The sequence below is a fragment of the Mesorhizobium sp. KACC 23794 genome (assembly GCF_052180275.1).
In the GTDB taxonomy this organism is placed as follows: Bacteria; Pseudomonadota; Alphaproteobacteria; order Rhizobiales; family Rhizobiaceae; genus Kumtagia.
The window spans coordinates 6,048,533-6,102,970 of the sequence record NZ_CP197465.1 but is presented as its reverse complement, the minus strand read 5'-3'; the positions used below and the strand labels follow the sequence as shown (position 1 = coordinate 6,102,970).

The following is a 54,438-nucleotide window of genomic DNA, read 5'->3' as shown; positions in this document are numbered from 1 at the left end:
ACCGTCCCAATCCATAGCGCCCTGGTTGCGCTCATTGAAAGGCGCACCAAGGGGAAGGCTCCTGGGGACTATCTGTTTGACGAACTCCCGCCAATCCCAAAATCCCGTGAGACCCGCTCCGACCCCGCCGTGAAGCGCTTCACGCGATACCGCCGTGACGTAGGCGTTGATGAGAGACCGAACGACAAGAAGAAGTCCAATGTGGATTTCCACTCCTTCCGCCGATGGTTCATCCGTAAGGTCCGCGATGCCCGGCTTGCAGGGGTACAAGGGTTTGACGAGTGGACCCTCACGTGGGTGGTAGGGCACATAGACAGTGACCGTCCAGAATCTCTTGACCTCAGTCAGCACGGCTATGCGGGGGCTGATGCTGAAAAGGCTAAGCAAGCCTTAGTGGAGGCCGTTAAGCTGCCTCAGGGTGCTCTGCCGACACGGCAGCCCAACACCAAACCTAGGCTCCGACGAAAAGGCAACATCTTTACTGCTGCGTAGCTTCGCGAACTGCAACAGCTCTTTTCCCCACTCCCGCCTCATGGTTCTGCAAAATCTCACCCTGATGCTGGCCTGACATTCGACCCCATCTGTGCCCAGAAGAGGATTGCGCTCGTGACGCCTCTTCGCATTGATTTCTAATGGAAATTTGGCCTTTTGTCGAGGGGCTGTAACACAGTCCCGTAGCAATCACTCAACGACGCCGGGGCCAGCTTCTCGATCAGGTTGGCCTATGGTGGTAGAAGCTCCGGCAGGAGGGGCAGTAGGAAGCTTAGAGGCCACATCGACCGCGAACAGGTGGCAAGCCATGGAAATTTCATAGAAATCAGGTGGGCTAACCAATAGTTTTTCGCCTAGCGCGTATTGACGCAATCTTGTCGCGCGACCGAGATAGAGTGAAGTTCCGGTTGCCGCCGTCTCGTCATCAACTTCGTGAGTGTCGAGTATCTCGCCGAGGGCCAGTTCAACCTCCTCGCCCCCGCGTTTGTAAAACACTCGTATGCGCGGAAAACTCAATGTGAGCATTCCTGTCACGGGGTCAACGTCCTTGGGGCCAACGACGCCAGTACGATGCTCAAGGCAGTTTCGCGCTTTTTGCAGTGAACTGAACTCTTCTGCAAAAGTCATTGGTTGGGTAAGGCCCTTGTTTACCTCAGCCAATAGAACTGGAAAGTTCAACTTCTGTGCATTTGCCCGATGGCTTGCGACCATGGCCTCGTAGGCGGCCATAGTTGTCTTCCCGCCGCCCCAACGAAACACATCAAGATAGAGCATAGCCTCCTCTAGCGTCTCACGAATACCTCTTGTCAGGTCCTGAAAACCCTTGCCGAGCACCCAGTTTTGCAGTGTGTTTGTTATCTCATCGGCTGACCCCGGTATCGGATCGAAGCGATACCCCATGAAGTCCCCCCTCATATCGGGAGGCGTCTGATCCTCTTGCGACAATGCTTTGAGACATCGTTCTACCGCCAAACTTGCGACGCTCACCGCCCTCCTAGCCGGCGCTGCAACACCATTTGGATTGAGCTTAATGGCAACCCGCAGAAAATCTGGCGCTGGGCTCCTCTCGGGCGAAGGGCCTAGACTCGCGTCTCCCTCACTCTCGGAATTCAAGCAAACCTCCTGCTATTTTTCCCGGCACTCATTCGAGACACCATATCTTGATTGCGTTGGTGTCGCTCCCCCCTCCCCCTCCTGTCGCCGATGGTTCATCCACAGGGTCCGCGACGCCCGGCTCAGCGGCTTGCAAGGCTTCGATGAGTGGACCCTAACGTGGGTGGTCGGACACATCGACAGTGACCGCCCTGAGGCGCTGGACGTTAGCCAACATGGCTACGCTGGGGTTGACGCAGAAAAGGCTAAGCGGGCCTTGGTGGAGGCTGTGAAGCTGCCGATTGCTATTGCCGCCGCTGTGAAGAATGGATCACTGAGGTGAGAGTAGTGCGTCCAGACCGCGACAGTGCTCAAACTTCGTCTCCCGACGCATCCTTAATAAGCAATTAAATCTCAGTTTGCAGGGCTTGACGTCGTAACATCAGACATCCACCTTAGATTGTAGGAAATAATGGGGACGGGGCAATGGTCACCAACGTTACGTTTGCAGAAGATGACCCTCTCTTTGAAATTGCGAGGTTCTCCGAATCTAGTTCGAGCAATCCGTCTCGCATCAATATCACAGGGTTGCCCAGCGGCGGAGAACTCTGGTACAGACCGAGTTGGACGAACCAGCTTGTCCAAATCACAACCCCAATTAGCTTTTACGAAGGGCAAAGCAACCTCACCCTCGACAGCGTCGCCATATTTTTCAGGCCATATGCCGACTTTGCCGGATATGCAGGTCGCCTCGCCGTTAATGAATTTACGTCCAATACGACCCCATCAACTAGGTACTTCGAGTACGACATAAACGTAACGTCGAGTCCCGATGCTCCTCGTGATATAGTACTTTCCGGGTATACCGTTGCAGAAAATGATCCCGGTGCTGGCGTTGGGGTCATCACGGCAGTTGACCCTGACGCCGGCGACTATAGCAACTTCGCCCTGGTAGGAGACGTAAGCGGTAAGTTCGAAGTTCTGTCGGGAACCCTGCGTCTTCGGCAGGGAGAGCAACTCGATTTTGAGCAGCAAGCCAGCTATGTTGTCAGGCTTCGGGCGGTGGACTCTACCGGGCGGGCCTACGAGCGGGACCTGACACTTCAAGTAACAGACGTGTTTGAGGGACCAGACCTGCCCACTCAGGGGGCGGACCTGGTTTATGGAACCGCTGACGGAGACGTAATCGCTGCACTCGGCGGCAGTGACGTTGTTTATGGCCTGGGGGGCAATGACCAAATCTCGGGTGATGCGGGTAATGACTATATTTCGGGCGGTACAGGCGACGACACGCTCTCCGGGTCATCTGGGATCGATACGTTGATTGGCGGCGACGGCGTAGATCGGCTTGATGGCGGAACTGGCGCGGACGCCCTGGAGGGCGGTGCAGACAGTGACGTCTATTTAGTCGATAACGCAGGGGATGTGATTACAGAGGAGGTCGGATTTGGCAGCGCCGACAGAGTAATGGCTCGTGCCAGTTACACGCTTGAATCTGGTGTAGAAGTGGAACTGCTGACGACAGCAGCCTCCTCAGCCACGACAGCTATAAACCTCACCGGCAATTCGCTGCATCAGGAAATAGTAGGCAACGCTGGGGAAAATGTTCTTAAGAGTGGTGCAGGGCTACCCGACTTGCTCAAGGGGAGGGGCGGTAACGATACCTACGCCGTCTACAACTCGGGAGATATCATAGTGGAGGCAGCCTCCGAAGGCTCCAACGACAAGGTGGCGGCGGCCGTATCGTATGTGCTGGCATCAAGCGTCCATATTGAGCAGATGGCTACCACCTCTGCGGGAGGCACCTCGCCAATAAGCCTTACCGGCAACGGGCTTGCGCAGACGATTACCGGGAACGCGGGGGCCAATAGACTTGAGGGCAAAGGCGGTAGCGACTCGCTCCGGGGACTGGGTGGAAACGACACTTTCGTATTTGCCTCCACTCTTGGCGCGAACAACGTGGACACGATCCTTGATTTCAATCCCACCGACGACCGTTTCCTGTTGTCGGACAACGTCTTCACCTCCTTGTCCACCGGGACACTTTCCGCCTCCGCCTTCCGCGCCAATATGACAGGGCTTGCTGAGGACGGCACCGACCGAATCATCTTTAACACCACCACAGGCGAAATCTTTTACGACGGCAATGGGAGTGCCGCCGGGGAAGGGGTTTTATTTGCGAAGGTTACAGTGGGTTTGTCCCTTACCCATTCCGATTTCTCGATAGCTTAGCACTTCTTGCCCCGCCGAATGTCTTCCTCTTGCCGGCTATTGTGAGCCTTGCTATCGGGCGGACTTAGTGCGGCCTGTCATGAAAAACGGGTCGCTTGCGCGAGATCAACTCTGTAGTAGGGGCACACAAATCGTTCCGGCGCCCGGTGTGACCAAAGCTCTGAATTGTGACCCCAAGCCGCAATTCCGATTACACCGCCGCTAAGCAGGCGTCGATGAAATGCCACGGCAGAGCAAGCCCACGTGAGAAGCACCGCGAATCTCCCGATTAATTGTTGCCACAGCGTTTGGCCGGAGCCTCGTCAACTGAAAAGTGGGTCACCCATCCGAGAGGTCACCTCATGCAACGGCGCGGCGGCATTCCCCCCGTGCCACCCCCTACCCATCAAAAGCTTGTCTTGTGCGGGCCGCGTTGCCTACCCTCATCGACGCGAAGGCCCAGACTTCTAGTGGGGCCGAGGGAGGGGGGAGGAGCGAGATGAAGGTTTGGAACAGCACGATGGTGCAAATTGTCCGATGCTCGCCGTCTCACATGACCAAGCTCGTGTGAGTCCGCACTAGGGCATCGAAATCAGTCTCACACAAATAGTCTCTTGACGTTTCGCTTCAAAGTCTCTCATAATGGTCTCACATGACGCCTCTTAATGGAGACCTTCGCAATGTCCGCTCCCGTCCTCATCGGCTATGCCCGAACCTCGACCGCCGACCAGAAGGCGGGACTTGAAGCCCAGCTTCGCGACCTAGCCGCCGCAGGCTGCACGAAGATATTCCGCGAGGAACTGTCCTCAGTCGCCACCAATCGCCCTCAACTTCAAACCGCCCTTGAGTGGGTGCGGGAGGGGGACATCATGGTAGTGACCAAGCTTGACCGCCTAGCCCGGTCTGTAGCCGACCTCATCACCATCACCGGGGAACTGAGGAGGAAGGGGGTAGAGCTTCGCATCCTCGCCATGAACCTCGATACGGGGACACCTACCGGGAAGCTTATGGTGAACCTGCTTGCCTCCATAGCGGAATTTGAGCGGGAGCTAATGTTAGAGCGCCAACGCGAGGGCATCACCAAGGCCAAAGCCGATGGGAAGTACAAGGGGAGGCAACCTACGGCCCGTGCCAAGGCGGAGAAGGTGATGAGGTTGCGGGCAGAGGGTAAGTCCGCGAATGACATCGTGCAGGCATTGGGCATTAGCCGCGCCAGCTACTTCCGCATCGTTGCCGAGAGCGGGCAGGAAGCCGCCGCATAAGACGCCCCCATTGACTCCCGCCGCCCAAGGGAGCCCAATTGCCACTGGGAGGGCGGAGAGATGCAAAGGGGAGCGCACCCTCTTGCGCTAGTGCTGGTCCTGCTATTGGCGGCCTGTAGCGCCTACGGGCCACAAGCGCCGACAAGTGTCTCAGCATTCCCACCGTCGCCTCCCGCCACCGCGCTGCCAGTTGCACCGGACGTGTTGGACCAGTCGGATGCCCTCGCTGCCAATTCACTCCCTCCCGCAACTGACCCCGCATTTGGCTCCCCAGCGCATCCGATAAGCCCCAGCGCCGTGCCGAGCGAGACGCCACCCCTCTATGCCGCAAACACCTATTCAAATGTCCCGACGCGAGCACCATACAGCGGGGTCTGCGATTGCCCATATGACACCCGTTCGGACGGAAGCTCATGCGGGGCATCAAGTGCCTATTCGCGGCCCGGCGGACGCTCGCCAGCCTGCTATTCCGCAGAGGCAGCGAGTGGCGCGGGCTATCGGCCCGCATATCAGCCCACCTATTCGCCGCCCTATAAGCCGACCTACGGCAGTTGCGCGGAGAATGGGAGTTGCTACGGGGACGTAAGCAATCTCACCGGACGCCCCAAGACGGTTGCAGTGCGGGGATACTTCCGCAAGAACGGCACGTATGTGAGGGGACACTACCGGAGCCGGCCGCGCAGGCGATGGTGACGAGTCATCTCCTAACCACGGCTCTCCCTGGCAAATCGGAATTCTCCAAATCAGTTCCAAATATACCAAACGCCGGGAAGACGTGGCGAGTCGAGCAATTAGGAGAAGTCGGCTTTCAGCGGGTCCCTAGTCCGTCTGCTTTTGATTGGAGTTTCTTCAAGCTAATCCATATGTACCCATCTGGACCGCACCAAGTTAGCTCTGGGTCGAAACACGCAGTGCATACCCAACCCATTATTGTTGAGCCATCGGTAATCAATATTAAGCTGGTATTCATCCGCATTGACTCTCATATCATCGCAGAATCCGTTATCGACCGCATGTTTCAACTCAATTGAGCCAGTCACCGATCTGGGATCAAGTCGCCAACCCTGGCTAATTTGATCGTCCGTCAATCTCTTTGAAATGGTTGGCCGAGAACTTCCGCCTTCCCCTGCGGTTTCTATTTCGGAATCGGCACCAAAATCATACGGAATAACCTCCTTAGAAAGCTTGATACGCTTTGGAAGATACGCCGTTGTAGCTCCATTTTTTGTCCTGACGGCAACAACCATTGTCGTAAAGGCGTCAGGAAGCTGGAGAACGACATCGCACGCTATATCGCGATCTAGTTGGGCACCTTGCGCAAGGCAGCCAACATCACCTGTAACGCCTTCAGGCAACATCAAATTACTAAGAATTTCGGTTGCTGGAACTCCCGCAAATCCAAGCCACTCTACCTTCAAGACAACTTCCTTGGCCGAAAAGACTTCGAACCGGGCGGTGAGACCGTTCCTTCCCCGCATGCACTCCCGCCAAGCTCTTACAATTTCTGGGTCGCCTGAACTCAATGCAACATCAATCTCTTGGCGCGATATCACATCGACGTCGAGTTCATCTCTGATCGACTGCTGCTTTTTTTCAAAATCCGATTGCGAGAAATCGCCACCAATCACTATCTCGCCTAGCGGTATACCAAATCCACCAGAAGTATCAGACTTCGCCTCATCGTAAGTAGCCTTTGCAAATCGACTGCGTATGATTTGTTGGAAATAATTGTTTTCACGGTATTGACTTGTTTGAAAAGTCCCTTCTCTTAAAACATCTCCGCACCGATCTTGCGCCACCGCTTCCCCGGCGGTTGCCGATAAAAACAGAAAGATGGGAAGAGCTAAATTTCTCATTTGGTGACCCCCTGCAATCAGAAGCAAACAGACAGACGTCAACGTCGCCGCAAGGTCGATACTAGCTCACAAACCGCAACTCGCAATGCCTTCAATCGCGGTATGGCTCCAGTTTATCTGATCGCAAGCGTATTTAAGCGAACCCCATTCCGCCAAGTTTTACTGCTCAGCATCTGTTCAGGGCCGCAGGGCGATACCGGCGCAGCTTGGCATTAAGGCGAAATTCTGCGGCGGCAGACCAAAAACATGACCCCAACGTCCATCACAAACCTAGGGACGGCCAATGATCCACTGCACCTCATCGCCGTTGTTGCCCACCTTCGCAAGGTCCAGACATTCCGGCACCTGTAGGCAGGCCAGAACCGCAGCATCCTTTGCCTCGCCCAGGCCGGAGGTGGTGGACCAGTGCTCTTGAAGCAATGTGCCGCCCCAGAGGCCAACCGCAAGCGTAACGGGGTAGCCATAGCGGCGGGCAAGACGCTCCGCCTTTGCGCGGCGGTGAACACCCTCTGGCCCGTCAAAACTCTGGTTGATCACCATTAGCGTTCCGAGGAAGGACACGACGCCGATGCCTATCCGCCATTTCCATTCGAGTGATGGGAGCACTTCCGGCAGTATCCAATCGACCGCGCTTCCCACAACCAGTGCAACTGCCACCATGGAAACATGGAGGGCTGCCGTCTCGAACAACTCCCTTGTGTCATTGGTCACTGAATCCTGCTCGCTCTTCCCCCTAAGTTTGGCAAGGATCATTTGCCGCTCCTCCTCATTCGCCGGGAACGGACGGTTGAATTGGTCCTCAGACATTGGAGCCCCCGATGAGGCAAATGCCTGCGGTACGCCCCCGCAAGCCTGCCTCCCTGACCCTGATCGGGGAGTTGGAAAACCGAGCCTAGGCTGGTCCCTGCGGCCTTTAGTTCGGAGAACCTGGACATACGCCACAGGCTCCCCGACCAAAAGTCGAGGATCGATGCCATTCCGGTTGACACCGTACCGCTAGGCTCAGGGTTTCCACGCCCCGGAACGCCGCGTCTGCGCTCGTTTCGAACAATGAATTGCTGCGGGCCGATTTGCAACTCCCGGCAAGGCAACGACGATCGGCGAACGTTTGTGGCGAAGATCGGTTAGCACCTGCGACTAATACGTCACATTTCGCTGTTCCCCTACGTGTGAGAACTTCATAGGGAACCGGGCGAGCATAGCGAGCAGGAATTGCAGCGACGATGACTGAGCAGTCCAAAGGTGCTTCCGGACCAGAGATTCCGATCCTATCCGGGTCGATACCCAAAGGCGGTGAACTGACTTTCTTCGTCGCCGCGTCGGCACATGGCCTAGCGGGTGGCGGGCATACCCACGGATTCTGTGTGTTGGTGACAGATAAAGATGGAAATGAACTCTGCTCAATTCTCTTTCGATCACGGTCAAAGCAATCGGACAATATGAGGGGTGAGTTAGGTGCGACGCTGACCGTGCTTGAATTCATAGAAGCGAACGAATTCTCGTCTGTTAGGTCGATAGTATTTTCTCGTGCGGAGTACATATACAGATGGCTTGGCAGGAACATCAAGACGTGGCTGAAGGAGCCAAAGAGGAAAAATCTTGATATATTGAGAAAGATAGGGCCGCGCTTAGATCGCAATGCAGTTCATTTTGCCAATTCCGACAGTGCGCCATTGCCGGAAGGTGCGGAGAGGGCTTTGCATTTAGCCCAAGTAGCTGGTCGATCCGCGCCGTTCCACTTTGACGAGGATGGCCTTGGTGACGCCGAATGGGACGCTTTGTGTGAGGCTGCGTCGAGACCTTGGGAATAGTGGGTAGCCGATGCCGACACGCTCCGATACCCGACTTTGCCCCATTCCCGGTTGCGGCCGTCCCGCAAGCGCCCCCAAGCACCGGAATGTTGTCCAGTTCCATTGCGTCTACCACATCCAGCGCAAGGCCCGGCACGGCTCGCATTGGCACCCCGGCTATCGTGCTGCTGACCTCCATCCCTACGTGAAGTGCGCCGAAAGCTGGCTTGATGCCAATGACGGTCACCGGATGGTTTTCCCCGTTTGGCAGGACCTTAACGTCCGGCTGGCGATGGCGGGGCCTGTAGACCCGGCAAACAATCTCCGGGGCCGCTCAGCCGCTTACAAGGCTCAAGTCTGTTGATTGCCTTTGAGAACTGACCCGGCAGCGCAGGATATTTCCATCGAGAATTGACCCATGTTTGAACCACCCCTGCATGACAGTGGGGGCATTGGAGTGATCGACATGGCGTTATTGAGCGTAATCCGACGCTGGCATTTTCGAGAGAATCTATCGATCCGTGAGATTGGCCGTAGGACTGGCCTGTCGCGGAACACCATCCGCAAATATCTACGCTCTGATGGCGTGGAGCCTCAGTTCAAGGTTCCGGAGCGGCCGAGCAAGCTTGACCCGTTTGCCGACCGTTTGTCGGCCTGGCTGAGGGCGGAAGCAAAGAAGAACCGCAAACAGAAGCGGACCGTCAAGCAGTTCCATTCCGATCTGGTGAGCCTTGGCTATGAGGGGTCTTACGGTCGTGTTGCTGCTTTCGCCCGGGAGTGGAAGGCAAATCTTCAGAGGGAATTGCAGACGACAGGACGAGGGACATTCGTGCCGCTGGCGTTCGAGCCTGGAGAGGCGTTCCAGTTCGATTGGTCCGAGGATTGGGCCATCATCGGCAACGAGCGCACCAAGCTGCAGGTGGCGCATACGAAGCTCAGCTACTCCAGGGCCTTCATCGTTCGAGCCTATCTGCTGCAGACGCACGAGATGCTGTTCGACGCCCACAATCATGCCTTCCGTGTCTTTGGCGGCGTTCCCCGGCGCGGCATCTACGACAACATGCGCACGGCGATCGACAAGGTCGGGCGCGGCAAGGAGCGCGACGTCAACGTCCGCTTCATGGCGATGGCCAGCCACTACCTGTTCGAACCCGAGTTCTGCAATCCAGCGTCAGGCTGGGAGAAGGGGCAGGTCGAGAAGAACGTCCAGGATGCGCGTCATCGCCTGTGGCAACCCATTCCGCGCTTTGCCTCGCTCGAAGCCCTGAACGACTGGCTGGAGCTTCGATGCAAGGAGTTTTGGCAGAAGACCCCGCATGGAAAGATGCGCGGCACCATTGCCGATATCTGGGCAGAGGAATCCCAGGCCCTCATGCCGACATCACGTCTCTTCGACGGGTTTGTCGAATACACCAAACGGGTCTCCCCGACCTGTCTCGTGCATTTAGAGCGCAACCGCTACAGCGTTCCGGCATCCTTTGCCAATCGGCCTGTCAGCGTTCGGATCTATCCGGATCGCATCGTTGTTGCCGCGGAGGGTTTGATCCTCTGTGAGCATCGCCGCATCATCGATCGCTCGCATGATCGGCCGGGTCAGACGATCTATGACTGGCGCCACTATCTGGCTGTTGTTCAGCGCAAACCAGGCGCGCTGCGCAACGGAGCACCGTTTGCTGAACTCCCCGATGCGTTCAGGAATTTGCAACAACACTTGCTCAAGAAGCCAGGCGGCGATCGCGAGATGGTCGACATCCTGGCGCTCGTCTTGCAACACGACGAGCAGGCCGTGCTATGTGCCGTGGAGATGGCGTTGGAAGCCGGCGTTCCAACCAAAACCCATGTGCTGAATCTGCTCCATCGTCTGATCGACGGCAAATCGCTCACACCCCCGACCATCAGTGCTCCTCAGGCCCTAACGCTCACCAATGAGCCGAAGGCAAACGTCGAGCGCTACGATGCCTTGAGGAAGGCCGCAGAGGTGCGCCATGCGTCATAACCCTGCCAGCGGCGCAATAGTCATCATGCTTCGAAGCCTGAAGATGCACGGCATGGCGCAAGCTGTCGGCGAACTCACCGAACAGGGGGCGCCCGCATTTGAAGCCGCCATTCCGATCCTGTCGCAACTGCTGAAGGCCGAAACGGCGGAACGGGAGGTCAGGTCCACAGCCTATCAGCTCAAGACGGCGCGCTTTCCAGCCTATCGCGATCTCAATGGCTTTGACTTCGCCAGCAGTGAGATAAACGAGGCCCTGGTGCGTCAGCTTCATCGTGGCGAGTTCATCGATGACGCCAACAATGTTGTCCTCGTCGGCGGCCCAGGCACAGGCAAAACCCATATTGCGACCGCGCTTGGCGTGCAGGCCATCGAGCATCATCACAAACGGGTTCGCTTCTTCTCGACTGTCGAGTTGGTCAATGCGCTCGAACAGGAAAAGGCACAGGGACGATCAGGCCAGATCGCCAATCGCCTCGTGCATTCCGATCTCGTTATCCTGGATGAGCTCGGCTATCTGCCGTTCAGCGCATCAGGTGGCGCATTGCTCTTCCATCTGCTGAGCAAGCTCTACGAACGCACCAGCGTGATCATCACCACAAACCTCAGCTTCAGCGAGTGGGCGACCGTTTTTGGCGATGCCAAGATGACAACCGCGCTTCTCGACCGGCTGACCCATCACTGCCACATCCTGGAGACCGGGAACGACAGCTTCCGGTTCAAGAACAGCTCTGCCCAAGAGCCGAAAAGAGCAAAGGAGAAAGCTAGAACCTTGACCGTCCCCGCAGAACCAAAACATACATGAAGGGCGGGTCACTTCTCGGTGAAAATGCCGGGTCAGTTCTCAGTGAAAATCAACAGATGCAGGATATGCGGAGCGCGAATTGACAAGAAGTCGATGCACCTAGACCACGTTGTCGAGAAGTCCTCCGGTGGCCTTGCCGATATCGAAAATAGTCAGTGGCTGCACCCCTATTGCGACAGCACGGCGAAGTATCAAGTGATACCACCGGAGCGGGAGGAGGGTTTGCAACCCCAGTCTCTGCGTTGAGCCTGGCACAAGCTAACGGCGGTGAATCGACGGAAACGAATACCGATGGTCAGTTGTTTTTTTAGCGCCTATTGTTTCCAATGTTGCGTTGTGTCAGTGCTGTCGGAAAGACGTTTTGTCATTCGGGGGGATTCTATGATAAGCAAGCGCATCGTCTTTGCAGCTATTTTTGTTGCCATGACAGTCCCCAGGTTTGCAAATGCGGAGGGCAATATGCCAATTATCATTCCTGAGAGACTACAAGAACTAGCGTTCAAATACCCAATCGCAGATCGTCTTGATATAAATTGGAACAACGCCCAACCGGACGATATAGGACGTTATCTGGGCTTTTTGGCATCTGTAGCGGTCGTAGCTGAAGAAATTGGAAAGCAGAATAATCGTAGCGCTCCATCCGACGAAGACTTCGTAGCGGCAATCGGAATACAATGCATATTCCCGCCAAACAAGCCTCCGCTTGTGGAGAGTTCATGGCCTGCTCAAGTGCCTGCTTTCTACAATGAGGGCGTTCGAAATGCCATTCGGGCGGCGGTGGGCCCTGAGGCCGTCGCATTGCCTGCTCAACTGGAAAAAAGTGGGCCGGATGCGTACCCTACCGCGTTCGAAGGCCTGCCGACTACCAGTGACCAATATTTTGATAAGGTCTTCAACGTCAACAAATTGCCTGGAGCGCAGTGAATGTCTGGATGGTGGGTCAACGCTTGTTCCTCCCTTGCACGTTGGCCGATTGTCGAAACTGCCGTGGCGTTTGTTTGGCTTGGCAGCGTTTGGTACGCTTGGCGTGGTGTGCCCACCCCGACCGTTCCGGATGCCGCTGAGGAACGCAATCTGGGCGCTACTGTCATTCTCGCGCAGTTGAACGGAGTGATCACTGGCTGCTCAATCATTATTGCCGGGGTGGGTGCTTTTATCGCACTCAATACGAGCGGGCTTGGCGCAGCCGCTCCTCACGTCGAGTGGGCTTCTATATGGGCCGTTCTTGCCCTTGGGGCCGCGTTATACGCATTAGCTACCCTTCCGACTCGCACTCCGACTATCAACTTCGTCCGGTCAAAGGAGGTGGCAATTCTCAGCGCCACTGCCCTCCTGTTCGCCCTCTATGCAGGGGCCAGGTTTATGCTGGCGGCGGTCGCGTCCATCAAATGACCAAGTCAACTTTGAGCCGATAGGCTTTGGCAGGTTAACGCAAACTCAATTTTGGGGCACCGCCCTGGGGCACCCAGCGACGCCGACTGGCGAGAAAGTTCAACGAAATCAGTTAGATAGAATTGCATAAGTTGACTGGCGGAGAGAGCGGGATTCGAACCCGCGTTACGGTTTCCCGTAAACACACTTTCCAGGCGTGCGCCTTCAACCACTCGGCCACCTCTCCGCGCCGTTCCGGCAAGCCGGTCGGGTGCCGGGCTCCTCTAGTCGATCTTATGCGCCGTGCCAAGCCGTGTTCTGTGCGATCGTGGCGAAGGTTTTTACTGGCGTCGATGAGGCGGCGCGACGGGATGCGACGATAGCCGGGTAAAAAGCGGCTGCCTCGCTGCCGCCGCCCGGGTTTCGGCGCTGGCGGCGGCCGAAGCGGGGGCGGCGCCCCGGCGATGTTTTCGAGAGTTCCCGACGCGGCCGAGGGTAGGGGCGCATCGCGGATCTTCTTTCAGGCGGCCGCGTTTCCCTTCAAACAAAAGTCACAATGACCGGAACTCTGGTCGCGCCGTCCGCAAAGCCTCGATTTCACGGGCGGCCGGTTGAACTGCGCCGCGGCCCGCAATATTGCTGTGTCGCAAGCGAAACCTGGAACGGAATGGTACGCTTTGTCTCTCGCCTGCTTTCAATCGTCGCGCTGTCGGCATCCGTCGTCCTGGCGGTGGTCGACGCCGCGCGTTGCGTTGCGGCGTCGGCCCTGGTGATGACGCCGCTTTCCGTCAGTTGGGGTTGGGTTTCGCCCGGCACTCTGGCTTTGCTGCGTGAGACGGTCTCAACTCGCCTTGGCCCGCTCGCCTGGGACGTCGTCGCGAATATCCTCGGCCTCCCGGGTTTCGTTGTCTTCGCAGCGCTTGCCCTGATGTTCTATGCGATAAGCCATCGGCCCGGACCGGCTGCCGGTCAGCCGGCGGCCTGACCGGCCGCCCGAAAGAACGATCACAACAAGGATGAAAGATGTTTTTCCTGAGTGACATGCTGAACAGGAAGATCAACCTGCCGAAGCCTGGGGAAGCCCTGCCGGGCCGGCAGAAGGCCATTGCCACGGCCAGCAGGCATTTCGTCTCGAAGCGCCCGCTGAAGGGACCGTATCCGGAAGGGCTCGAGACCGCGATGTTCGGCCTCGGCTGCTTCTGGGGCGCCGAGCGCATGTTCTGGCAGATGCGGGGGGTATGGGTCACCGCCGTGGGTTACGCCGGCGGCTTCACGCCCAATCCGACCTATCAGGAGACCTGCACGGGTCTCACCGGCCATACCGAGATCGTGCTGGTCGTGTTCGACCCGAAGATCGTCTCCTACTCGGACCTGCTGAAGGCCTTTTGGGAGAATCACGACCCGACGCAAGGCATGCGCCAGGGCAACGACGTCGGCACGACGTACCGTTCGGCGATCTACACGTTCGGCGAAGCGCAGCATGCCGCAGCCCTTGCCTCCCGGGATGCCTATCAGGACTCGCTGAAGCAGGCCGGGCGCGGCAAGATCACCACCGAGATCGAGCCGGCGCCGGTGTTCTATTTCGCCGAGGACGACCACCAGCAGTACCTGGCGAAGAACCCATACGGCTATTGCAACCTGCGCGGCACCGGCGTGTCCTGCCCGATGCCGCAAGCCGCGTCCGCCGCCTGAGGGCGACGCCCGGGCTTTTCCAAACGGTCAAGATTCCGCGTGAATTTTGTCTTTTGGCATGCAAGAGTGGTCCAGAGCGGGCGGTGAACGCCGCCTGCCGTGCTCCGCTCATCGCCCGTGTGGTGACGAGCCGGGAGCGCCGATCAAAAAGAACCGACAGGGTGTGGATCACATGAAGCGTTTCGTTCTCGGCCTCCTGGCCGCAACCGTGTTCACCGTCCCGGCATTCGCCGCGGACATCAAGCCGGCGATCATCTACGATCTCGGCGGCAAGTTCGACAAATCCTTCAACGAATCGGCCTTCAACGGCGCTGAGAAATTCAAGGCCGAGTCTGGCATCGAATACCGTGACTTCGAAATCCAGAACGACGCCCAGCGCGAGCAGGCGCTGCGCAAGTTCGCCGAGGACGGCAACAACCCGATCGTCATGGCCGGCTTCTCCTGGGCGGCGACGCTCGAGAAGGTCTCGGCGGACTTCCCCGACACCAACTTCGCCATCATCGACATGGTCGTCGACAAGCCGAACGTCCGCTCGGTCGTCTACAAGGAGCAGGAAGGCTCCTACGTAGTTGGCGTGCTGGCGGCGCTGGCCTCCAAGTCCAAGAAGGTCGGTTTCGTCGGCGGCATGGACATCCCGCTGATCCGCCGCTTCGGCTGCGGCTATGTCGGCGGCGCCAAGGCGGCCGGCGCGACCGACGTGATCGAGAACATGACCGGCGACACGCCTGCGGCCTGGAACGATCCGACCAAGGGCGGCGAGATCGCCAAGTCGCAGATCGACCAGGGCGCGGACGTCGTCTACGCGGCGGCGGGCGGCACCGGCGTCGGTGTCCTCCAGGCGGCGGCGGATGCCGGCAAGCTCGGCATCGGCGTTGACTCCAACCAGAACGGCCTGCAGCCCGGAAAAATCCTGACCTCGATGGTCAAGCGCGTCGACGTTGCCGTCTACAACGCCTTCACCGATGCCAAGGACGGAAAATTCACCGCCGGCATCAACGACCTCGGCCTCAAGGAGGGCGGCGTGGACTACGCCATGGACGACAACAACAAGGACCTCGTCACCGCCGACATGAAGGCGGCGGCCGAGAAGGCGAAGAACGATATCATCGCGGGCACGGTCAAGGTGCACGACTACATGTCGGACAACGCCTGCCCGTATTGATCGGCATATAACGCAACGCGAAAAAGGGGCCGCCGGGCACAGTTCGGCGGCCCTTTTCGTTTCGCCATTTCATCCCGCCCCGACTGCATTTCCCGGTCGCTACTGGCGCGGCGCCGCGGCCTCGGTGTCGAACACCTCGGTCATCTGCAGCTCCTTGCCGGCGCTGTTGAAACGCCAGAGATTGGCGGCCCGGCATTCGACGTCTCCGCGGTCGCCTTGCTTGTCTATCGGCATTTCCCGAACATCGTGATGTTGTCGCCTTCGCAAACATAGGTCTCGGCGTGACGTGGACCATCGTCCAATCGTTGATAACTCCACCCATATAGTCGAGACATCATTGCCTGGAATTGTGGTCTTCGGCAAAAGAAAGCGCCGGAGGGTCTTCATGTATGCTGGCGATCCAGCGCCGATCGTCTATCGGTCCTGCCATTATCCTTGGCTGTCGCCCTTCTTGTCATTCCAGGCCCGGTATGCAGCCTCCAGGCGAGCAAGGTTTGATTGCTTGCAATGTGCTTCCTTTCCGAAATGAATATAGGTCAATAAATACTGACGCTGCGTAAGGTAAATCGCGATTTTTATTGCAAACAGGTGCGTCGGCGGCGTCATCCGGAAACATTCGTGACCGATGAATGCGAACTGCGTGTCCAGGGGCGATGCGCCGTTTTGAGAGCAAATGCCGCCGATGACCGACAACAACATGCGCCTGACGACGATCATCGTCCTGCTGGTGGCCGGTATCCTGGCCGGCACGCAACTCGGCAAGGTCGCGCCGCTGATCGGCTGGTACCAGTCCGAGGTCGGCTTCTCGCTGGTGCTGACCGGGTGGTTCACCGCAATGATCGGCATTTTCGTCGCTCTTGCGGCGCTGCCGGCCGGCTGGGCCATCGAGCGTGTCGGGGCGCGAAAGTCCTTCTTCGTCTCGGCCCTGGTGCTGGCCGCCGGCGGCGTCGCGCTGGCGCTGCTGCAATCGGCCTTCGCCATCTTCGTCGCCAGGCTGGTCGAGGGCCTCGGTTATCTCATCCTGGTCATCGCCATTCCGGCGTTGCTGAACAGCGTTCCATTGCCACGCTGGCGGGCGACGGCGCTGGCGGTGTGGGGCGGCTTCGTGCCGATGGGTTTCGCCATCGACGATTTTTTGGCGCGTGGCATCGACGCGCCGGCCAATCCGCGTTTCTTTCTGATGACGGCGGTCGTGCTCTTCCTGCTTTTCGCCGTGTCTGCTGTCCTGCTGCTCGGCCGGATCGGCGACGCCGGAGACGAGCGGCAATCGTCGGGGCCATCCACAGGCAGCTTCGCGGCGACGCTCACAATACCGGTCGTCCTCGTGTCCCTGGCGTTCGGTGTCTATGTCGTGGTCTCGATCGGCTTCTTCACTTTCCTGCCGAGTTTCCTGCAGGGACCGGATTCGGCCCTTCTCGTGTCGGCCGGCACGATTTCGCTCACCGTTCTGCTCGGCAATTTCCTGGCAAGCCTGCTGGTGCGCCGCAGCGCACGTCTGTCGCTGCTGCTTGCCGCCGCCGGTTTCGGCGTCACGGCGCTTGCGGCATGGCCCGCCTTCACCGGCGCGGACGGCACATCCGCAACCGCCGCCGTGATCGTCTTTGCCGTCGCAGGCGGTCTGACAGCCTCGACGCTGTTCGCGGCGATCCCGGCCATCGTCCCGCGTGGCGGCTCGGCGGCGGTGGCCATCGGCCTCGTCTGCCAGGCCGGCGGCATCGGCACGGTGGTCGGTCCGCCGTTGGCCGCCGTTGTCATCGACGGCCACGGCTGGACGGGCTTCGCTTGGTATCTTGCGGCGCTGTCTGCGGCGGGCGCGGTGTGCCTGCTGCCGTTTTTCGTCGGCAGCTCCGTGCAGGCGATGGGCAAGCCGGGCGAGGAAGCCGCGCGCACCCTATCGGGCAGCAATGGATGATCAATTTCCGTATCGACGATCTGGACGGCATGATGGCGGGGCTGAACGCTGCCGGCATGGGCGTCGAGACGCCGGCGTGAGCGGCTGCCAACACTTGAGCGCCGGTCATTTTAAGATCTGCGTAGACCGTCCAAGATGAGCACCACGGCGGGTCAAGGAGCAGCGCGCGACCGCCCGACCTATCTCGAAGCGCCCATGACGTAGCCCAGCACAAAGGCGGTCAGAAGCGCTGTCGCCAGCATAGCAAGCCGAAGCACCGCCGGTCGGTCGAGGCGCGAAACCATGGTGCCGGAAGCCAACTCCTCCGCCGCTGGCGGTGGCGCCGTCAGCGGCCGGCTTTCGCCTTGCAGCGCGTGCATCTGCGGCAGCCCGGCCAGTTGCGCCGACACCGCCTGCCAGCGCCCGTCCGGTTCGGGCGTCTCGCGAAGTTTCGCCAGCCGCTGCCGCTCGGCGATTTCCATGACCGCGTCGCGAAACGAGGTGTCGCGCTCAAGGTCGCGTTCGGCGCGCTCGCGCTCGGCTTCGTCCATCAGGCCGAAGACATAGTTGCCCGCCCGGGCAAGTCGGTCGGTGTCGTTCATCGAAAAAGTCCCCGGCGCGAATAATGCCGCGAACCGGCGCCTCTGTACAGCGGGAGCGAGGGTTTCGGCGGGACGTGGTCGACACTTTTCCCCGGCCGCGAGTGGCGTCACCAGTGCGGCGGCTTGGTCACCGGCATGTCCGGCTGCACCTGTTCCTCCAGGCTGAGGAACCGCTCCGTCAGCGCATCGAGCTTCTTCTGCATCCGGTCGATCACCTTCCACTGCTCGGCGATCTGGCCGGACAGTTCCTCGATGGTCTTCTCCTGTTCGGCGGCGCGGATTTCCAGCGTCGTCAGGCGATCGGCCGGCATGACCATGCAATTGCTCCTGTGCGGGTTCGCCGGGAAGGCGAGGCGGACGCCAGCGCCCTTCGCACCCGCGATCGAAATTGACAAGCACCGGTGGATTTGTCGAGAGTAGCCGGGCCGGGACGATTGGCAGGGGAAAGCCTGCGTGCTAGCGGTTTTGACCAAACGATAAAAAGAAGAGTGGGACAAGTGCATGGCGCAAGCCGCGATCCAGCTCATCGGCATCAACAAGAGTTTCGGTGCCGTGCGCGCCAACCGCGACATCAACCTTGAGGTCGAGCGCGGCACGATCCACGGCATCATCGGCGAGAACGGCGCCGGCAAATCGACGCTGATGTCGATCCTCTATGGCTTCTACCAGGCCGACAGCGGCGAGGTGCATGTCGGCGGCAAGGCCACCTCGATCCACACGCCCAACGACGCCATCGCCGCCGGCATCGGCATGGTCCATCAGCATTTCATGCTGGTGGAGAATTTCACCGTCATCGAAAACGTCATCCTCGGGGCCGAAGGTGAGCCCCTGCTCAACGCCTCGATCTCCAAGGCGCGTTCGGAACTGCAGCGGCTCGAGCGCGAATACGGGCTGGAGGTCGATCCCGACGCCGTGATCGAGGAGCTTCCCGTCGGCCTTCAGCAGCGAGTCGAGATTTTGAAGGCGCTGTTCCGCGGCTGCGACATCCTCATCCTGGACGAGCCGACCGGCGTGCTGACGCCGGCCGAGGCCGACCATCTCTTTCGCATCCTGAAAATGCTGAAGGACGAGGGCAAGACGGTGGTGCTGATCACCCACAAGCTGCGCGAGATCATGGCGATCACCGACACGGTCTCGGTGATGCGGCAGGGCACGATGGTCGCCACCCGCAAGACCTCGGAGACGACCGTCGAGGAACTGGCCGAACTCATGGTCGGCCGCCGCGTGCTGCTGCGCGTCGAGAAGGGCGAGCCGAAACCCGCCGCAGTAAAACTCTCGGTGAAGGATCTCGTCGTCAGGGATTCGCGCGGCGTGGTCATGGTCGACGGCGTCTCGCTCGACGTGCGGGCCGGCGAGATCGTCGGCATTGCCGGTGTCGCCGGCAACGGCCAGTCCGAACTGATCGAGGCGATCTCCGGCATCCGCAAGGCTGTGTCCGGCACGGTGCTCCTCGACGGCAAGCCGATCGACGTCACCGGCCATGCCGACCCCGGAGAACTGCGCGACCGCGGACTGGCGCATGTGCCGGAGGACCGCCACCATGTCGGCCTGGTGCTCGCCTTCGAGGAGGCGGAGAACTCCATCCTCGGCTATCACGACAAGCCGCAATATCTGCGCGGGCCGTTCCTGAACATCGAAGCCATCCATGCCGATGCGCGGGAAAAAATCGAGAAATACGACATCCGCCCAGCCAATGACCGGCTGAAGACCGCGAATTTCTCCGGCGGCAACCAGCAGAAGATCGTGCTCGCGCGAGAAATTGAACAAGACCCCGGCGTGCTGATCGTCGGCCAGCCGACACGCGGCGTCGATGTCGGCGCCATCGAATTCATCCACAAGCGGCTGATCGCCATGCGCGACGCCGGCAAGGCGGTGCTGCTGATCTCGGTCGAGCTCGACGAGATCCGCTCGCTGTCCGACCGCATCCTGGTGATGTTCGCCGGTCGCGTCGTCGGCGAGCGCGGACCGGAGGCTACGGAGGGCGAACTCGGCCTGCTGATGGCCGGCGTGGAGAAGCAGGAGGCGGCGGAATGATTGAGCGCCTCGATCTACATGCGAAGTTGGACCTCGCGATTGCAAAAAGCCGCACATTGGCAGGTCAACGATTGGTGCCGGTGACTAGTCGGGCTACGCTGCCGCAAATCCCCGCAATTTATGTATTCTATGACGATAGCTGTCCTGTCCACGTCGGAAGGTGCCGTAAATTGCGGGATCGGATTAATGGGCAATGTTCCGGGACGCTTTGGTCATCAAGTTTCGCGTTCAAGAGAACGCGAGAAAGAGTCGCACACGACAAAGGCGATGATTCCTATTTGAAGGCGTCGTACAAGACAGAAGGGTCGAGAAAGGAGCTTTTTTCGAGAGCTTATTTCAAATTGGAGTTTGATAGGACAATAGAATGGCTAAGGGGCATTCACCTGCGTTATCTGCAAACAAGCGATGATGTGGAGCAATATCTCCTAGAGTTGGTTGTGGCGAACGAATTAGCGATTTCTCTTGACGAATTTAGGACGACCTAGCCGATGAGCGCCCCCTTCGCAAAGCTCCCCCGCTGGGCCGACTATGGCCTGATCCCGGTCATCAACCTGCTGGTGGCCTTCATCGTCGCCGGCATCGTCGTGCTTCTGGTTGGCGAAAACCCGCTGAAGGCGGCCGTCGTGCTGGTCGACGGCGCGTTCGGTTCGGGCCAGAACCTCGCCTATACGCTGTATTACGCGACCACTTTCATCTTCACCGGCCTTGCCGTGGCGGTCGCCTTCCATGCCGGCCTGTTCAACATCGGCGGCGAGGGCCAGGCCTATATCGCCGGCATCGGCGTGGCGCTGGTCTGCCTGACCTTCGACGGCATCCTGCCGTGGTGGCTGACCTTCCCGCTGGCCATCGTCGCCTCGGCGGTCGTCGGCGCGCTGTGGGCGCTGATCCCGGCCTATCTGCAGGCCAAGCGCGGCTCGCACATCGTCATCACCACCATCATGTTCAACTACATCGCCGCCAGCGCGATGGTGTACCTGCTGGTCAACGTCATCAAGCCGGCCGGCTCGATGGCGCCGCAGACGCGCGATTTCCTCGAAGGCGCGCAACTGCCGAAGCTCGGCTGGCTGTTCGAGGCCTTCGGCCTGTCGATCCGTTCGGCGCCGCTCAACATCTCGTTCCTGCTGGCGCTCTTCATGTGCTGGGTGGTCTGGGTGCTGATCTGGCGCACGAAACTCGGTTTCGACATGCGCACCTTCGGCCACAGCCCGAAGGCGGCGCGTTACGCCGGCATTTCGGAAAGTGGCATCATCATCGTCGCCATGCTGATCTCCGGCGCGCTGGCAGGCATGATGGCGCTCAACCCGATCATGGGCGACCAGCACCGTATGCAGCTCGACTTCGTTGCCGGCGCCGGTTTCGTCGGCATCGCCGTGGCGTTGATGGGACGCTCGCATCCGGCCGGCATCATCGCCGCCGCCGTGCTGTTCGGCGCCCTGTATCAGGGTGGCGCAGAACTGGCCTTCGAGATGCCGAACGTCTCGCGCGACATGATCGTCATCATGATGGGGCTCGTCATCCTGTTCGCCGGCGCGCTGGAGCACATGTTCCGCCCGACGGTGCAGACCGTCTTCGCCTCGCTCAGCCCGCGCAGCATGGGTGTGCCGGCCGCGAAAGGGGAGGGCGCCTGATGTTCTTCGACACCGCCATCCAGCTTTGCGACGCCACGCTGCGCGTGTCCGCGCCGCTGCTGCTTGCCTGCCTCGCCGGCCTCTATTCCGAGCGCGCCGGCATCTTCGACATCGGCCTCGAGGGCAAGATGCTGGCCGGCGCCTTCGCCGGGGCATCGGCTGCCGCCGTCTCGGGTTCGGCCTGGGTCGGGCTGCTGGTCGCCATCCTGGCCGCCGTCGCCCTCGCGCTGGTCCATGGCTTCGCCTCGATCACCCATCGCGGCAACCAGATCGTCTCGGGCGTGGCCATCAATTTCGTCGTCGCCGGCTCCACCATCATCCTCGGTCAGGCGTGGTTCCGGCAAGGAGGCCGCACGCCGTCGCTGGCCGGCGATGCCCGCTTCGGCGAGATCATCCTGCCGGGCGCCGACGCCGTGCGCGGGGTGCCGATCCTCGGGCCGATCTATTCGGACGTTATCTCCGGCCATTCCATTCTGGTCTATGTCGCCTTCCTGATGGTGCCGCTCACCTGGTGGGTGCTGTTCCGCACCCGCTTCGGCCTGCGCCTGCGCGCCGTCGGCGAGAACCCGGCGGCGGTCGACACCGCCGGCATCTCGGTCACCTGGCTGCGCTATCGGGCCGTCATCATCACCGGCGTGCTGACCGGCATGGCCGGCGCCTATCTGTCGGTCGCCCAGAACGCCGGCTTCGTCAAGGACATGACCGCCGGCAAGGGTTACATCGCGTTGGCGGCGCTGATCTTCGCGAAATGGAAGCCGGTGCCGGCCATGTTCGCCTGCCTGCTGTTCGGTTTCCTCGACGCGGCGTCGATCCGCATCCAGGGTAGCCCGGTCGGCATCGCCACCTGGCTGCCGCCGCTCGCTATCCTGGTCTGCGCGCTGGTGCTGCTCGGCTACGTCAAGCTGAAAACGCCCGCCGTGATCCTCGGCTCTGTGCTTGCCGGCCTTGTCGCCTACGGGCTCGCGGTCGTGCTCCAGCCTTACGGCCCGGCGCCGGTGCGTGTGCCGGTGCAACTCGTCAACGCGCTGCCTTTCATCCTCACCGTCATCCTGCTTGCCGGATTCATCGGCAAGGCCATCCCGCCGCGCGCCGGCGGCGTGCCCTATGTGAAGGAGCGGTGAGGTGCTGAAAAATGCTGGAGGAAGATTGATGAGACGCTTTTTGTTGGCCGCCGCCCTGTGTGTCGCTCCGGCCGCGACCTTCGCCGACACGACGGTCAACGTGGCTGCCGATTTCGAGAAGGACTACATGAAGTTCTATTGCGTCTACGAGAGCAATCTCTATTCGCTGGGAGCTGACATGTGTTCGGCGGACGGCCACGTCCAGGTCTGTGTCCTGGACGACAAGCAGTCGCCAAGGGCGATCTGGAAGGTCAACACGCAATTATGCGCGGCCTCGACCGACGAATAAGCGAACCGCCGTCGGACCGGATCCGGTCCAGCGCCTCCGGCGCCGACGGGAAAACAGGCTGGATGTCCGATCATGCATGATCTCTTCCTCGCGGCGCGCGAGGCAATGGCGAAATGCTACGCGCCCTATTCCAAATTCCCGGTGGGGGCCGCGATCCGCACGACCGACGGCCGCGTCTTCGCCGGCTGCAACATCGAGGTGGCGTCCTATCCCGAAGGCTGGTGCGCCGAGACCACGGCGCTCGGCCACTACATCATGGGCGGCGGCGGCGAGATCGCTGAAATCGCCGTGGTGGCGGAGCGCATGGCGCGCATCACGCCCTGCGGCGGCTGCCGCCAGCGGCTGGCGGAGTTCGCCGGCCCGGATGCAAAGCTTTATCTCTGCGACGATGCCGGTGTCGTCGAGACGGTCACCATCGGCCAGATGCTTCCTTACGGCTTTGAAGGAAAGATCCTGAGATGACCGATGCCGTCGCCACGCTGGTCGAGCGGCTTGGCGGCCGCATGCCGACGGTCGCGGTCGTTCTTGGCTCCGGCCTCGGAGGGCTGGTCGACGAGGTCGAGGACGCGATCCGCATTCCCTATTCCGACCTGCCGGGATTTCCGAAGAGCGGAGTCACCGGCCATGCCGGCACGCTGGTCAGCGGCCGTTTCGGCGGCGCGGAAGTGCTGCTGCTTGCCGGCCGCTCGCATTATTACGAGCACGGCAACGCCGCCGCCATGCGCCCGGCCCTGGAAATCCTCGCTGCGATCGGCGTCACCACGCTGATCCTCACCAACGCCGCCGGCTCGCTCGATCCGGCGATGCCGCCGGGATCGGTGATGCTGATCGAGGATCATATCAACTTCGCCGGTGCCAATCCGCTGATCGGCGAGCCGACCGACGCGCGTTTCGTCGGGCTCACCGAAGCCTATGACCGCGATCTGCGCGCCGCGATCGTCAAGGCCGCCGAGGCGACCGGCACGCCGCTGCACAAGGGCGTCTACATGTGGTTCTCCGGCCCGTCCTTCGAGACGCCGGCCGAAATCCGCATGGCCCGCATCATGGGGGCCACCGCAGTCGGTATGTCGACGGTGCCGGAAGTCATCATCGCCCGCTTCCTTGGCCTGCGCGCCGCCGCCTGCTCGGTCATCACCAACCTCGCCGCTGGCATGACAGGGAACGAACTCTCGCATCAGGAGACCAAGGACATGGCGCCGCTCGGCGGGCGGAGGCTGGCGGCGGTGCTGAAGAAGATGTTCGAGGAGGGGATATGAGCGGCGCGGTTCTTCCCTCCCCCTTGAGGGGAGGGTGGCCGCGAAGCGGCCGGGTGGGGTCCTCGCGGCCAAACGCCAACGCACCTTTGCGTCGGAGCACTGCCGCGGCGACCCCTCCCGCCTCGCTTCGCTCGGCACCCTCCCCTCAAGGGGGAGGGAAAGACTGATGCTTCCCCAGGAAATCATCCGGCAAAAGCGCGACGGCAAAGCCCTGCCGTCCGACGACATTGCCGCCTTCATCGCCGGCCTCACCTCCGGCGCCGTCTCGGAGGGACAGGCGGCGGCGTTCGCCATGGCGGTCTTCTTCAACGGCATGCGCCGTGAGGAGGCGGTGGCGCTCACGCTCGCCATGCGCGATTCCGGCGAGGTGCTCGACTGGTCCGACCTGCCCGGCCCGACCACCGACAAGCATTCGACCGGCGGCATCGGCGACAATGTCTCGTTGATGCTGGCGCCGATCGTCGCGGCCTGCGGCGCCTATGTGCCGATGATCTCCGGACGCGGCCTGGGCCACACCGGCGGCACGCTGGACAAGATGGATGCCATCTCCGGCTATGTCAGCCAGCCCGACACTGCGCTCTTCCGCAAGGCAGTACTTTCCTCTGGCTGCGCTATCATCGGCCAGACCGCCGCGCTCGCTCCCGCCGACAAGCGCCTTTACGCCATCCGCGATGTTACCGCGACGGTGGAATCGATCCCGCTGATCACAGCCTCGATCCTGTCGAAGAAACTGGCGGCTGGGCTGCAGTCGCTGGTGCTCGACGTCAAGGTCGGCAACGGCGCCTTCATGGAAAAATCACGCGACGCGGCATCGCTTGCCAAAAGCCTCGTCGAGGTCGCCAACGGCGCAGGCCTGAAGACGTCGGCGCTGATCACCGCCATGAACGAGCCGCTGGCCTCGGCCGCCGGCAATGCCGTCGAGGTCGTCAACGCCGTCGATTTCCTCACCGGCCGCGTGCGCGGTCCGCGCCTCGAAAAGGTGACGCTGGCGCTCTCGGCCGAGATGCTGCTTTCCGCCGGCATTGCCGCTTCGCACGCCGACGGCTTTGCCAAGGCCCGGGAGGCGCTGGACACCGGCCGCGCCGCGGAGCGCTTCGCCCGCATGGTGCACGACCTCGGCGGCCCGGCGGATTTCATCGAGCGATCGGCCGGCCATCTGCCGCAGGCGCCGGTCGAGCGCGCCGTGCGTGCCGGACGCGCCGGCTTCGTCACCCACATCGCCACCCGCGACATCGGGCTGGCGGTCGTCGGTCTCGGCGGAGGCCGCACGCGCCCCGGCGACAGCGTCGACCTCGCGGTGGGCTTTACGCACTTGCTGCCGCTCGGCGCGGAAGTGCGACCCGGCGAACCGCTGGCCATGGTGCACGCCCGTGACGATGCCGCCGCCGACATTGCCGGCAAGGCGCTCGCCGCCGCCTATGAGATCGGCGAGGTCCGCCCCGCCGCCAAGGATCCGGTGGTGCGGCGGATTTCGGCCACGGAAACCTACTGAACCAGCAGCAGCGTACCGTCGCCGACCTCGAACTTCTTCAGCCGGTTCAGGAACGTCATGCCGATCAGCGTGGTGCTGAGCGACTGGTCGTCAAGCACCAGCGCCTCGACGTTCGGCACCATGATGCGGCCGATCTCCAGCCGCTCGATCATCACCACGGCGGCGCGCGCCTTGCCGTTGGCGGTGCTGACCGTGCCTTTCATGTCGGCAGACTGGATGCGCAGCCCAAGACGCCGCGCCGTTGACAGATTGATCGCCACCGCCGTCGCCCCCGTGTCGATCATCGCCTCGACCTTGCGGCCGTTGATCTTGAAGTCGCTGATATAATGACCCCGGTCGTCCGCGGGGATTTCCACCTTGCGGCCACTGAGCGAAGGGCTGGCGGATGCAGTCGCCGGCTTGATCTCCGCCTGAGGAACCGCCGCCACCAGCGTCTGGTCGGGTTGGCTCGGGCCGAGAAACGCCTCCAGCGCATCCGGATTCGCCTGGTAGAGCAGCGGCACGGAGGCCGATGCCCCGATACAGATACCGATGAGGATGGCGTTGCGCAGCATTTGAGACCCGTCTTGCTGCACCCATACATACCGCCGGAAAAACGAGGCAGCCTTAACGGTTCCGCTTTTCCGGCTTCTACTCGAAACCTGTGTAAACGAAGGGTTAACGGCGGCCGCAAATCTCCGCTATTTCGTGCCGTAGAGCCGGTCCCCGGCGTCGCCCAGGCCGGGCACGATATAACCCTTCTCGTTGAGCTGCCGGTCTATCGAGGCGGTGAACACCGGCACGTCGGGATGCGCGGTGGTGAAGCGCTGGATGCCTTCGGGCGCTGCCAGCAGGCAGAGATAGCGCAAATTCGTGGCGCCGCGTCCCTTCAGCTTGTCGATCGCCGCGATCGCCGAATTGGCGGTGGCGAGCATCGGGTCGACGACGATCACCAGCCGGTCGGCGAGGTCGCTCGGCGCCTTGAAGAAGTATTCGACGGCTTCGAGCGTCTCGTGGTCGCGGTAAAGACCGATATGGGCGACGCGCGCCGCCGGCACGAGGTCGAGCAGCCCTTCGAGCAGGCCGTTGCCGGCGCGCAGCACCGAGGCGAACACCAGTTTCTTGCCCTCAAGCGTCGGCGCTTCCATCGTCTCCATCGGCGTCTCGATGGTCGTCGTGGTGAGTTCGAGGTCCCGCGTCACCTCGTAGCCCAGCAGCAGCGAGATCTCGCGCAGCAGCCGCCGGAAACTCGCGGTGGACGTTTCCCTGTTGCGCATGATGGTCAGCTTGTGCTGCACGAGGGGGTGATCGACGACTGTGACGCCCATGGCCTGACCTTCCGCTTCTTATTGTGTCTCGGCATCCTATCCGGGCTTGGCGGCCGGCGAAATGCCGTGAGGCAGTGGTTGGGGGGTTTTCCCCGTAGTTGCGGCGGGAGAAACCGGGAGAAGAACGGTCTTCACCGCTTCTTCTCCAGCCGCGCCAGCAAAGCGCTCCGCGTCTTGCGGTCGACGAACGCCGCCTCGATCGAAGTGCGCGTCACCGCAGTCAGCGCCTTCTCGCTCATGCCGAAATGTTTCGCGGCGAGGTCGTACTCATTGCGCAGCGTCGTCCAGAAATAGGGCGGATCGTCGGAATTCAGCGTCACCTTGCAGCCGGCGGCGAGCAGGGCAGGGAACGGATGGCTGGCGAAATCCGGGAACACTTTCAGCGCGATGTTCGAGCCCGGGCAGCACTCCATCACGATGCCCTCGTCGGCGATGCGCTTCACCAGGTCCGGGTTCTCGATGGCGCGAACCCCATGGCCGATGCGACTCGGCTTCAGATGGTCCAGTGCGCCGGCGACACTCTCCCAGCCGCCGAACTCACCGGCGTGAACCGTGATGCCGAGCCCCGCCTCGCGGGCGATCTCAAAGGCGCGCACGAAATCCTCGATGTCGCCCATCCGCTCGTCGCCGCCCATGCCGAAGCCGGTCACCAGCGGATGTCCGCATTTGGCGGCGAAGCGCGCGGCGGCTTCTACGGCTTCCACGCCGAAATGCCGCACCCCGGTGACGATCATCCGGCCTTCGATGCCGGTCTTGTCGCGGGCGCGGATCATGCCTTCGCCCAGCGCCTCGGTATAGGCTTGCGGCGACAGGCCGGCGCGGCGCGCATGGTCGGGCGAGGTGAACACCTCGGAATAGATGGCGCCGTCGCGCGCCAGGCTGGTGAGATAATGCTCGGTCAACCGCGCATAATCTTCTTCGGTACGGAACAGATCGGCTGCAAAATCATAGGCTTGCAGAAAGGTGGTGAAATCGCTCCAGACGAAGGAGCCGTCCTGGATGAACGGTGAGGTGTCCGCCCCGTATTTGCGCGCCTGCCGGATCACCAGTTCCGGGTCGGCCGCGCCCTCGACATGGCAGTGGATTTCGGCAGTGAGCGGCATGGGCGGTCCTTCGAACGAATCGCGGGTCTTCACGGCAATGCTGGACAATAGCGTCCCCGCCGTGCATCGGGTATCTTGATCGCCGGAGAACGGGTCACGTTTATGACAGAACAACGGACAACCGCTGCGGGCGGCATGCAAACCTCATACGGCTTCCGCGAAGTGGCGGATGACGAGAAGCAGCCGCTGGTCGACGCCGTATTCCATCGGGTGGCGAACCGCTACGACCTGATGAACGATCTGATGTCGGGCGGCCTGCACCGGCTGTGGAAGGACGCGATGGTCGCCTGGCTCAATCCGCCGCGCCGCGCCGGCTGGCGCTCACTGGACGTTGCCGGCGGCACAGGCGACATCGCCTTCCGCATCGTCGATGCCTCGGCCGGCAACGCCGAGGCAACCGTGCTCGACATCAACGGCTCCATGCTGGCCGTTGGCCGCGAGCGGGCGGTGAAGCGCCGTCTGGAGGACAACGTCGATTTCGTCGAGGCGAACGCGGAAGAACTGCCTTTTCCAGACGAGACGTTCGAGGCCTACACCATAGCCTTCGGCATCCGCAATGTGCCGCATATCGACGCAGCGCTTGCCGAAGCTTTCCGTGTGCTGAAGCCCGGTGGACGCTTCCTTTGCCTCGAATTCTCCGAGGTCGACATGCCGATCCTCGACCGAGTCTACGAACAATGGTCGTTCAAGGCTATCCCGCCGATCGGCAAGATGGTGACCGGCGACGCCGAACCCTACGCCTACCTCGTGGAATCGATCCGAAAATTTCCCAACCAGGCGAATTTCGCCGATATGATCAGGCGGGCCGGTTTCGAGCGCGTGACCTGGCGGAATTATTCCGGCGGCATTGCGGCCCTGCATTCCGGCTGGAAGCTTTGACGCTCGCATGACCTCGATCGGAGCGGGCTTCAGGCTGGTCAGGGCCGGCTGGATCATGACGCGCGAAGGCGTCTTCGCGGCTTTGCCGGGCGAGGAGCTTTCCGGCGCCCCGCGCCTCGCCTGGCGGCTGACGAAATTCCTCGCGCGGCCCCGCGCCATGCGCCGCCAGCGCTCGGAACGGCTGGCCGGCGCCGTGTCGCGGCTGGGGCCGTCCTATGTAAAACTCGGCCAGTTCCTGGCGACGCGGCCGGACGTGGTCGGCAACGACATAGCGCTGGACCTCGCCAAGCTGCAGGACCGCATGGCGACCTTTCCGACCGCGCAGGCGGTCGAGGCGATCCAAGGCTCGCTCGGCCGCTCCATGTCCGACCTGTTCGTGACCTTCGAAGAGCCCGTCGCCGCCGCTTCGATCGCCCAGGTTCATCCCGCCGAGGTCATGCGCAACGGCGAGGTGCGAAAAGTCGCGGTAAAAGTCATCCGCCCTGGCGTGCGCCGCGCCTTCTTCCGCGACCTTGAAAGCTATTTCCTCGCGGCGCGCCTCCAGGAAAAATTCATTCCCTCCTCGCGCCGCCTTCGCCCGGTCGAGGTGACGCAGACGCTCGCCCAGACCACCAGGATCGAGATGGACCTGCGGCTGGAGGCGGCCGCTCTGTCGGAGATCGGCGAGAACACGCGCGACGATCCCGGCTTCCGCGTGCCGGCGGTCGACTGGGAGCGAACCGGCCGCGACGTCGTCACCATGGAATGGATCGACGGCATCAAGATGAACGACATCGAGGCATTGCGCGCCGCCGGCCACGATCTGAAGGCGATCGCCGCAAACCTCGTGCAGTCCTTCCTGCGCCACACACTGCGCGACGGTTTTTTCCATGCCGACATGCACCCGGGAAACCTGTTCGTCGAGGCGAACGGCACCATTGTCGCGGTGGACCTTGGCATATCGGGCCGCCTCGGCAAGAAGGAACGCCATTTCCTCGCCGAAATCCTGTTCGGTTTCATCACTCGCGACTACGTGCGCGTCGCCGAGGTGCATTTCGAGGCAGGTTACGTGCCGCGCCAGCACAATGTCGCGTCCTTCGCCCAGGCGATCCGCGCCATCGGCGAACCGATCCACGGCCAGCCGGCCGAGACGATTTCCATGGCGAAGCTGCTGACCTTGCTGTTCGAGGTGACGGAACTGTTCGACATGGAGACCCGGCCCGAACTCGTATTGCTGCAGAAGACCATGGTGGTGGTCGAGGGTGTGGCGCGTTCGCTCGACCCGGTCTTCAACATGTGGAAGACCTCGGAGCCGGTCGTCGGCCACTGGATCAGGCAGAATCTCGGGCCACGCGGCCTGCTGACCGACGCGCGCGACGGTGTCAGCGCTTTGCTGTCGCTGGCCCGCCAGGCGCCTGACCTCGCCGCCCGCACCGAGCGCCTTTCGCGCGAAATAGACAAGATGGCCGAACACGGCCTGCGCTTTGACGAGACGACCGCGCAGGCGATCGGCAAGGCGGAGGCCCGCCACACCCGCTCCGGCCGCATCGCGCTTTGGGTGATCGCGGCGGCGGTGGTCTGGATTGCGTGGAAGCTGGTGTGAGATCCCGAGCACCAGGAGCCAGCTAGGAAGCATATATCGGCGCGTTCCCGTCGTCTTTCATTGGAAGCGATCACGCCGAAGCTACGCAAGCATATGCGGCCGATGCCTGACATCAATGACATCAAAGTTGTCATTGATGTCAATGATGCGCTATGATCCGAAAGGTCGATCAGACCAGGAGCGTTCCGTGGCTAGGCTTACTATCCGCAACGTTGACGACAGTACCTTACAATGGCTGCGGGAGCGTGGTGCGCGGCGTGGCGTATCGATGGAGCAGGAGGCGCGCGACGTATTTGCGGCGTCCGTTGGTATGCCGACCGCTGAGGGTTTCGACCGTCGCGGTTTCCCGCCGGTAGGACAGGAAATTGGCGACAGGCCCGGCGGCGCAATTCGGAGGTAGCGTTGTGGGAACCCTAACCGTTCGCAATCTGGATGACGCCGTCAAGCAAAGACTCAGGGAGCGCGCTGCAAGGCGTGGTGTTTCGATGGAGCGGGAAATGCGTGAAATCATAAAGGAAAGGTCCGCGACGCCCCGCAGGAACACATCCATATTCGACGCTCTTACCCGCCTCGGCGTGAAGCCGGTGCGACCCTTCGACCAGAAATCCGTCTCCGATGAAATGTGGGACGAGGGAATCCGTTGAGCGGATATGTCATCGACAGTTCGGTCTACATCGCCATCTTGAACGCGGAGGAAGGTGTCGACGACTTCAAGATATTCCTTGATCGGGATGCCTCGTGCCGGGTGAGCGCCGCGACGCTGCATGAAAGTTTCTGCGTGTCGCGTCGCGCCGCCATAGCTGACGGAGCGGCGAGGTTGGAACAAATCGTGGAACTGGTTGGCGCCGACGTCGTCGCCTTCGACGCCATTCAACTGGATGTGGCCAAGTCCGCCTATTCCCGTTTCGGCCGAGGCTCCGGACATAAGGCGGGGCTCAACATGGGCGATTGCTTCTCCTATGCCTTGGCCAAGACCCGTAATCTGCCGCTGCTTTTTAAGGGCGACGATTTCGTCCATACGGACGTTGAGCCCGCGTTGAAACCGCTATAGGGGACTACCGTGACCCTCTCCGGCAAGCGCATCCTCCTGATCATCGGCGGCGGCATCGCCGCCTACAAGACGCTCGACCTGATCCGCCGCCTGCGCGAACGCGGCGCTTCGGTGCGGGCGGTGATGACTCACGCCGCGCAGGAATTCGTCACGCCTCTGTCGGTCGGCACGCTGACTGCCGATCGCGTCTTCAGCGACCTGTTCGACCGGAACGACGAGCATGACGTCGGCCATATCCGGCTGTCGCGCGAGGCTGACCTTGTCATCGTCGCGCCGGCCACCGCGGACCTGATGGCGAAAACGGCGAACGGCCTTGCCAACGACCTCGCCTCCGCCGTGCTGCTGGCCACCGACAAGACGGTGCTGATGGCGCCGGCCATGAACCCAAGAATGTGGTCGCATCCGGCGACGCGCCGCAACCGTGCAACACTGGCGAAGGACGGCGTTCTGTTCGTTGGCCCCAACAAGGGCGAGATGGCCGAAAGCGGCGAGGCGGGCGAGGGGCGGATGGCCGAGCCGCTGGAGATCGTCGCGGCGATTGAGGCGGCCTTGTCGCCGAAGCCAGGTCCGCTGTCCGGCAGGAAAATAATCGTCACCTCTGGCCCGACCCACGAGCCAATCGACCCGGTCCGCTACATCGCCAACCGTTCCTCCGGCAAGCAGGGCCACGCCATCGCCGCTGCCCTGGCTGCGCTTGGCGCAGACGTGCGGCTGGTCTCCGGACCTGTCAATGTGGCCGATCCGAAGAGCGTCCAAACAATACATGTCGAGACCGCTCGCGAGATGAAGGACGCCGTTGAAGCCGAATTGCCGGCCGATGCGGCGGTGTTCGTGGCAGCGGTTGCCGACTGGCGCAGTGACAGCGAGGCAGGCGCCAAGATCAAGAAGGTGGCGGGCGAAGGGCCGCCGGTGCTGCGCATGGTCGAAAACCCCGACATCCTCTCGACCGTCGGCCACCATGCCCGACGGCCGTATCTCGTGGTCGGTTTTGCCGCCGAGACCAACGATCTGATCGCCAATGCCCAGGCCAAGCTGAAGCGCAAGGGCGCCGACTTCATCGTCGCCAATGATGTCAGCGCGGAGGGCGGCGCCATGGGCGGCGACCGCAACCGTGTGCGGATCGTCTCGAAGGCCGGTGTCGAGGAATGGGCCGATATGCCGAAGGCCGAGGTTGCGAGACGGCTGGCCGACCTGATTGCGGCGCGGCTCAAGACCATCGCCATATAGGGCCGGCGAAAACCAGGCTTAAGCCGATGGTGACGGCTGGTTTTCTCCCTGCGAGGGCGAGTTGCCGGGCGTTTTGGGCTGCTGATTGAAGCTTGTCGCACCCGCATCCGAAGCCTTCGGCGTCAGATCGTTGTTTCCGCTGTCCTTTCCGGACTTCACGCCGTCTTCGTCCGGCAGCGGCGGTTGCGGCGACTTGACCGTCTCGTCGATGATCAATTCGAGGATGCCCCGCGCGATCTCGCGCTCGCCCATGATCACCGTGTCGGCGCCAAGTCCTTTCAGATGCTCGACTTCCGCGTCGAAATGGGCGCGGGCGATGACCACGATCGAAGGATTGGCGGCCCGCGCCCGCAGGATGACCTGTCCCGCCTCGAAAGCGTTCGGGATGGCCAGCACCAGCCGCTTCGCACCCGTCGGGTTCGCCGCGGCGAAGACCTGCGCATTGGCGGCGTTGCCCTCGACCACCTCGACCCCGTCGGCACGCAGTTTCGCGATCGTCTTGTCGCCGTCCTCTATCACCAGGAAGGGCAGGCCGGCCTTGCTGAGCGATTCCCCGACCAGGCTGCCGACGCGGCCATAGCCGATGAGGATCGTGTGGTTCGTCAATGTGGTCGGGGGCGGCGGGCCGTCCTCTTCCTTGTGCGCGGATTTGGCGGAAGGGGCGGGCGTCGCCAGTACGCCGGCCTCGGTGGCCGGACCGGCCGCCTTGATTTCCGCTGCCGCCGTACCCTTTCCGAAGCGGTTTTCGGCCCACGGTTTCAGCCGTTCCGCAACTGCGAACACGAGTGGATTGAGCACGATCGACAGGATCGCACCTGCGAGGATCAGGTCGCGGCCCTGCTCCGGCAATAGCCCGAGTCCGACGCCCAACTCCGCGAGAATGAACGAGAATTCGCCGATCTGCGCCAGGCTGGCGGAGATGATCAGCGCCGTGCCTATCGGATAGCGGAAGGCGACGACGATGAGGAAGGCTGCCGCCGATTTGCCGATGACGATGATGAACAGCGTCGCCAGGATCGGCCAGGTCTCTCGCAGCAGGCTGGTCGGATCGAACAGCATGCCGACCGAGACGAAGAACAGCACCGAGAACGCATCCCTGAGCGGCAGCGACTCTTCCGCCGCCCGATGCGAAAGCGGCGATTCGCTCATGATCATGCCGGCGAAGAAGGCGCCCAGCGCCAGCGACACGCCGAACAGCTTTGCCGCGCCGAAGGCGACGCCGAGCGCGATCGCCAGCACAGCCAGCCGGAACAATTCGCGCGATCCGGTATGCGCGACATAGTGCAGGAGCCACGGGATGATCCGCCGCCCGACCACCAGCATGACCGCCACGAAAGCGACGACCTTGGCCAGCGTAACGCCGAGCACCCCCCAGACGCCCAAGTCAAACTGGAACGCAGGCTGCGGCAAGGAGCGCTCGACGCCCGGCTCGACGCCGCCGAGCAGCCCGGCGATGGCCGGCAGGATGACCAGCGCCAGCACCATGGCGAGGTCTTCGACGATCAGCCAGCCGACGGCGATGCGCCCCCGCTCGGTCTCGATCATGCGCCGGTCCTGCAAGGCCTTCAGCAGCACGACCGTGCTGGCGACCGACAGGGCCAGGCCGAAGACGAGGCCGGCGCCGGGCGACCAGCCGAGCATCCAGGCAAGTGCCGCGCCGAGTGCGGTGGCGAAACCGATCTGCACGACCGCGCCGGGCACGGCTATGGCGCGTACCGAAAGCAGGTCCTTCAGCGAAAAATGCAGGCCGACGCCGAACATCAGCAGGATGACGCCGATCTCGGCGAGTTCCAGCGCCAGTTCCTGGTCGGCGACGAAACCCGGCGTGTTCGGGCCGACCAGAATACCGGCGATCAGGTAGCCGACCAGCGGTGGAATGCGAAAACGATTGGCGAGCGCGCCGAGAATGAAAGCCAGCCCCAGACCGGCGACGATGGTGGCGATAAGGGGCGTTTCATGCGGCATCGTTCAGGTGTCGCCTTTCAGGTCCGGGAGCTTTTGGGAAGCGCGAAAGCGCTGTCTTTCCAATATGGTGGATTGGGTGGGGCGCGCGCAACCCTTGGCGGTCATGTTTGTCGATTTGACGACGCAAAATGGATCGAAGGAAACCGGCTTTCAGGAGCGCTCTTCGAGCAGGTCGAGATCAATATTCTGGCCGCCGTAGAAGATTCCGAGGATCATCACCCGTTGTTGCTCGATGGCAAAGACGATGCTGACCCTGCGCCGATAGCCGACGACCGAATGGCGCGGGGTCCTTCGGACCCCACAGTGCCTCTTTCCGGAAACGTCGAAAAGCCGAGGCAATAGTCGCGAAGGCCGCTCACGAATGTCCAGGCAATGGTCGGAGATGCGCGCTTCTCGATATAATCGTAGAGTTTTCCGAGTTCGTCTTCAGCCCTCGGGTGAGGTAGCGAAAATACTGGCTTCGACAGGCTATCAAGCCGTCATCCGTATCTTCTGATCTCCGGCTTCAGCCTCAGTCGCCCTGCTTGCCCACTCGTCTTGGTTCGTCGGTCGCAGCCGCGCAACGGCACTGTTGCGCGGCTCGAGTGTCTTCCCACATGTTGGTTTAGGGCCTGTTGAGATTCATCTTGAGTTTATTATGGCAGCGGCGAGATGGATGATGCCGCTGAAGCTCTGGTCGGTTTTGTCGGCACGCATGGCGATGCGCTTGAATTCTTTGAGTTTGCAGAAGAAGTTCTCGATCAGATGACGCCATTTGTACATTTCGATATCGATCAGGATGGGCTTCGTCCGGCGCGGATGCTGGGAGATGACGATCTTGGCGCCACGCTCGTTGAGGTCGGCGATGATGCTGTTGCTGTCGAAGGCCTTGTCGGCGATCAAGGCGTCGAAGGAGAGGCCCTTGATGAGCGGATCGACACCGACCGTATCGAAACGCTGACCCGGCAGCAGGACGAAGCGCACGAGATTGCCCAGCGCGTCGGTAAGGGCCAGGATCTTGGTGGTCATGCCGCCTTTGGAGCGGCCTATGGCCTGGCTTTGAGTCCCCCTTTTGCGCCCTGGCCGTGGCGATGGACCTTGACGATGGTGGCGTCGACCATGGCGTATTCCATGTCGGGCGCTTCTGAACAAGCCTCGAAAAGCCGAATGAAAACATCGGCTTTGACCCAATCGCGGTATCGCTTGAAAACGCTGTTCCAGTTGCCGAACAAAGCCGGAAGGTCACGCCATGGGCTGCCGGTTCGCAAAATCCACAACACAGCTTCAAAGAAACGCCGGTTATCCCTTCCGCTTCGTCCCGGATCGGTGCGCTTACCCAGGCAATGCGGTTCCATCTTCGCCCATTGGGCGTCCGTCAACACAAATCGGTCCATCCAAAGCTTGAATTACAACCAAGCCAAAAGTGGAATCCTGAATCTCAACAGGCCCTAGCCAGACCGCTGCTCGTCAGAGGTCAAAGCGCAGCGAGATGCCGGGGCTCCGATAGTATCGCGGGTAATAGCGCGGTGCGAAACCATAGCTTCGGCCGTAATACCGGCCGTAGTGCCGGCCACGGTAGCAGTCGCCGTAGTAGTAGCACTGCTGACGTGCGTATCGCCGGTAGGCGCGGCGCTCCGCGCGGCGCTGTTGCCGCTTCCAATGACGATAGGTGTGGGCGACCTGCTGCACGTCCGTGCGGCCCTGCTCTGCCTGCGGAACGAAAATCGGAGCGGCATTGGCTGGCACCGGCACGGCCACGGCAACCGAGGCTGCCAGCGCAGTGGCCATCAACCCAGATAAAAGCGTTTTCATCGCTGCCTCCTGGTTGGTTGGGTCTTGAGCCCAACGATACAGCCGCGGATACGGTTCCGAACAAGCGTTCACTGTATATTACGCTGGTGTCGGAAAAGATGTGCCTTCGCTGATCCGCTTCGCCATCACGCTGCCATGAGCATCTTCTCGATCTCCGGCACCGGATGATTGGTCAGCGTCTTCGGATATTCGGCCACCACCATCGCTTCGACCTCCTTGTGGAGGTTCTTGCGCATCTCGCCGAGCACGACGGGCGGTGCGATCAGGATGATCTGGTTGAAGTCGCCGCGATGCGCGGCCTTATAGAGTTTTTCGGTGATCTCCACCGCGAACCGTTCCTTGGCCATCTTGTGCCAGTCGGTGTCGGCGACCGCGCTGCGATGCGGCGAGGGGCCGTCATTGAAGCGGCCCGGCTTGTCCGAGCCCTGCTCGCGCGTTGGCGGATTCTCTTCGGAGAGTTCGCGCACGACCTCGAAATCCGGATAAAGCCCGTCTCCCTTGTTCTCCAGAAACAGCGCCTTCTCGCCATCGGCAACCACGACCCATATGCCGTGTTTGAGTTTCGCGGCCATGCGGCAATCTCCTTCTTTCCCGTCGGACGTGAAGCATCGGGCGATGCCTCGCTGGGCTAACGCAAGCCGGCCGTCCGGGGTTCCTCGCGATAAAAACGTGCCAAGAAACGGCGCTGCGGAAAAATTTTCTTCCGCTCTTCGCACTTGCGGAAAAGCAATTTCGTCCTGCAAACTGGCGCGCGAGTGCGTTCCTTCTGAAAAGCCTCGTCCGCGATTAAATATCTGTCTTTCCAGCCAGGAAGCCAACCGCGTCATGCCGCAGCCGTCAACCAAGCTCAACGCCTTCCCCGTCTTCCTGCGGGTCGAGGGACGGAGCGTGGTCGTCGTCGGCAATGGCGATGAGGCGCTGGCCAAGGCGCGGTTGCTGGCGCAGTCCAGCGCCCGGTTGATTGTCGTCGCCGACGCCGCCGAACCGGCGTTGCGCCGCTGGTTGGCCGGGAACGAGATCGGGCTTGTCGAAGCTGCGTACGATCCGTCGCTGATCGAAGGCGCCGCGCTGGTCTTTGCGGCGAGCGGCGATGAGGCCCTGGATCGCCGCATCTCCGAGGATGCGCGGCGTCTGGGCATTGCGGTGAACGCTGTCGACCGCCCCGAACTCTGTGATTTCTACACGCCTGCCATCGTCAACCGTGCGCCGCTGGCGGTCGCCATCGGCACAGAGGGCTCTGGCCCGGTGCTGGCCCAGATGGTGCGGGCGCGCATCGACGCCATGCTGCCGCCGTCGCTCGGCCTGCTGGCGGCGCTCGCCAACTCGTTCCGCGACGCGGCCGAAAAACTGTTTCCAAAAGGGCTGGCGCGCCGTTCCTTCTGGCATTCTTTCTTTTCAGGGGCGCCTGCCCGGGCGTTCGAGGCGGGCGGCGAGCGCGAGGCCCGCGCTGCCGTCGGCCGTCTCCTGGCCGAGCAGGGCAAGGGTATGGGCCATGTCGCGCTGGTCGGCGCCGGGCCGGGGGCGGAAGACCTGCTGACGCTCAGGGCGCATCGCCTGCTGATGGAGGCCGACGTCATCGTGCATGATGCGCTGGTGCCGGAACAGATCATCTCCATGGGTCGCCGCGACGCCGAGCGTCTGCCGGTCGGCAAGCGCAAGGGCTGCCATTCGAAAACCCAGATCGAGATCAATGCGCTGCTGGTGCGGCTCGGGCGCGAGGGCAAGCGCGTCGTACGGCTGAAGTCCGGCGACCCGCTGGTGTTCGGCCGCGCCGGCGAAGAGATGCAGGTGCTCCGCGATGCCGGCGTGTCGTTCGAGGTGGTGCCCGGCGTGACCTCCGCCTTCGCCGCCGCTGCCGACTTCCAGCTTCCGCTGACCTTGCGCGGCGTGACATCCTCGATGGTGTTTACCACCGGCCACGATCTCAAGGGCGGTTCGCTGCCTGACTGGGCGAAGCTGGCCATCTCCGGCGCGACCGTCGCGGTCTATATGGGCCGTTCGGTCGCTGCGGACGTGGCCGGAAGGCTGATGGATGCAGGCCTGTCGCCGGATACCGCGGTCGCTGTCGTGGAAAATGCCAGCCTTGCCAATCGCCGCCGTTTTCATGGCACGCTGGCCGACCTGCCGTCGCTGCAATCGCGCGACGATCTCGGCGGCCCGGTGATGACCATCATCGGCGATGCGGTCGCCGGCGCGGATTTCTCGCGCTCGGAGCCGCTTTCGGCGCACCTGTTTGCGCCGTCGCCGGCCGAGGCCAAGGAGACGCAGGCATGAAGGTCCTGACCGCCAACCGGCTGACCGATGGCGAAGCCGTCTGGCTCTCGGCAGCCCGCGTCTGGGCCGAGACCATCGACGAAGCCGAAATCGTCAACGACAAGACGGCGGAAGCCGAGCTGGAGGCCGCTGGCAAGGCATCCTACGCCAACAATGAAGTCGTCGACCTCGAACTGATCGAAATCGAACTGGTTGACGGCGCCATCCGCCCGCTGCGCCTGCGCGAGCGCATCCGCGCCGCCGGCCCCACCAATCGCCTCGATCTTGGAAAACAGGCCAGAACGGCCGCTTGAGAGGGCGAAAAAGCCCACGGAAGCACGACCATGTACCGCTACGATGAGTTCGACCAGGATTTCGTGAAGGCCCGCGTCGCCGAGTTCACCGACCAGGTGGACAGGCGTCTCGCCGGCGAGATCACCGAGGAGCAGTTCCGGCCGCTGAGGCTGATGAACGGCGTCTATCTGCAACTCCACGCCTACATGTTGCGCATCGCCATTCCCTATGGCACGCTGAATTCGGGCCAGCTGCGGATGCTGGCCCACATCGCCCGCAAATACGACAAGGGCTACGGCCACTTCACCACGCGCCAGAACATTCAGTTCAACTGGCCGGCGCTGTCGGACATCCCGGCGATCCTCGACGATCTCGCCAGCGTCGAAATGCACGCCATCCAGACATCAGGCAATTGCATCCGCAACGTGACGGCCGACCATTTCGCGGGAGCGGCCGCCGACGAAGTCGCCGACCCGCGCCCCTATGCCGAGATTTTGCGGCAATGGTCGTCGGTGCATCCTGAATTCTCGTTCCTGCCGCGCAAATTCAAGATCGCGGTGACGGGCGCCGAGCGCGACCGCGCCGCCATCCAGACACACGACATCGGCCTGCACCTGAAGAAGAACGCCGAGGGCGAGCTTGGCTTTGCCGTCTATGTCGGCGGCGGCCAGGGCCGCACGCCGATGATCGCCAAGAAGATCAAGGATTTCCTGCCGGAAAAGCATCTGCTCTCCTACGCGACGGCGATCCTACGCGTCTACAATCTCTACGGACGGCGCGACAACAAATACAAGGCGCGCATCAAGATCCTGGTGCACGAGACCGGCACGGAAGAGTTTGCGCGCCAGGTCGAGGCCGAATGGGCCGAGCTGAAGGACAACGAGCTGACGCTGCCGGAAGCCGACATAAAGGCCATCAACGCCTATTTCGCGCCGCCGGAGCTGGCGGCCCGGCCGGACGGCGACCAGGCGGTGAAGCTGGCGCGGCTCGATTCGAAAAGTTTCGCCGAATGGGTAGACCAGAACGTCATCACCCACCGCAATCCCGACTATGCCGCTGTCACCATCTCGCTGAAAGGCATCGGCGAGGCGCCCGGCGACGCCAGCGATAGCCAGATGGAGGCGGTTGCCGACATCGCCGACAGATACGCCTTCGGCGAAATCCGCGTCAGCCACGAGCAGAACCTGATCCTGCCGCATGTGGCGCGCGCCGACCTGAAGGCGGTCTACGACGCGCTCGCTGAGATCGACCTGGCGACGGCGAATTCCGGACTGATCACCGACATCATCGCCTGCCCCGGCCTCGACTATTGCGCGCTGGCCAATGCGCGCTCGATCTCGGTGGCGCAGGAGATTTCCAACCGCTTCGCCTCGCTGGAGCGCCAGCGCGACATCGGCGAGCTGAAGCTGAAGATCTCCGGCTGCATCAATGCCTGCGGCCATCATCATGTCGGCCACATCGGCATTCTCGGCGTCGAGAAGAAGGGCGCCGAACTCTACCAGGTGACGCTGGGCGGCTCGGCCGACGAAAACACCTCGGTCGGCGAGATCATCGGCCGCGGTTTTGGGCCGGACGAGATCACCAACGCGATCGAGACGGTGGTCGAGACCTATCTGGCGAAGCGCAAGGATCGGTCCGAAAATTTCCTCGACGCCTATCGCCGGCTGGGTCCCGCGCCGTTCAAGGAGGCGCTTTATGGCGGCGAAGCCAAGGCAGCCTGACGCCGACGCGCAGGCGGCCGACGAGGCCGCCGAACTCGACGCGCGCTTCGGTGGCCTGACGCCCCAGGAGGTCATCGAGCAGTCGGCGCGCCGGTCGTTTGAGGACGGCATCGCAGCGGTGTCGTCCTTCGGTGCGGATTCGGCGGTGCTGCTGCACATGATCGCCGAGGTTGACGCGGCGCTTCCGATCGTCTTCCTCGACACCGGAAAACATTTCGCCGAGACGCTGGAGTACCGCGATGCGCTGGCCGCCGATTTCGGCCTGACCGACATCCGTGTCGTGACGCCCGACCAGGCCGCGCTTGACCGGCTCGATCCCAGTGGAAAACTGCACCAGTCCGACACGGATGGGTGTTGCGAGATCCGTAAGGTCGAACCGATGGCACGCGGCGTGGCGCCGTTCCGCGCCTGGTTCACCGGCCGCAAGCGTTTCCAGGCATCCACCCGTGCCGCCCTGCCGGTGTTCGAGGCGGTCGGCCCGCGCATCAGGATCAATCCCTTGGCGAAGTGGGGCACCAGCGACCTCGCCGACTATATGCGGGCGCATAGGCTGCGCGAGAATCCACTGGTGGCCTACGGCTATCTGTCGATCGGCTGTTTTCCCTGCACCTCGATCGTCAAGCCGGGCGAGGACGCGCGCAGCGGCCGCTGGGCCGGCCTGGCCAAGACCGAATGTGGTATCCACCTGCCCGGCCTCGGCGAGGCGCTGACGGGCGCCGCCCATTGAGACGAAATCGTGCCTATCGGTGCGTCCTTCGAGGCTCGCCCGTAGACGGGTTCGCTCCAATTGACAGCGCTGTGCGGGCGAGCACCTCAGGATGAGGACCGTTGTGCCGGCACGCCAATCATCGGCGTTGCATCCGGGCGTCTTGCCGCCATGCCCTCGCCATTTTGGGAACTGCGCCGGAGACCTCGGCGATTGGCGTGCCGGCACGACCTCCCTCATCCTGAGGTGCTCGCCCGCACAACATTAGCGACGAAGCAAAGCCATCGAAGGGCGAGCCTCGAAGGACGCACCGATAGCTTCACACTGGAAACGGACACAAGAATAAGCCATATGCTCGCCCTCATGTCAGAAGCGAAGAACGAGACCACCCCGCCAGTGCCGCGCCTGTGGACGCCGGAAGGTTTTCGCGAGGATGAGTGGCAGCACGCCGAAAGTGCCGAGGCGCTAAGCGGCAACGGCCGCTTCATTCTGCCGCTGCAGGTTTTTCTCGACCTCGACCCGGTTGTGCGCCGATCGGCTAGGGAAAGGCTCGGCGTGCTGCTGCTGCCGGCCGATCCGGTCGAGAAGATCGCCGATCTGCTTGACGACCTGTCGCTCGTGGCATTGGCCTTCCCGGCCTTCAACGACGGCCGCAGCTTCTCCAAGGCGGAGCTGCTGCGCAGCCGCCACGGTTTTGACCGTGCTGTCCGCGCGACCGGGCAGGTTCTCGTCGACCAGTTGCCGCATATGCTGAGGCTCGGCTTCGACGAATTCGAGATCGTCAATCCGGTGCTTATCCGCCGGCTGGAGGAAGGCCGCGTCGGCGGTCTCGGACTTTATTACCAGCCGACGGCCAAGCCGGAGGCTGAACCCTCCAAGGGCGCAACCTATTCCTGGCGCCGCTCGCGCTGAGATATCGGATCGAGGCGCAAAGGCGGTTTTCGGTCCGATATCAGGCGACGATCAGCGCGAGGCGGTGATCATATGGGCGCGGATAGGCCCCTGGATTGGTCCGCTTCCGAACGCCCTTTCAAGGTCGTCGGCCACGGCCTGGGTAGCGTCCTGCAATGACGGGTTCCCGCGCGCCTCGATTTCGCTTCTGAGGGGCGATCCCTGGCAGTAGGCGGTCGCGGCGTCGAGTGGCGTTGCGGCTTTGGCCATGTGGCCAATGGTTTCGGTTTCGATCGAGGAGAAGCCTGCCGCCTTCAGATCCCCGCCGATCGCAGCCTTGTCGTGATAGCCGTGCGGCAACCGCTCCATGAAGGTGGGAGGATCGGCCGGAAACAGTCGCGCCAGCGTCGCCGAGACGACGGTCACGAAGGCGTTCTCGGAAAGCCGATCCCAGACGTTGAACACGAATGTGCCGCCCGGCCTGAGCACGCGCCGCGCCTCCCTGTACCCCTTGACCCTGTCGGGAAAGAACATCGCGCCGAACTGGCACGCCACCACGTCGAAGCGCCCGTCCTCGAAGGGCAGGGCCATCGCATCCGCCTGCTGCCAGCGGATGCGATCGTTGCCGGGTGCCGTGGCGGCGGCCCGATCCAGCATCGGCTGGTTGAGATCGGTTGCCATGATGCGCGCGTCGGCGGGAAGCCGCGATGCCATGGCCCGGGTCAATGCGCCTGTTCCCGCGGCTGTCTCCAGCACATCGCTTGGCTTGAGCCGGGCGACCCTGTCCGCGAGGTGGCGCGCGTATGGTTCGAACAGGAGCGGAACCATGAGACGGTCATAGATTTCGGGGATCGACCCTGCAAAGACCCTGTCACTGGCGACCATCGGCGCGACCTCGAATTCATCGGCGCGGTTTGAACCATATCATGAAAATCGCCGTGGCGCCTGGACAAATCTGGTCAGGCCATTTCGGGTTTCCGGCTTCTCCTGTTTACCGCTGCATTTCACGATGTGATGCTTGAGCGTCAATTGTGGTTCGCAAGCGCCCAAGGCCGATGACTGGCATCATAAATGCCGGTCATCGGCTCCGCCGCTTGAGGGCGGAATCTGTATGGGACGGATGACGCTCGTTATCATGCGGGTTGTCAATCTGGCGGAGCAGTTTGACAAACCTGTCTGGCAGGTCATCATTAACGGCGTAGTGCGGCAGCGTCGAGACGAAGCGGCTCATCTGGCCGCTTCTCATCTGGCGGCGAAACTCGGCATCCACCCTTCCGCCCGTAACTCTTTCATCGTCGGTCATTTCCTCGAAACCTGTTGCTGGCCAAAAAACCCGAGGCGAGGCGAATGGTTCCTGCAAAGCTGGGGACAAGCCGACGCCATGGTAAAGTTTAAGTAAAATTCGAAGGAAATGGCTGCCCACCGGGCAGCCGCGCAAACCGTTCCGTCGGCTCTTCGGCCGTGAATGAAACGCCTACGCCCCTTGATTTTTAGGCGCATAGCATCGATATCCGGCCCAACTCCGATGAATTCTGGAAATGTGGGAAATGACGATGAGCGATCAGGCGAAGGACGAAGGCATGCCTGAAGAAAACCTGGCCGCGGGCGAGGCAGCAGCGGCCGCTGCCGGCGAGGCAGGCGACTACGAGGCGCTGGTCAAGCTTCTCAAGGAAAACGAGGATCTTAAGGATCGCGCCATGCGCGCGGCCGCGGAGATGGAAAACCTCCGCCGCCGCACGGCGCGCGAGATCCAGGATGCCCGCGCCTATGCCGTGGCGAATTTCGCCCGCGACATGCTGTCGGTCTCCGACAATCTGCGCCGCGCGCTTGACGCGATTCCGGCCGAGACGCGGGCGGCTGTCGATGCCGGCCTTTCCGCGCTGGTCGAAGGCGTCGAGATGACCGAGCGATCGATGCTGTCGACGCTGGAGCGTCACGGCGTGAAGAAGCTCGATCCCGAGGGCGAAAAGTTCGACCCGCATTTCCATCAGGCGATGTTTGAGGTGCCGAACCCGCAGGTTCCCGCGAACACGGTCGTGCAGGTGGTTCAGCCCGGCTACTCGATCGGCGAGCGCGTCCTGCGGCCGGCGATGGTCGGCGTCGCCAAGGGCGGCCCGAAGCATTCTCCGGCAAACGATGCGCCCGCCGAGCCCGGCCCGGTCAACGACGAGGCCGAGAGGGATGCTTGAATGAGGCAGTAGGCAGTCGGCAGTCGGAAAGAGTTTGCTTTCGCTGCCGGCCTCTGATTGCTTTTACTGCCTACTGCCTACTGCCTACTGCCTACTGCCTACTGCCTCACCATCGGATCGCCATGAATCCGCTGCTGCTCCTGGACTACGCCGGTGTCGCGGTGTTTGCGGCGACGGGGGCGCTTGCTGCTTCGCGAAAACAGCTCGACATCGTCGGGTTCCTGTTCCTGGCGTCGATCACCGGCATTGGCGGCGGGACGCTGCGCGACCTGATCCTCAACATCCCCGTCTTCTGGATCGGCAACACCGTCTATGTGCTGATCTGCGTGGCGGTCGCGGCGTTCGTCTTCTTCACCGCCCATCTGGTCGGTTCGCGTTGGAAATGGCTGCTGTGGCTTGATGCGGTCGGGGTGGCGGCGTTCGCGGCGATGGGGGCGGCCAAGGGGATGACGATCACCGGCTCGCCTGTCGTCGGCATCATTACCGGCATGCTGACGGCGACGTTCGGCGGCATCTTGCGGGACATCGTCGCGCAGGAGCCATCGGTGCTGTTGCGGCCCGAGATCTACATAACCGCGGCTGGCGCCGGCGCGGCGACCTATGTGGTGGCGGATTCCTTGCTGGCGGCGCCGGGCGTGTCAGCGATCATGGCCTTTGTCGTCGCGCTGGCGGTGCGCGGCGGCGCGCTGTGGTTCGGCTGGACGCTGCAGCCTTACCGGGGCCGGCCGGGGCGGCGTCCCGAAGACATTCCCTGATCCGGGCTCAGCGCTTCCTGCTGGTGCATGTCGATCGCGCCGCCAGCCGTATGGCGCATTCCAGCCGGTGGACGAGTTCGGCGTCGGAGATCGCATCGACATGGACGAGGACCGCCGGCCAGCCACGATAGTGGTCGGTCTCGAAATAGATGTCGGGTGCGGCTTCGATCAGTGCCGCCTTCTCTTCCAGCGGGCACATGACGACCAGGGTCCGCGCATCCTTGACAAGCGCAAGCAGCTTCGTGCCGACCTTCAGCGCCGGCGTGCCGTAGGAGGTGCCCTCGATCACGCCCGGCAGCGGCGCCATCGCCTTGCGCAGCCGCTCGGCGGCGGGCGCAAATGCGTCGCCGGATTCAGGCGGCGAAGCGGCCGGCATCCCCGGAATAATAGCTGATGTAGCGCTGCTTGATCTCTTTCACCGGCAGCACGATGAACACGTCCACGGTCTCGAAATCGTGGTCGATGACGCAGCCGTCGCCGATGCGCGCGCCGAGCCGGAGATAACCCTTGATCAGCGGCGGCATGCGCAGGAAGGCGGATTTGGCGTTGATCGCCTCGCAGGGGACCATGTCCATGCCATGATAGCGGCCGGGCAGGGCCTTCACGTCGAAATCCGGCTCGGCGCGGAAACTATGCGCGAGGAAGGACAGCGCTTCCGCATGCGCGGCGGGAACGGTGCCATGGAAGGAGGCGCAGCCGGCCATCACGTCGATGTCGTGATGCAGCACATAGGCCCAAATGCCTTGCCACAAGGCTTCGATGGTGCGCTTCGATCGATACTGCGGCAGCACGCAGGAACGGCCGAGCTCCAGGAAACGCTTGCCGGGGTGCCGCCGGATCAGCGAGCCGAGATCGTACTCGTCCTCCGAATAGAAGCCGCCGGCCATCGCCGCGCCGTCCTGGTTGAGCAGGCGGTAGGTGCCGACGATGCGGTTGTGCTCGGGGCCGGGCAGCGCGTGGTCGAACACCAGGATGTGGTCGCAGGCCGCATCGAAGCGGTCGGCGTCGCGGCGGTCGAGCGCTTCCAGCCGGTTCGATCTTGCGCCGAGTTCCTCGTAGAAGACGCGGTAGCGGACCTCTTGCGCGGCCTCGATCTCGGCGTCGTTGCGCGCCAGCCGCGCCTCGAGCGCGCCGATGCGGCCAAGTGTCTTTTGAGCGATGCCGATAGCCGGCTCGATGCCAGGCATCATGCCGACCTTGGCCTCAAGGCGAATATCGCCTGATGTAATCGCTGTTTGCACGGGTGATTCTCCTTCGAACAGCCGAGCATGGCGCGGGGATATTGATGGTGTGCAACAGTCGTATGAACCTAACGTGACGGAGACTGCCGCTCAACCCGCAATGCCGATGCGGGACCTCACATTGCCGTCAGGGAAGGCCACTGCTACGCGAGGCGCTCCTCGACGGCGTGCACCAGCGCGTCCGGGTCGAGCGGCTTGGTGACGAAGCCGCTTGCCCCATGCGCCAGGACGTCGTGGCGGGTCTTTTCCTGGCTGTCGGCGGACAGCACCATGATCGGCACCGGCGGCAGGTCGTTCTCCTCCTCGTGGCGGCGGATGAGGGCGATCGCCTCCAGCCCGTCCATGACGGGCATGTGCAGGTCCATCAGCACCACGTCGTGGCGCTCCTTGCGCGGGCCGATGACGGCCTCGACGGCGGCCTTGCCGTTGCTGACCACCTCGACGCGATGCCCCGCCTTCTGCAGCGTGGTTCGCGCCAGCAGTGCGTTGATCTCGTTGTCCTCGGCAATCAGCACCGAGAGCCCGGCCACCCTGGCGCTGCGCCCTCTGGATGTCGCCCGTGGCATGGGCGCGGACGCGATGACGTTGCTCGCGGCACCCGAAAGCAGCACGCGCAGCAGCGTTTCGCCCCGCACCGGCCGGGCGAGGAAGGTGACGTAGCCGCTGGCGCGGAAGTCGCCGAGCGTGCCCCTGTCGGTCGGCGCGATCAGCGTGATCGCCTGGCTGCCGGAGAAGCCGGCCTGCTTCAGCCGTTTCAGCGCCCTGCCGTCGGTCGCCTCCAGCGAGGCGTCGATCAGCAGCGCGTCGCAATGGCCGGTGAGTTCCTCCGCCTGCTCGATCGAATAGGCGATGTCCACCTTGCCGCCACAGGCGCGGATCGTGCGGGCGATGGCATCGCATTCGATCTCGTTCTGGGACAGGATGATCGAGCGGTGGCCGTCCAGCACCGCGCCGCGCCCGAGGCTCGAACCCGCTTCCCGTGCGGGGATGTCGAAGGCGAATTCTGAACCCAGGCCGAGGTCGCTGACCACCGAGATCGAGCCGCCCAGCGCCTCGACGATGCGCCGCGAGATGGCAAGGCCGAGGCCGGCCCCGCCATGCGCCCGCGTCAGGCTGCCGTCTGCTTGCTCGAACTCCTCGAAGATGCGCTCCATGTCCTCCTTGCGCAGGCCGGGGCCGGTGTCGGCCACGGCGAACCGCACGTGGTCGAGGTCGTCGCCGGGCTTCATCGCCACGGTGACCAGGACCCCGCCGGTATCGGTGAATTTTATGGCGTTGCCGATGAGGTTGAGCAGCACCTGCCTCACGCGCCCCGGGTCGGCGGTGATCGCGATCGGAACGTTGGGCGCGACATGGCAGCCGAGCCCGATGCCCTTGCCGAAGGCGCGCGCCGCCAGCAGTTCGACGACGTTTTCGACCAGTTCGCGCGGCGACATCGGCTGCGGCTCCGGCACGAAGCGGCCGGCCTCGATCTTGGAGAAGTCGAGCAGGTCCTCGATCAGCGCCAGCAATGCGCTGGCCGAGGTGGAGACCGCGCTGACATAGGTCCTCTGCTCCGCCGACAGGCTGGTGTCGGCGAGCAGCTTGGCCATGCCCATGATGCCGTTCATCGGCGTTCGGATCTCGTGGCTGACGGTCGCCAGGAACCGCGATTTTGCGACGCTGGCATATTCGGCCCGCTCGCGCGCGCCGATCAGCGCCGTCTCGGCGCGCTTGCGGGCGGTGATGTCGCGGGCGATGGCGCGGTGCGACACCGCCTTGCTGGCAAGGTCGCGCACCGAAAGCTCGATCCACGAGAACCAGCGGGTGCCGCCCGGCGTGTGCACGGCGACGTCGGTGGAACTCAGGCATTCGCCGTCGGCGAAGGCGGCGTCGGGGACGACGCCGACCTCGATGCCGAGGTCGGCGAGCCGCAGGCCCATCAACTCGTTCATCGGCCGCCCGATCAGGTCGGCGAACACCTTGTTGGCATAGACGATGCGGCCATCGCGGTCGCGGTGGATGACGAGGTCGCCGAGCGCATCGATGAGGCCGAGGAAATGCTCCTCGCTCTCGTGAAGCTCCCACATGCGGTCGGCGAGCGCCTCGACGCGGGCGGCGGGAACCTCGGCCGCGCCGGTCTCGCCGGAACGTCGCGGTACCGTGCCGAGCCCGCGATACAGGACCAGGATGCCGACGAGGCCGATGACCAGAAATCCGAGCGCCACCCACGGCGGTGCTTGAAGGAGATTGGCGACGCCGGAAGAAAGCAGCACGGCGACGATGCCGCCGACCTGCAGGAGCAGTGTTTTCGGTCTGGCCGGCAGCAGTTCGACCAGCGGGTCGGGCTCGGGATGCATTTGCATATCCGGCGTCTTGTCGCCGGCAACGATATTCTTCCCGTCAAGGGAACTGTGAGGTACCGGCGCCGTCATACCCATGACCTTAGGCACCACCTTCTTCCCGAAGCTTTCCCCAAATAGGTCGTATTTTAGTCGTCCTGCGGATTTTCAGTCAGGCACGTTATCACATCTCCACGACAACCCGGCCCCTGATCCTGCCATCGATGATGTCGGCGGCAGCCGCGATGATGCCGTCGAAGCCGATCGCCGTCGTCAGCGCCGCAAGCTTGCCATGGTCGAGGTCGTCGGCCAGCCGCCGCCAGGCTTCGAGCCTGAGTTCCTTCGGGGCCATGACCGAGTCGATGCCGAGCAGCGACACGCCGCGCAGGATGAAGGGCGCGACGCTGCACGGCAGGTCCATGCCTTGCGCCAGCCCGCAGGCGGCGACCGCGCCGCCATAGGAGGTCATCGACAGCACGTTTGCCAGCGTATGGCTGCCGACCGCGTCGATGCCGCCCGCCCAGCGCTCCTTGCCGAGCGGTTTTGCCGGGCTGGAGAGTTCCGCGCGGTCGATGATTTCGGCTGCGCCGAGGTCGGTGAGGTAGCGGCTTTCGGCGGGGCGCCCGGTCGAGGCGACGACATGGTAGCCGAGCCGCGACAGCAGCGCGACCGACACCGAGCCGACGCCGCCGGCCGCGCCCGTCACCACCACCGGGCCGCGGTCCGGCGTGATGCCGTGGCGTTCCAGCGCCATCACCGAGAGCATCGCCGTGTATCCCGCCGTGCCGATCGCCATAGCCTGGCGCGCGGTCATATTGTCCGGCAGCGGCACCAGCCAGTCGCCCTTGACGCGCGCCCGGCCCGCATAGGCGCCAAAATGCGTCTCGCCGACGCCCCAGCCATTGAGGATGACCTTGTCGCCCTTCTCCCAGTCGGGATTGGACGAGGAAATCACCGTTCCGGCAAAATCGACGCCGGGCACCAGCGGGAAACGCCTGATCACCGGCGCCTTGCCGGTGATCGCCAGCCCGTCCTTGTAGTTCACCGTCGTCCATTCGACGGCGACCGTGACGTCGCCCTCCATCAGGTCGGCGTCGCTGAGTTCGGCTACTGTGACCGACTGCTTCCTGTCCTCGCCGCGCGAGATGAGGATGGCCTTGAAGGTTTCGGGCATTTTTGCGTCCTCATCGCCGGATCGGTCCGCTATCCAGCGTTGCCCAACCTAAGCAGTTTTGATCGGCTTCGCCAACCGGCGGGCGAAGGTCTTTGCCGACGGCACGGATTGCCCCACGCGGCAGAAATCCGCCGTGGCCATCGATCCTTCTCCATTGTCTGCCGCCCAACATGTTCCGGCGCCGTCACGACGTGTCGGGAAATTCCAGCGCGTAAACGGCCAGCGCATGGGCGTGCGCGAGGATCTCGTCGATCTCGCGGATTCTTTGGGGGTGATCGGCGGACGGCTCGTAGCGCAACAGCCGGCCGCCGGGCGGGCGCCCTGGCCGCAGCGGCGTGACGCGCCGGAAGCGGGCGGCGGCGGAGTGTTGCTGCGCCAGTGCTGCGTCGTTGCGCGCTTTCCAGCGGGCAAAACGCTTTGCGTGGCCCGGCAGGTCGTCGAGCGCTTCGGCCAGTGCCGCAAGCCGTTGGCTGAGGCGTTCTGCGTTCACGGGATCGTCGGGTGAGGGCGGTGCTGGGAAATACGATGGCTCGCTGACGCCGGGAAACAGGATGCGCGGGGCGACGCGGTCAGGCACAAGGGGACGAAAACCGCGGAACGGACGTTTCAGCGGATCGAGCAGCGACAGACTGAATTTGTGCGGGCCGGCGGCGCGGAGGGTGGCGGCTCTCTTCGCTGCGGCGGCGCGAGCAAGATCGGCGCGCGACTGGGTGACGGCGATACCGAAGCGGCGCAGCATCGGCGCCGGGTCAACCGGTTTTGGCTTGCGCGGACGAACCGGCGGCAACACCACAATGATCCCGCGCGCCGCCGCGATGATCAGCCGCCGGGCGGCGGCTTCAGCGGGATGCAGCAGCTTCAGGATCGCGCGGTGGAGACGGCGGGGAAGGGTGAATGCCAGTGGCGGTGCCGGCGCAAATGCCGGGGACAGTTTACTTTTTTCCGCTTGCACCAGCCCGGAAGCGGCCGCACCTTTCTGCGGAAAGAAAGTAAACTGTCCCCCAGCGCCAAGCCCGGCCATGGCCACCAGCGAGACGAGGATGCGCTTCAGCGCCTCGCGGTTTTTCTCGATCGCAACGCTCCCGTCCATCGACGCCTCCTCCATCACGGGCGGCGGTACTATCGCATGGAGCAAGAGGGGTGTAAATAATCCTAGGAAAATAATCCTCTATGAGATTGGGGCTAGGCGAGCCTTGGCATGAGTTGCCGGATCTGCGCCAATTCGAGCGCGATATCCGCACCGTTGCGGGACAATCAAGCGCGGCCAGACGGTGTGTCGGTTTGAGAGTCCGGTTCCGACCCCATTGCGGACATTGATGAAAATGTCCGCAATGGAAAGCTCGGCACCGACCGGCTCCTTACTAGGCAGGATCGATGCTCACCACCTTGCCCGATCCGGTCACGGTGCATTTTGAGGTGTAGGTGCCGGTCGACATAGTGAGCAGCCAGTTTGCTCCCGCGCGCTCTGCACCATTTACGACTGACGTTCCACTTGCCGCATTCTGGTATTCGTCTGCACGCTTGGAACAGGCATTCAGCGCCGCCTGGGGAACATCGCCCGATGAACCACCTCCCGCTGCGTCGCCACCTTGGCCGCAGTCGGACGGTTTCAGGGTGTCAATCTTCGAATATTTGCCATTGCTAACATGCACCTTCACGCATGTGCCGGTGGCACCGTTCCACCACACATTATTATTCACGTTGTCATAGCCGCGCGCCTGTATCTCACTTTCAGCACCGGCTGCACGCGCTCCGACTAGATCAGCGATATCAGCCGGCGCATTAGCCAAGGCAGGTGTCGCCAGCATCGCAACGAAGATCGAACCAAAAAGCTTTCGCATCTGAACCCTCATTAATTGCAAGCAGGATAGTTGGCGCGATCCGCCTCAGAAACGTCGGTTGGGCATGTAGCTGCCGCCGCTGGTTGCGCATCGCATGCGGGATACTTGTATCGATCCGCCTGGGAAACATCGGCGGGGCAACCGCCGCCCGTGTCATTTCCACTAGTCTCGCAGCCAGCAAGGGCTAGCACCGCTAACCCTGCGAAGATCATAGATTTCATCTGCAATCCTCCGTCGTCGCCCGTCCAAGTGGCAACGTAGCCGAAGTAAGTTGCAGGCGCCACAAGAGAACTGGCTCGGCAAACACAGTCAATCACTTCCGCTTCCTAACCATCACAGATATCGGGCGGGCCTGCTAAGAGAAAGCTATGATTTCTCCCGAACGAATTGCTCAAATTGCTTTCGACCTGCGCCGCGAAGGAAATTCTGGCTTGTTACCGTGATCTTTTGTTCGCGATCACAGGTCTCGCCTACGCAGCTGACAGCGCTGCTTCCACACACCACCGTGCAGGGCAATCCCTGGAAGCCCGCCTGCTGATCGGATGAAACAGGTGGATCAATTGTCCAAGCGCGCGGTCTTGCGAGCGCTTCGCCACCCGATCAATTCCTGCAGCACGATTGCCGCCGCGCCCACCGAGATGAAGGCGTCGGCGAGGTTGAAGACGGCGAACGACCAGACCGGTGTGTGGAAAAAAATGTAGTCGATGACGTGGCCGTAGACGGCGCGGTCGATGAGGTTGCCGAGCGCGCCGCTGACGATCAGCGCGAAGCCGATGCGCGCCAGGATGTGCCGGGGGTCGGATTTCGCGGCGAGGTAGAGCACGAAGGCGATGACGGCGATGGAAACGGCGATCAGCCCCTTGTCGCCGACCCAGGAGAACATCGAGAAGGCGACGCCGGTGTTGTAGGTGCGGTAGAGCGCCAGGAACGGCAGCAGGTCGACCGCCTCGTGCATGACGAGACGGGTCTCCACCAGCCATTTGATCCACTGGTCGAGCGCCACGCCAGCCACTGCCAGCGCGGCATAGGGTGTCCAGGAACGAAAATTCATCAGGAGTCCAGCTTCAGCGCGGCGCGGCGGATTTCGAACAGCATGACGCCGGTGGCAACTGCGAGGTTGAGCGAATCGGCGCGGCCGGCCTGCGGGATGCGCACCAGCCGGTCGCAGGCGTCGGCCAGCGCATCGGGCAGACCCTGCTGCTCGTTGCCCATCAAAAGCAGCACCGGCTTTGCCGCATAGTCGACCGTCCGGTAGTCCACCGCGCCCTTCAGATGCGTGCCGGCGACGAGGCCGGGAAAAGACTTACGCCAGGCGAGAAAAGCTTCCGTCGTGGCGCGCGCCACCGGCACGGCGAAGATCGAGCCCATCGTCGCCCGCACCGTCTCCAGCGCGAACGGGTCGGTGGTCTCGCCGACCATGATGACGCCTTTCGCGCCGACGGCGTCGACGGTGCGCAGCACGGTGCCGAGATTGCCGGGATCGCGCACCCGGTCGAGCGCCACCCAGACGTCGCCGGCAGCCGGGCGGATGTCGGCGAGTTTCGTCAGTTTTTGCTCGAATACGCCGACCACCGTCTGCGGATTGTCGCGGCGGGTGATGGCCGTCAGGATCTTTTCCGACACTTCGAGGATGTCGCCGCCCTTGGCCAGCACGCGGGCGGCGACCTTCTCGACGGCCGGATTGCCGAGCGCCGATTTCGCGAACACCATGGTGCGCACACGCCAGCCGAGGTCGAGCGCGTCGATGACGAGTTTCAGCCCCTCGGCCATGAAGGCGTTCTGCTGGTCGCGGAATTTCTTCAGCGCCAGCGATTTCAAATCCTTCACCAGCGGGTTGGCGAGACTGGTGACTTCCTTGACGCGACCCGGCGCGCCGCTGCGCTGCTCGTTCATTGTGCCACCCAGCGCGAGAACAGCGAGGTGGAAAGCGCCCGCCCGGCGGCTTTTTCGCGAATGACCAGCTCGCCGGATTCGATGCGCCCGCCCATGCCGGCAAAGGTGTCGCGCATCAGGGCGTGGATGGCGAAGAAGGAGGCGCGGATCGAATAGGCGGTGAGCACCACGGCGAGCGGTTTCGGCGTCAGGATGGAGCGGCAGATGTCCGCAAG

59 protein-coding genes and 1 tRNA gene (2 of these 60 only partly in view) are annotated in these 54,438 nt (G+C 62.6%); 35 read left to right on the top strand and 25 right to left on the bottom strand.

Annotated elements, in window-relative coordinates; translation table 11 throughout:
• Positions 1–492, top strand: the final stretch of a protein-coding gene (locus ACSBOB_RS29655) for a tyrosine-type recombinase/integrase (RefSeq protein ID WP_442579607.1). 894 nt of this gene lie to the left of the window's left edge; 492 of the gene's 1,386 nt are visible here — the last part of the coding sequence; the start codon falls outside the window, past its left edge; the stop codon is at positions 490–492.
• 189 nt (positions 493–681) lie between these two features.
• Here ACSBOB_RS29655 and ACSBOB_RS29650 read toward each other — a convergent pair whose 3' ends face one another.
• Positions 682–1,392: a hypothetical protein gene (locus tag ACSBOB_RS29650; protein WP_442579606.1), complete on the bottom strand. Its 711-nt coding sequence runs from the start codon at positions 1,390–1,392 to the stop codon at positions 682–684.
• Between the two features lie 678 nt (positions 1,393–2,070).
• Here ACSBOB_RS29650 and ACSBOB_RS29645 point away from each other — a divergent pair.
• Entirely contained in the window at positions 2,071–3,816 is a 1,746-nt protein-coding gene (locus tag ACSBOB_RS29645) for a calcium-binding protein (protein WP_442579605.1), read from the top strand.
• Between the two features lie 659 nt (positions 3,817–4,475).
• Positions 4,476–5,057, top strand: a complete 582-nt coding sequence (locus tag ACSBOB_RS29640) for a recombinase family protein (protein ID WP_442579604.1) — start codon at positions 4,476–4,478, stop codon at positions 5,055–5,057.
• An 854-nt stretch (positions 5,058–5,911) separates the two neighbouring features.
• Here ACSBOB_RS29640 and ACSBOB_RS29635 read toward each other — a convergent pair.
• Both ACSBOB_RS29635 and ACSBOB_RS29630 read right to left on the bottom strand, forming a co-directional pair.
• Entirely contained in the window at positions 5,912–6,913 is a 1,002-nt protein-coding gene (locus ACSBOB_RS29635) for a hypothetical protein (RefSeq protein WP_442579603.1), read from the bottom strand.
• 270 nt (positions 6,914–7,183) lie between these two features.
• A complete protein-coding gene (locus ACSBOB_RS29630) occupies positions 7,184–7,720 on the bottom strand; it encodes a hypothetical protein (protein ID WP_442579602.1) in 537 nt (178 codons plus the stop codon).
• Positions 7,721–8,136: 416 nt separating this feature from the next.
• Between ACSBOB_RS29630 and ACSBOB_RS29625 the strand changes: the two genes are divergently transcribed.
• The 6 genes from ACSBOB_RS29625 (at position 8,137) to ACSBOB_RS29600 (ending at position 12,893) form a co-directional block, all read left to right on the top strand.
• Positions 8,137–8,724, top strand: a complete 588-nt coding sequence (locus tag ACSBOB_RS29625) for a hypothetical protein (RefSeq protein ID WP_442579601.1) — start codon at positions 8,137–8,139, stop codon at positions 8,722–8,724.
• A 445-nt stretch (positions 8,725–9,169) separates the two neighbouring features.
• On the top strand, positions 9,170–10,699 hold the full coding sequence (gene istA / locus ACSBOB_RS29620; protein WP_442583696.1) for an IS21 family transposase: 1,530 nt from the start codon (positions 9,170–9,172) through the stop codon (positions 10,697–10,699).
• Entirely contained in the window at positions 10,689–11,501 is an 813-nt protein-coding gene (istB, locus tag ACSBOB_RS29615) for an IS21-like element helper ATPase IstB (protein ID WP_442577702.1), read from the top strand. The genes istA and istB overlap by 11 nt, the downstream gene beginning before the upstream one ends.
• Positions 11,502–11,525: 24 nt before the next feature.
• On the top strand, positions 11,526–11,747 hold the full coding sequence (locus ACSBOB_RS29610) for an HNH endonuclease (RefSeq protein WP_442583874.1): 222 nt from the start codon (positions 11,526–11,528) through the stop codon (positions 11,745–11,747).
• Between the two features lie 135 nt (positions 11,748–11,882).
• Positions 11,883–12,425, top strand: a complete 543-nt coding sequence (locus ACSBOB_RS29605) for a hypothetical protein (RefSeq protein ID WP_442579600.1) — start codon at positions 11,883–11,885, stop codon at positions 12,423–12,425.
• Positions 12,426–12,893: a hypothetical protein gene (locus tag ACSBOB_RS29600; RefSeq protein ID WP_442579599.1), complete on the top strand. Its 468-nt coding sequence runs from the start codon at positions 12,426–12,428 to the stop codon at positions 12,891–12,893.
• A 136-nt stretch (positions 12,894–13,029) separates the two neighbouring features.
• On the opposite strand, the gene ACSBOB_RS29595 is transcribed toward ACSBOB_RS29600, so the two are convergent.
• A tRNA-Ser gene (locus ACSBOB_RS29595) sits at positions 13,030–13,119 on the bottom strand.
• A gap of 309 nt (positions 13,120–13,428) precedes the next feature.
• On the opposite strand from ACSBOB_RS29595, the gene ACSBOB_RS29590 reads away from it, so the two are divergent.
• The 3 genes from ACSBOB_RS29590 (at position 13,429) to ACSBOB_RS29580 (ending at position 15,726) form a co-directional block, all read left to right on the top strand.
• Positions 13,429–13,857, top strand: coding sequence for a hypothetical protein (locus ACSBOB_RS29590; protein WP_442579598.1), 429 nt, complete (start codon positions 13,429–13,431; stop codon positions 13,855–13,857).
• Positions 13,858–13,895: 38 nt separating this feature from the next.
• Complete coding sequence (gene msrA / locus ACSBOB_RS29585) at positions 13,896–14,564, top strand: peptide-methionine (S)-S-oxide reductase MsrA (RefSeq protein WP_442579597.1); 669 nt, start codon at positions 13,896–13,898, stop codon at positions 14,562–14,564.
• Positions 14,565–14,736: 172 nt separating this feature from the next.
• Positions 14,737–15,726: a BMP family lipoprotein gene (locus ACSBOB_RS29580; protein ID WP_442579596.1), complete on the top strand. Its 990-nt coding sequence runs from the start codon at positions 14,737–14,739 to the stop codon at positions 15,724–15,726.
• Positions 15,727–15,825: 99 nt separating this feature from the next.
• Here ACSBOB_RS29580 and ACSBOB_RS29575 read toward each other — a convergent pair whose 3' ends face one another.
• Positions 15,826–15,960: a hypothetical protein gene (locus ACSBOB_RS29575; RefSeq protein WP_442579595.1), complete on the bottom strand. Its 135-nt coding sequence runs from the start codon at positions 15,958–15,960 to the stop codon at positions 15,826–15,828.
• 195 nt (positions 15,961–16,155) lie between these two features.
• Positions 16,156–16,419: a hypothetical protein gene (locus ACSBOB_RS29570; protein WP_442579594.1), complete on the bottom strand. Its 264-nt coding sequence runs from the start codon at positions 16,417–16,419 to the stop codon at positions 16,156–16,158.
• Here ACSBOB_RS29570 and ACSBOB_RS29565 point away from each other — a divergent pair.
• Positions 16,409–17,638 (top strand): MFS transporter, encoded by a 1,230-nt coding sequence (locus ACSBOB_RS29565; protein WP_442579593.1) that lies wholly within the window; start codon positions 16,409–16,411, stop codon positions 17,636–17,638. The two genes, ACSBOB_RS29570 and ACSBOB_RS29565, sit on opposite strands and share 11 nt — an antisense overlap.
• A gap of 179 nt (positions 17,639–17,817) precedes the next feature.
• Here the strand turns inward: ACSBOB_RS29565 and ACSBOB_RS29560 are convergent, their stop codons facing one another.
• Both ACSBOB_RS29560 and ACSBOB_RS29555 read right to left on the bottom strand, forming a co-directional pair.
• Complete coding sequence (locus tag ACSBOB_RS29560) at positions 17,818–18,219, bottom strand: hypothetical protein (protein ID WP_442579592.1); 402 nt, start codon at positions 18,217–18,219, stop codon at positions 17,818–17,820.
• 107 nt (positions 18,220–18,326) lie between these two features.
• Positions 18,327–18,536 (bottom strand): SlyX family protein, encoded by a 210-nt coding sequence (locus ACSBOB_RS29555; protein ID WP_442579591.1) that lies wholly within the window; start codon positions 18,534–18,536, stop codon positions 18,327–18,329.
• A gap of 184 nt (positions 18,537–18,720) precedes the next feature.
• On the opposite strand from ACSBOB_RS29555, the gene ACSBOB_RS29550 reads away from it, so the two are divergent.
• From ACSBOB_RS29550 to deoA, 7 genes are all read left to right on the top strand, one after another.
• The gene (locus tag ACSBOB_RS29550; RefSeq protein ID WP_442579590.1) at positions 18,721–20,253 is read left to right on the top strand and encodes an ABC transporter ATP-binding protein; all 1,533 of its coding nucleotides are present in this window, start codon (positions 18,721–18,723) and stop codon (positions 20,251–20,253) included.
• Positions 20,254–20,741: 488 nt separating this feature from the next.
• Positions 20,742–21,881 carry an ABC transporter permease gene (locus tag ACSBOB_RS29545; protein ID WP_442579589.1) on the top strand — a complete coding sequence of 380 codons (1,140 nt, stop codon included), beginning with the start codon at positions 20,742–20,744 and terminating at the stop codon, positions 21,879–21,881.
• Positions 21,881–23,002: an ABC transporter permease gene (locus ACSBOB_RS29540; RefSeq protein ID WP_442579588.1), complete on the top strand. Its 1,122-nt coding sequence runs from the start codon at positions 21,881–21,883 to the stop codon at positions 23,000–23,002. Before ACSBOB_RS29545 ends, ACSBOB_RS29540 begins: the two co-directional genes overlap by 1 nt.
• Before the next feature lie 28 nt (positions 23,003–23,030).
• Positions 23,031–23,291, top strand: coding sequence for a hypothetical protein (locus ACSBOB_RS29535; protein ID WP_442579587.1), 261 nt, complete (start codon positions 23,031–23,033; stop codon positions 23,289–23,291).
• A gap of 69 nt (positions 23,292–23,360) precedes the next feature.
• Positions 23,361–23,753, top strand: a complete 393-nt coding sequence (gene cdd / locus ACSBOB_RS29530) for a cytidine deaminase (RefSeq protein ID WP_442583873.1) — start codon at positions 23,361–23,363, stop codon at positions 23,751–23,753.
• The gene (locus tag ACSBOB_RS29525) at positions 23,750–24,547 is read left to right on the top strand and encodes a purine-nucleoside phosphorylase (RefSeq protein WP_442579586.1); all 798 of its coding nucleotides are present in this window, start codon (positions 23,750–23,752) and stop codon (positions 24,545–24,547) included. Before cdd ends, ACSBOB_RS29525 begins: the two co-directional genes overlap by 4 nt.
• Positions 24,548–24,713: 166 nt before the next feature.
• A complete protein-coding gene (deoA, locus tag ACSBOB_RS29520; protein ID WP_442579585.1) occupies positions 24,714–26,039 on the top strand; it encodes a thymidine phosphorylase in 1,326 nt (441 codons plus the stop codon).
• Here the strand turns inward: deoA and ACSBOB_RS29515 are convergent.
• The 3 genes from ACSBOB_RS29515 to ACSBOB_RS29505 form a co-directional block, all read right to left on the bottom strand.
• Positions 26,033–26,593 carry a retropepsin-like aspartic protease family protein gene (locus ACSBOB_RS29515; protein WP_442579584.1) on the bottom strand — a complete coding sequence of 187 codons (561 nt, stop codon included), beginning with the start codon at positions 26,591–26,593 and terminating at the stop codon, positions 26,033–26,035. The genes deoA and ACSBOB_RS29515 overlap by 7 nt on opposite strands.
• 126 nt (positions 26,594–26,719) lie before the next feature.
• Positions 26,720–27,346, bottom strand: a complete 627-nt coding sequence (upp, locus tag ACSBOB_RS29510) for a uracil phosphoribosyltransferase (protein ID WP_442579583.1) — start codon at positions 27,344–27,346, stop codon at positions 26,720–26,722.
• Between the two features lie 131 nt (positions 27,347–27,477).
• Entirely contained in the window at positions 27,478–28,449 is a 972-nt protein-coding gene (locus tag ACSBOB_RS29505; RefSeq protein ID WP_442579582.1) for an adenosine deaminase, read from the bottom strand.
• A 102-nt stretch (positions 28,450–28,551) separates the two neighbouring features.
• Here ACSBOB_RS29505 and ubiE point away from each other — a divergent pair, with 102 nt between their 5' ends.
• From ubiE to coaBC, 6 genes are all read left to right on the top strand, one after another.
• Entirely contained in the window at positions 28,552–29,328 is a 777-nt protein-coding gene (gene ubiE, locus ACSBOB_RS29500; RefSeq protein ID WP_442579581.1) for a bifunctional demethylmenaquinone methyltransferase/2-methoxy-6-polyprenyl-1,4-benzoquinol methylase UbiE, read from the top strand.
• A gap of 7 nt (positions 29,329–29,335) precedes the next feature.
• The gene (ubiB, locus tag ACSBOB_RS29495; RefSeq protein ID WP_442579580.1) at positions 29,336–30,910 is read left to right on the top strand and encodes a 2-polyprenylphenol 6-hydroxylase; all 1,575 of its coding nucleotides are present in this window, start codon (positions 29,336–29,338) and stop codon (positions 30,908–30,910) included.
• Between the two features lie 115 nt (positions 30,911–31,025).
• A complete protein-coding gene (locus ACSBOB_RS29490; RefSeq protein ID WP_442579579.1) occupies positions 31,026–31,310 on the top strand; it encodes a FitA-like ribbon-helix-helix domain-containing protein in 285 nt (94 codons plus the stop codon).
• 4 nt (positions 31,311–31,314) lie between these two features.
• Complete coding sequence (locus ACSBOB_RS29485; protein ID WP_442579578.1) at positions 31,315–31,554, top strand: FitA-like ribbon-helix-helix domain-containing protein; 240 nt, start codon at positions 31,315–31,317, stop codon at positions 31,552–31,554.
• On the top strand, positions 31,551–31,961 hold the full coding sequence (locus tag ACSBOB_RS29480) for a type II toxin-antitoxin system VapC family toxin (RefSeq protein ID WP_442579577.1): 411 nt from the start codon (positions 31,551–31,553) through the stop codon (positions 31,959–31,961). Before ACSBOB_RS29485 ends, ACSBOB_RS29480 begins: the two co-directional genes overlap by 4 nt.
• 9 nt (positions 31,962–31,970) lie before the next feature.
• A complete protein-coding gene (gene coaBC / locus ACSBOB_RS29475) occupies positions 31,971–33,188 on the top strand; it encodes a bifunctional phosphopantothenoylcysteine decarboxylase/phosphopantothenate--cysteine ligase CoaBC (RefSeq protein WP_442579576.1) in 1,218 nt (405 codons plus the stop codon).
• An 18-nt stretch (positions 33,189–33,206) separates the two neighbouring features.
• Here the strand turns inward: coaBC and ACSBOB_RS29470 are convergent, their stop codons facing one another.
• The gene (locus ACSBOB_RS29470; RefSeq protein ID WP_442579575.1) at positions 33,207–35,153 is read right to left on the bottom strand and encodes a cation:proton antiporter domain-containing protein; all 1,947 of its coding nucleotides are present in this window, start codon (positions 35,151–35,153) and stop codon (positions 33,207–33,209) included.
• Here ACSBOB_RS29470 and ACSBOB_RS29465 point away from each other — a divergent pair.
• Positions 35,145–35,495, top strand: a complete 351-nt coding sequence (locus ACSBOB_RS29465) for a hypothetical protein (RefSeq protein WP_442579574.1) — start codon at positions 35,145–35,147, stop codon at positions 35,493–35,495. The genes ACSBOB_RS29470 and ACSBOB_RS29465 overlap by 9 nt on opposite strands.
• A 279-nt stretch (positions 35,496–35,774) precedes the next feature.
• Here ACSBOB_RS29465 and ACSBOB_RS29460 read toward each other — a convergent pair.
• The 3 genes from ACSBOB_RS29460 to ACSBOB_RS29450 form a co-directional block, all read right to left on the bottom strand.
• Positions 35,775–36,526 (bottom strand): IS5 family transposase gene (locus ACSBOB_RS29460; RefSeq protein ID WP_442579573.1). Its coding sequence is split into 2 segments (ribosomal slippage): positions 35,775–36,196 and positions 36,196–36,526, totalling 753 coding nucleotides; the frame shifts between segments, so codons are not numbered across the junction.
• Positions 36,527–36,599: 73 nt separating this feature from the next.
• Positions 36,600–36,944 (bottom strand): hypothetical protein, encoded by a 345-nt coding sequence (locus ACSBOB_RS29455; protein ID WP_442579572.1) that lies wholly within the window; start codon positions 36,942–36,944, stop codon positions 36,600–36,602.
• Positions 36,945–37,069: 125 nt separating this feature from the next.
• Positions 37,070–37,516: a host attachment family protein gene (locus ACSBOB_RS29450; RefSeq protein ID WP_442579571.1), complete on the bottom strand. Its 447-nt coding sequence runs from the start codon at positions 37,514–37,516 to the stop codon at positions 37,070–37,072.
• 253 nt (positions 37,517–37,769) lie between these two features.
• Here ACSBOB_RS29450 and cysG point away from each other — a divergent pair, with 253 nt between their 5' ends.
• From cysG to ACSBOB_RS29425, 5 genes are all read left to right on the top strand, one after another.
• The gene (gene cysG, locus ACSBOB_RS29445; protein ID WP_442579570.1) at positions 37,770–39,218 is read left to right on the top strand and encodes a siroheme synthase CysG; all 1,449 of its coding nucleotides are present in this window, start codon (positions 37,770–37,772) and stop codon (positions 39,216–39,218) included.
• Positions 39,215–39,511, top strand: a complete 297-nt coding sequence (locus ACSBOB_RS29440) for a DUF2849 domain-containing protein (RefSeq protein ID WP_442579569.1) — start codon at positions 39,215–39,217, stop codon at positions 39,509–39,511. Before cysG ends, ACSBOB_RS29440 begins: the two co-directional genes overlap by 4 nt.
• A 30-nt stretch (positions 39,512–39,541) precedes the next feature.
• A complete protein-coding gene (locus ACSBOB_RS29435; RefSeq protein ID WP_442579568.1) occupies positions 39,542–41,212 on the top strand; it encodes a nitrite/sulfite reductase in 1,671 nt (556 codons plus the stop codon).
• Positions 41,187–41,939 carry a phosphoadenylyl-sulfate reductase gene (locus ACSBOB_RS29430; protein WP_442579567.1) on the top strand — a complete coding sequence of 251 codons (753 nt, stop codon included), beginning with the start codon at positions 41,187–41,189 and terminating at the stop codon, positions 41,937–41,939. Before ACSBOB_RS29435 ends, ACSBOB_RS29430 begins: the two co-directional genes overlap by 26 nt.
• Positions 41,940–42,269: 330 nt before the next feature.
• Positions 42,270–42,830, top strand: a complete 561-nt coding sequence (locus ACSBOB_RS29425; RefSeq protein ID WP_442579566.1) for a DUF934 domain-containing protein — start codon at positions 42,270–42,272, stop codon at positions 42,828–42,830.
• 51 nt (positions 42,831–42,881) lie between these two features.
• On the opposite strand, the gene ACSBOB_RS29420 is transcribed toward ACSBOB_RS29425, so the two are convergent.
• Positions 42,882–43,694 (bottom strand): class I SAM-dependent methyltransferase, encoded by an 813-nt coding sequence (locus ACSBOB_RS29420; protein ID WP_442579565.1) that lies wholly within the window; start codon positions 43,692–43,694, stop codon positions 42,882–42,884.
• Between the two features lie 235 nt (positions 43,695–43,929).
• Between ACSBOB_RS29420 and ACSBOB_RS29415 the strand changes: the two genes are divergently transcribed.
• From ACSBOB_RS29415 to ACSBOB_RS29405, 3 genes are all read left to right on the top strand, one after another.
• Positions 43,930–44,208: a hypothetical protein gene (locus ACSBOB_RS29415; RefSeq protein ID WP_442579564.1), complete on the top strand. Its 279-nt coding sequence runs from the start codon at positions 43,930–43,932 to the stop codon at positions 44,206–44,208.
• A gap of 154 nt (positions 44,209–44,362) precedes the next feature.
• The gene (gene grpE / locus ACSBOB_RS29410) at positions 44,363–44,998 is read left to right on the top strand and encodes a nucleotide exchange factor GrpE (RefSeq protein ID WP_442579563.1); all 636 of its coding nucleotides are present in this window, start codon (positions 44,363–44,365) and stop codon (positions 44,996–44,998) included.
• Between the two features lie 122 nt (positions 44,999–45,120).
• Complete coding sequence (locus tag ACSBOB_RS29405) at positions 45,121–45,753, top strand: trimeric intracellular cation channel family protein (RefSeq protein WP_442579562.1); 633 nt, start codon at positions 45,121–45,123, stop codon at positions 45,751–45,753.
• Between the two features lie 7 nt (positions 45,754–45,760).
• Here the strand turns inward: ACSBOB_RS29405 and ACSBOB_RS29400 are convergent, their stop codons facing one another.
• The 9 genes from ACSBOB_RS29400 to ACSBOB_RS29360 all read right to left on the bottom strand — a co-directional run.
• Positions 45,761–46,129: an MmcQ/YjbR family DNA-binding protein gene (locus tag ACSBOB_RS29400; RefSeq protein ID WP_442579561.1), complete on the bottom strand. Its 369-nt coding sequence runs from the start codon at positions 46,127–46,129 to the stop codon at positions 45,761–45,763.
• Positions 46,107–46,943 carry a GNAT family N-acetyltransferase gene (locus ACSBOB_RS29395; RefSeq protein WP_442583872.1) on the bottom strand — a complete coding sequence of 279 codons (837 nt, stop codon included), beginning with the start codon at positions 46,941–46,943 and terminating at the stop codon, positions 46,107–46,109. Before ACSBOB_RS29395 ends, ACSBOB_RS29400 begins: the two co-directional genes overlap by 23 nt.
• A gap of 194 nt (positions 46,944–47,137) precedes the next feature.
• Complete coding sequence (locus ACSBOB_RS29390; RefSeq protein ID WP_442579560.1) at positions 47,138–49,333, bottom strand: response regulator; 2,196 nt, start codon at positions 49,331–49,333, stop codon at positions 47,138–47,140.
• A gap of 166 nt (positions 49,334–49,499) precedes the next feature.
• Positions 49,500–50,489 carry an acrylyl-CoA reductase (NADPH) gene (gene acuI / locus ACSBOB_RS29385; protein WP_442579559.1) on the bottom strand — a complete coding sequence of 330 codons (990 nt, stop codon included), beginning with the start codon at positions 50,487–50,489 and terminating at the stop codon, positions 49,500–49,502.
• A gap of 184 nt (positions 50,490–50,673) precedes the next feature.
• Entirely contained in the window at positions 50,674–51,579 is a 906-nt protein-coding gene (locus tag ACSBOB_RS29380; RefSeq protein WP_442579558.1) for a hypothetical protein, read from the bottom strand.
• A gap of 271 nt (positions 51,580–51,850) precedes the next feature.
• Positions 51,851–52,330, bottom strand: a complete 480-nt coding sequence (locus tag ACSBOB_RS29375; protein ID WP_442579557.1) for a hypothetical protein — start codon at positions 52,328–52,330, stop codon at positions 51,851–51,853.
• Between the two features lie 556 nt (positions 52,331–52,886).
• On the bottom strand, positions 52,887–53,381 hold the full coding sequence (lspA, locus tag ACSBOB_RS29370; protein WP_442579556.1) for a signal peptidase II: 495 nt from the start codon (positions 53,379–53,381) through the stop codon (positions 52,887–52,889).
• Positions 53,381–54,223 carry a TrmH family RNA methyltransferase gene (locus ACSBOB_RS29365; RefSeq protein ID WP_442579555.1) on the bottom strand — a complete coding sequence of 281 codons (843 nt, stop codon included), beginning with the start codon at positions 54,221–54,223 and terminating at the stop codon, positions 53,381–53,383. The genes lspA and ACSBOB_RS29365 overlap by 1 nt, the downstream gene beginning before the upstream one ends.
• Positions 54,220–54,438, bottom strand: partial view of a class I SAM-dependent methyltransferase gene (locus ACSBOB_RS29360; protein ID WP_442579554.1) — the final stretch only. The gene runs 837 nt beyond the window's last position; 219 of the gene's 1,056 nt are visible here — the last part of the coding sequence; the start codon falls outside the window, past its right edge — the gene reads right to left on this strand; its stop codon occupies positions 54,220–54,222. Before ACSBOB_RS29360 ends, ACSBOB_RS29365 begins: the two co-directional genes overlap by 4 nt.

Excerpts from the sequence above, each read along its gene's own strand:
- ACSBOB_RS29650 (WP_442579606.1), bottom strand. The coding sequence starts at position 1,392 with ATGGGGTATCGCTTCGATCCGATACCGGGGTCAGCCGATGAGATAACA.
- ACSBOB_RS29645 (WP_442579605.1), top strand. The coding sequence starts at position 2,071 with ATGGTCACCAACGTTACGTTTGCAGAAGATGACCCTCTCTTTGAAATT.
- ACSBOB_RS29640 (WP_442579604.1), top strand. The coding sequence starts at position 4,476 with ATGTCCGCTCCCGTCCTCATCGGCTATGCCCGAACCTCGACCGCCGAC.
- ACSBOB_RS29635 (WP_442579603.1), bottom strand. The coding sequence starts at position 6,913 with ATGAGAAATTTAGCTCTTCCCATCTTTCTGTTTTTATCGGCAACCGCC.
- ACSBOB_RS29630 (WP_442579602.1), bottom strand. The coding sequence starts at position 7,720 with ATGTCTGAGGACCAATTCAACCGTCCGTTCCCGGCGAATGAGGAGGAG.
- ACSBOB_RS29625 (WP_442579601.1), top strand. The coding sequence starts at position 8,137 with ATGACTGAGCAGTCCAAAGGTGCTTCCGGACCAGAGATTCCGATCCTA.
- istA (WP_442583696.1), top strand. The coding sequence starts at position 9,170 with ATGGCGTTATTGAGCGTAATCCGACGCTGGCATTTTCGAGAGAATCTA.
- istB (WP_442577702.1), top strand. The coding sequence starts at position 10,689 with ATGCGTCATAACCCTGCCAGCGGCGCAATAGTCATCATGCTTCGAAGC.
- ACSBOB_RS29610 (WP_442583874.1), top strand. The coding sequence starts at position 11,526 with ATGCCGGGTCAGTTCTCAGTGAAAATCAACAGATGCAGGATATGCGGA.
- ACSBOB_RS29605 (WP_442579600.1), top strand. The coding sequence starts at position 11,883 with ATGATAAGCAAGCGCATCGTCTTTGCAGCTATTTTTGTTGCCATGACA.
- ACSBOB_RS29600 (WP_442579599.1), top strand. The coding sequence starts at position 12,426 with ATGTCTGGATGGTGGGTCAACGCTTGTTCCTCCCTTGCACGTTGGCCG.
- ACSBOB_RS29590 (WP_442579598.1), top strand. The coding sequence starts at position 13,429 with ATGACCGGAACTCTGGTCGCGCCGTCCGCAAAGCCTCGATTTCACGGG.
- msrA (WP_442579597.1), top strand. The coding sequence starts at position 13,896 with ATGTTTTTCCTGAGTGACATGCTGAACAGGAAGATCAACCTGCCGAAG.
- ACSBOB_RS29580 (WP_442579596.1), top strand. The coding sequence starts at position 14,737 with ATGAAGCGTTTCGTTCTCGGCCTCCTGGCCGCAACCGTGTTCACCGTC.
- ACSBOB_RS29575 (WP_442579595.1), bottom strand. The coding sequence starts at position 15,960 with ATGCCGATAGACAAGCAAGGCGACCGCGGAGACGTCGAATGCCGGGCC.
- ACSBOB_RS29565 (WP_442579593.1), top strand. The coding sequence starts at position 16,409 with ATGACCGACAACAACATGCGCCTGACGACGATCATCGTCCTGCTGGTG.
- ACSBOB_RS29560 (WP_442579592.1), bottom strand. The coding sequence starts at position 18,219 with ATGAACGACACCGACCGACTTGCCCGGGCGGGCAACTATGTCTTCGGC.
- ACSBOB_RS29555 (WP_442579591.1), bottom strand. The coding sequence starts at position 18,536 with ATGGTCATGCCGGCCGATCGCCTGACGACGCTGGAAATCCGCGCCGCC.
- ACSBOB_RS29550 (WP_442579590.1), top strand. The coding sequence starts at position 18,721 with ATGGCGCAAGCCGCGATCCAGCTCATCGGCATCAACAAGAGTTTCGGT.
- ACSBOB_RS29545 (WP_442579589.1), top strand. The coding sequence starts at position 20,742 with ATGAGCGCCCCCTTCGCAAAGCTCCCCCGCTGGGCCGACTATGGCCTG.
- ACSBOB_RS29540 (WP_442579588.1), top strand. The coding sequence starts at position 21,881 with ATGTTCTTCGACACCGCCATCCAGCTTTGCGACGCCACGCTGCGCGTG.
- ACSBOB_RS29535 (WP_442579587.1), top strand. The coding sequence starts at position 23,031 with ATGAGACGCTTTTTGTTGGCCGCCGCCCTGTGTGTCGCTCCGGCCGCG.
- ACSBOB_RS29525 (WP_442579586.1), top strand. The coding sequence starts at position 23,750 with ATGACCGATGCCGTCGCCACGCTGGTCGAGCGGCTTGGCGGCCGCATG.
- deoA (WP_442579585.1), top strand. The coding sequence starts at position 24,714 with ATGCTTCCCCAGGAAATCATCCGGCAAAAGCGCGACGGCAAAGCCCTG.
- ACSBOB_RS29515 (WP_442579584.1), bottom strand. The coding sequence starts at position 26,593 with ATGCTGCGCAACGCCATCCTCATCGGTATCTGTATCGGGGCATCGGCC.
- upp (WP_442579583.1), bottom strand. The coding sequence starts at position 27,346 with ATGGGCGTCACAGTCGTCGATCACCCCCTCGTGCAGCACAAGCTGACC.
- ACSBOB_RS29505 (WP_442579582.1), bottom strand. The coding sequence starts at position 28,449 with ATGCCGCTCACTGCCGAAATCCACTGCCATGTCGAGGGCGCGGCCGAC.
- ubiE (WP_442579581.1), top strand. The coding sequence starts at position 28,552 with ATGACAGAACAACGGACAACCGCTGCGGGCGGCATGCAAACCTCATAC.
- ubiB (WP_442579580.1), top strand. The coding sequence starts at position 29,336 with ATGACCTCGATCGGAGCGGGCTTCAGGCTGGTCAGGGCCGGCTGGATC.
- ACSBOB_RS29490 (WP_442579579.1), top strand. The coding sequence starts at position 31,026 with ATGACATCAAAGTTGTCATTGATGTCAATGATGCGCTATGATCCGAAA.
- ACSBOB_RS29465 (WP_442579574.1), top strand. The coding sequence starts at position 35,145 with ATGCGGCATCGTTCAGGTGTCGCCTTTCAGGTCCGGGAGCTTTTGGGA.
- ACSBOB_RS29470 (WP_442579575.1), bottom strand. The coding sequence starts at position 35,153 with ATGCCGCATGAAACGCCCCTTATCGCCACCATCGTCGCCGGTCTGGGG.
- ACSBOB_RS29455 (WP_442579572.1), bottom strand. The coding sequence starts at position 36,944 with ATGAAAACGCTTTTATCTGGGTTGATGGCCACTGCGCTGGCAGCCTCG.
- ACSBOB_RS29450 (WP_442579571.1), bottom strand. The coding sequence starts at position 37,516 with ATGGCCGCGAAACTCAAACACGGCATATGGGTCGTGGTTGCCGATGGC.
- cysG (WP_442579570.1), top strand. The coding sequence starts at position 37,770 with ATGCCGCAGCCGTCAACCAAGCTCAACGCCTTCCCCGTCTTCCTGCGG.
- ACSBOB_RS29440 (WP_442579569.1), top strand. The coding sequence starts at position 39,215 with ATGAAGGTCCTGACCGCCAACCGGCTGACCGATGGCGAAGCCGTCTGG.
- ACSBOB_RS29435 (WP_442579568.1), top strand. The coding sequence starts at position 39,542 with ATGTACCGCTACGATGAGTTCGACCAGGATTTCGTGAAGGCCCGCGTC.
- ACSBOB_RS29430 (WP_442579567.1), top strand. The coding sequence starts at position 41,187 with ATGGCGGCGAAGCCAAGGCAGCCTGACGCCGACGCGCAGGCGGCCGAC.
- ACSBOB_RS29425 (WP_442579566.1), top strand. The coding sequence starts at position 42,270 with ATGCTCGCCCTCATGTCAGAAGCGAAGAACGAGACCACCCCGCCAGTG.
- ACSBOB_RS29420 (WP_442579565.1), bottom strand. The coding sequence starts at position 43,694 with ATGGTCGCCAGTGACAGGGTCTTTGCAGGGTCGATCCCCGAAATCTAT.
- ACSBOB_RS29415 (WP_442579564.1), top strand. The coding sequence starts at position 43,930 with ATGACGCTCGTTATCATGCGGGTTGTCAATCTGGCGGAGCAGTTTGAC.
- grpE (WP_442579563.1), top strand. The coding sequence starts at position 44,363 with ATGAGCGATCAGGCGAAGGACGAAGGCATGCCTGAAGAAAACCTGGCC.
- ACSBOB_RS29405 (WP_442579562.1), top strand. The coding sequence starts at position 45,121 with ATGAATCCGCTGCTGCTCCTGGACTACGCCGGTGTCGCGGTGTTTGCG.
- ACSBOB_RS29400 (WP_442579561.1), bottom strand. The coding sequence starts at position 46,129 with ATGCCGGCCGCTTCGCCGCCTGAATCCGGCGACGCATTTGCGCCCGCC.
- ACSBOB_RS29395 (WP_442583872.1), bottom strand. The coding sequence starts at position 46,943 with ATGATGCCTGGCATCGAGCCGGCTATCGGCATCGCTCAAAAGACACTT.
- ACSBOB_RS29390 (WP_442579560.1), bottom strand. The coding sequence starts at position 49,333 with ATGCATCCCGAGCCCGACCCGCTGGTCGAACTGCTGCCGGCCAGACCG.
- acuI (WP_442579559.1), bottom strand. The coding sequence starts at position 50,489 with ATGCCCGAAACCTTCAAGGCCATCCTCATCTCGCGCGGCGAGGACAGG.
- ACSBOB_RS29380 (WP_442579558.1), bottom strand. The coding sequence starts at position 51,579 with ATGGACGGGAGCGTTGCGATCGAGAAAAACCGCGAGGCGCTGAAGCGC.
- ACSBOB_RS29375 (WP_442579557.1), bottom strand. The coding sequence starts at position 52,330 with ATGCGAAAGCTTTTTGGTTCGATCTTCGTTGCGATGCTGGCGACACCT.
- lspA (WP_442579556.1), bottom strand. The coding sequence starts at position 53,381 with ATGAATTTTCGTTCCTGGACACCCTATGCCGCGCTGGCAGTGGCTGGC.
- ACSBOB_RS29365 (WP_442579555.1), bottom strand. The coding sequence starts at position 54,223 with ATGAACGAGCAGCGCAGCGGCGCGCCGGGTCGCGTCAAGGAAGTCACC.